The sequence below is a fragment of the Streptomyces sp. NPDC025784 genome, from assembly GCF_055558435.1.
On the sequence record NZ_JBVHMN010000017.1, the window covers coordinates 178,408 to 232,966 of the forward strand.

General features: G+C 71.5%; 44 protein-coding genes (1 of these 44 cut by a window edge). 27 read left to right on the forward strand and 17 right to left on the reverse strand.

Going from position 1 to position 54,559, the window contains the following annotated elements; all coding sequences use genetic code 11:
• On the forward strand, nt 1-997 hold the 3' portion of the coding sequence (locus ACZ4IF_RS32475; RefSeq protein ID WP_467569402.1) for a hypothetical protein. Its footprint begins 302 nt before the window's first position; only the last 997 of its 1,299 coding nucleotides appear in the window; the start codon falls outside the window, past its left edge; its stop codon occupies nt 995-997.
• A 105-nt stretch (nt 998-1,102) separates the two neighbouring features.
• Here ACZ4IF_RS32475 and ACZ4IF_RS32480 read toward each other — a convergent pair whose 3' ends face one another.
• Nucleotides 1,103-2,599 (reverse strand): oligopeptide:H+ symporter, encoded by a 1,497-nt coding sequence (locus tag ACZ4IF_RS32480; protein WP_467569289.1) that lies wholly within the window; start codon nt 2,597-2,599, stop codon nt 1,103-1,105.
• Between the two features lie 491 nt (nt 2,600-3,090).
• Here ACZ4IF_RS32480 and ACZ4IF_RS32485 point away from each other — a divergent pair, with 491 nt between their 5' ends.
• Entirely contained in the window at nt 3,091-3,768 is a 678-nt protein-coding gene (locus tag ACZ4IF_RS32485; RefSeq protein WP_018566970.1) for a response regulator transcription factor, read from the forward strand.
• Between the two features lie 96 nt (nt 3,769-3,864).
• On the forward strand, nt 3,865-5,139 hold the full coding sequence (locus ACZ4IF_RS32490; protein WP_359501304.1) for an ATP-binding protein: 1,275 nt from the start codon (nt 3,865-3,867) through the stop codon (nt 5,137-5,139).
• 20 nt (nt 5,140-5,159) lie between these two features.
• Here ACZ4IF_RS32490 and ACZ4IF_RS32495 read toward each other — a convergent pair whose 3' ends face one another.
• The gene (locus ACZ4IF_RS32495) at nt 5,160-5,696 is read right to left on the reverse strand and encodes a GtrA family protein (RefSeq protein ID WP_467569293.1); all 537 of its coding nucleotides are present in this window, start codon (nt 5,694-5,696) and stop codon (nt 5,160-5,162) included.
• Between the two features lie 196 nt (nt 5,697-5,892).
• Between ACZ4IF_RS32495 and ACZ4IF_RS32500 the strand changes: the two genes are divergently transcribed.
• The 4 genes from ACZ4IF_RS32500 (at nt 5,893) to ACZ4IF_RS32515 (ending at nt 10,058) form a co-directional block, all read left to right on the forward strand.
• The gene (locus ACZ4IF_RS32500) at nt 5,893-7,032 is read left to right on the forward strand and encodes a 5-(carboxyamino)imidazole ribonucleotide synthase (RefSeq protein ID WP_467569296.1); all 1,140 of its coding nucleotides are present in this window, start codon (nt 5,893-5,895) and stop codon (nt 7,030-7,032) included.
• Nucleotides 7,029-7,553 (forward strand): 5-(carboxyamino)imidazole ribonucleotide mutase, encoded by a 525-nt coding sequence (purE, locus tag ACZ4IF_RS32505; protein WP_078629328.1) that lies wholly within the window; start codon nt 7,029-7,031, stop codon nt 7,551-7,553. The genes ACZ4IF_RS32500 and purE overlap by 4 nt, the downstream gene beginning before the upstream one ends.
• Before the next feature lie 5 nt (nt 7,554-7,558).
• Complete coding sequence (locus ACZ4IF_RS32510; RefSeq protein ID WP_467569299.1) at nt 7,559-8,779, forward strand: dipeptidase; 1,221 nt, start codon at nt 7,559-7,561, stop codon at nt 8,777-8,779.
• 148 nt (nt 8,780-8,927) lie between these two features.
• Nucleotides 8,928-10,058, forward strand: coding sequence for a dipeptidase (locus tag ACZ4IF_RS32515; protein WP_467569302.1), 1,131 nt, complete (start codon nt 8,928-8,930; stop codon nt 10,056-10,058).
• Nucleotides 10,059-10,082: 24 nt separating this feature from the next.
• Here ACZ4IF_RS32515 and ACZ4IF_RS32520 read toward each other — a convergent pair whose 3' ends face one another.
• Nucleotides 10,083-10,442 (reverse strand): VOC family protein, encoded by a 360-nt coding sequence (locus tag ACZ4IF_RS32520; protein WP_467569304.1) that lies wholly within the window; start codon nt 10,440-10,442, stop codon nt 10,083-10,085.
• Nucleotides 10,443-10,576: 134 nt separating this feature from the next.
• On the opposite strand from ACZ4IF_RS32520, the gene ACZ4IF_RS32525 reads away from it, so the two are divergent.
• The gene (locus tag ACZ4IF_RS32525) at nt 10,577-11,077 is read left to right on the forward strand and encodes a CGNR zinc finger domain-containing protein (protein ID WP_467569307.1); all 501 of its coding nucleotides are present in this window, start codon (nt 10,577-10,579) and stop codon (nt 11,075-11,077) included.
• A 152-nt stretch (nt 11,078-11,229) separates the two neighbouring features.
• On the opposite strand, the gene ACZ4IF_RS32530 is transcribed toward ACZ4IF_RS32525, so the two are convergent.
• Nucleotides 11,230-12,573 carry a UDP-glucose dehydrogenase family protein gene (locus tag ACZ4IF_RS32530; protein ID WP_467569310.1) on the reverse strand — a complete coding sequence of 448 codons (1,344 nt, stop codon included), beginning with the start codon at nt 12,571-12,573 and terminating at the stop codon, nt 11,230-11,232.
• Between the two features lie 188 nt (nt 12,574-12,761).
• Between ACZ4IF_RS32530 and ACZ4IF_RS32535 the strand changes: the two genes are divergently transcribed.
• Together ACZ4IF_RS32535 and ACZ4IF_RS32540 are read left to right on the forward strand one after the other, a co-directional pair.
• Nucleotides 12,762-13,919 carry an acyl-CoA dehydrogenase family protein gene (locus ACZ4IF_RS32535; protein ID WP_345658312.1) on the forward strand — a complete coding sequence of 386 codons (1,158 nt, stop codon included), beginning with the start codon at nt 12,762-12,764 and terminating at the stop codon, nt 13,917-13,919.
• 198 nt (nt 13,920-14,117) lie between these two features.
• On the forward strand, nt 14,118-14,486 hold the full coding sequence (locus tag ACZ4IF_RS32540) for a four-helix bundle copper-binding protein (RefSeq protein ID WP_359501319.1): 369 nt from the start codon (nt 14,118-14,120) through the stop codon (nt 14,484-14,486).
• A gap of 135 nt (nt 14,487-14,621) precedes the next feature.
• Here ACZ4IF_RS32540 and ACZ4IF_RS32545 read toward each other — a convergent pair whose 3' ends face one another.
• Entirely contained in the window at nt 14,622-15,929 is a 1,308-nt protein-coding gene (locus ACZ4IF_RS32545) for an LCP family protein (RefSeq protein WP_467569315.1), read from the reverse strand.
• A 120-nt stretch (nt 15,930-16,049) separates the two neighbouring features.
• On the opposite strand from ACZ4IF_RS32545, the gene ACZ4IF_RS32550 reads away from it, so the two are divergent.
• Nucleotides 16,050-16,598: an acyl-CoA thioesterase gene (locus ACZ4IF_RS32550; RefSeq protein ID WP_359501323.1), complete on the forward strand. Its 549-nt coding sequence runs from the start codon at nt 16,050-16,052 to the stop codon at nt 16,596-16,598.
• A gap of 84 nt (nt 16,599-16,682) precedes the next feature.
• On the opposite strand, the gene ACZ4IF_RS32555 is transcribed toward ACZ4IF_RS32550, so the two are convergent.
• Complete coding sequence (locus ACZ4IF_RS32555) at nt 16,683-18,170, reverse strand: LCP family protein (protein WP_467569319.1); 1,488 nt, start codon at nt 18,168-18,170, stop codon at nt 16,683-16,685.
• A 128-nt stretch (nt 18,171-18,298) separates the two neighbouring features.
• Here ACZ4IF_RS32555 and ACZ4IF_RS32560 point away from each other — a divergent pair, with 128 nt between their 5' ends.
• Nucleotides 18,299-19,363, forward strand: a complete 1,065-nt coding sequence (locus ACZ4IF_RS32560) for a glycosyltransferase family 2 protein (protein WP_467569322.1) — start codon at nt 18,299-18,301, stop codon at nt 19,361-19,363.
• Between the two features lie 82 nt (nt 19,364-19,445).
• Here the strand turns inward: ACZ4IF_RS32560 and ACZ4IF_RS32565 are convergent, their stop codons facing one another.
• From ACZ4IF_RS32565 to ACZ4IF_RS32580, 4 genes are all read right to left on the reverse strand, one after another.
• Nucleotides 19,446-21,149 (reverse strand): LCP family protein, encoded by a 1,704-nt coding sequence (locus ACZ4IF_RS32565; RefSeq protein WP_467569325.1) that lies wholly within the window; start codon nt 21,147-21,149, stop codon nt 19,446-19,448.
• Nucleotides 21,150-21,314: 165 nt separating this feature from the next.
• Nucleotides 21,315-23,066 carry an LCP family protein gene (locus tag ACZ4IF_RS32570; RefSeq protein WP_467569328.1) on the reverse strand — a complete coding sequence of 584 codons (1,752 nt, stop codon included), beginning with the start codon at nt 23,064-23,066 and terminating at the stop codon, nt 21,315-21,317.
• Nucleotides 23,067-23,311: 245 nt separating this feature from the next.
• Nucleotides 23,312-24,640 (reverse strand): LCP family protein, encoded by a 1,329-nt coding sequence (locus ACZ4IF_RS32575; protein WP_467569330.1) that lies wholly within the window; start codon nt 24,638-24,640, stop codon nt 23,312-23,314.
• A 185-nt stretch (nt 24,641-24,825) separates the two neighbouring features.
• Nucleotides 24,826-25,581 carry a TIGR03089 family protein gene (locus ACZ4IF_RS32580; RefSeq protein ID WP_467569333.1) on the reverse strand — a complete coding sequence of 252 codons (756 nt, stop codon included), beginning with the start codon at nt 25,579-25,581 and terminating at the stop codon, nt 24,826-24,828.
• Nucleotides 25,582-25,711: 130 nt separating this feature from the next.
• On the opposite strand from ACZ4IF_RS32580, the gene ACZ4IF_RS32585 reads away from it, so the two are divergent.
• A complete protein-coding gene (locus tag ACZ4IF_RS32585; RefSeq protein WP_467569335.1) occupies nt 25,712-27,091 on the forward strand; it encodes a peptidoglycan recognition protein family protein in 1,380 nt (459 codons plus the stop codon).
• Between the two features lie 177 nt (nt 27,092-27,268).
• Complete coding sequence (manB, locus tag ACZ4IF_RS32590; RefSeq protein ID WP_467569338.1) at nt 27,269-28,351, forward strand: mannose-1-phosphate guanylyltransferase; 1,083 nt, start codon at nt 27,269-27,271, stop codon at nt 28,349-28,351.
• Nucleotides 28,352-28,727: 376 nt separating this feature from the next.
• On the opposite strand, the gene ACZ4IF_RS32595 is transcribed toward manB, so the two are convergent.
• The 4 genes from ACZ4IF_RS32595 to ACZ4IF_RS32610 all read right to left on the reverse strand — a co-directional run bounded on the left by ACZ4IF_RS32595 (nt 28,728) and on the right by ACZ4IF_RS32610 (nt 32,787).
• On the reverse strand, nt 28,728-29,729 hold the full coding sequence (locus tag ACZ4IF_RS32595) for a DNA-3-methyladenine glycosylase family protein (protein ID WP_467569340.1): 1,002 nt from the start codon (nt 29,727-29,729) through the stop codon (nt 28,728-28,730).
• 122 nt (nt 29,730-29,851) lie between these two features.
• Entirely contained in the window at nt 29,852-31,219 is a 1,368-nt protein-coding gene (locus ACZ4IF_RS32600; protein WP_467569342.1) for a coenzyme F420-0:L-glutamate ligase, read from the reverse strand.
• A complete protein-coding gene (gene cofD / locus ACZ4IF_RS32605; protein WP_028803834.1) occupies nt 31,216-32,196 on the reverse strand; it encodes a 2-phospho-L-lactate transferase in 981 nt (326 codons plus the stop codon). The genes ACZ4IF_RS32600 and cofD overlap by 4 nt, the downstream gene beginning before the upstream one ends.
• 66 nt (nt 32,197-32,262) lie before the next feature.
• Nucleotides 32,263-32,787 carry a cysteine dioxygenase gene (locus tag ACZ4IF_RS32610; RefSeq protein ID WP_467569344.1) on the reverse strand — a complete coding sequence of 175 codons (525 nt, stop codon included), beginning with the start codon at nt 32,785-32,787 and terminating at the stop codon, nt 32,263-32,265.
• Nucleotides 32,788-33,491: 704 nt separating this feature from the next.
• On the opposite strand from ACZ4IF_RS32610, the gene ACZ4IF_RS32615 reads away from it, so the two are divergent.
• The 3 genes from ACZ4IF_RS32615 (at nt 33,492) to ACZ4IF_RS32625 (ending at nt 39,169) form a co-directional block, all read left to right on the forward strand.
• Complete coding sequence (locus tag ACZ4IF_RS32615) at nt 33,492-33,755, forward strand: WhiB family transcriptional regulator (protein ID WP_003975777.1); 264 nt, start codon at nt 33,492-33,494, stop codon at nt 33,753-33,755.
• Between the two features lie 243 nt (nt 33,756-33,998).
• Nucleotides 33,999-37,673, forward strand: a complete 3,675-nt coding sequence (locus tag ACZ4IF_RS32620; RefSeq protein ID WP_467569347.1) for a glycosyltransferase family 2 protein — start codon at nt 33,999-34,001, stop codon at nt 37,671-37,673.
• Complete coding sequence (locus ACZ4IF_RS32625) at nt 37,670-39,169, forward strand: DUF5719 family protein (protein WP_467569351.1); 1,500 nt, start codon at nt 37,670-37,672, stop codon at nt 39,167-39,169. The genes ACZ4IF_RS32620 and ACZ4IF_RS32625 overlap by 4 nt, the downstream gene beginning before the upstream one ends.
• 259 nt (nt 39,170-39,428) lie before the next feature.
• On the opposite strand, the gene ACZ4IF_RS32630 is transcribed toward ACZ4IF_RS32625, so the two are convergent.
• Complete coding sequence (locus tag ACZ4IF_RS32630; protein ID WP_467569354.1) at nt 39,429-39,878, reverse strand: metallopeptidase family protein; 450 nt, start codon at nt 39,876-39,878, stop codon at nt 39,429-39,431.
• Nucleotides 39,879-40,192: 314 nt separating this feature from the next.
• Between ACZ4IF_RS32630 and ACZ4IF_RS32635 the strand changes: the two genes are divergently transcribed.
• The 7 genes from ACZ4IF_RS32635 to ACZ4IF_RS32665 all read left to right on the forward strand — a co-directional run bounded on the left by ACZ4IF_RS32635 (nt 40,193) and on the right by ACZ4IF_RS32665 (nt 48,405).
• Entirely contained in the window at nt 40,193-40,618 is a 426-nt protein-coding gene (locus ACZ4IF_RS32635; protein ID WP_095934768.1) for a DUF3499 domain-containing protein, read from the forward strand.
• 132 nt (nt 40,619-40,750) lie between these two features.
• Nucleotides 40,751-42,367 carry an L-lactate permease gene (locus ACZ4IF_RS32640; protein ID WP_426677832.1) on the forward strand — a complete coding sequence of 539 codons (1,617 nt, stop codon included), beginning with the start codon at nt 40,751-40,753 and terminating at the stop codon, nt 42,365-42,367.
• A 308-nt stretch (nt 42,368-42,675) separates the two neighbouring features.
• Nucleotides 42,676-44,037: a phosphomannomutase/phosphoglucomutase gene (locus ACZ4IF_RS32645; protein WP_467569357.1), complete on the forward strand. Its 1,362-nt coding sequence runs from the start codon at nt 42,676-42,678 to the stop codon at nt 44,035-44,037.
• Nucleotides 44,038-44,402: 365 nt separating this feature from the next.
• Nucleotides 44,403-44,573 carry a Trm112 family protein gene (locus tag ACZ4IF_RS32650; protein WP_095934758.1) on the forward strand — a complete coding sequence of 57 codons (171 nt, stop codon included), beginning with the start codon at nt 44,403-44,405 and terminating at the stop codon, nt 44,571-44,573.
• A 226-nt stretch (nt 44,574-44,799) separates the two neighbouring features.
• On the forward strand, nt 44,800-45,927 hold the full coding sequence (locus ACZ4IF_RS32655; protein WP_467569359.1) for an SIS domain-containing protein: 1,128 nt from the start codon (nt 44,800-44,802) through the stop codon (nt 45,925-45,927).
• 184 nt (nt 45,928-46,111) lie between these two features.
• On the forward strand, nt 46,112-47,263 hold the full coding sequence (gene manA, locus ACZ4IF_RS32660; RefSeq protein WP_467569362.1) for a mannose-6-phosphate isomerase, class I: 1,152 nt from the start codon (nt 46,112-46,114) through the stop codon (nt 47,261-47,263).
• A 164-nt stretch (nt 47,264-47,427) separates the two neighbouring features.
• Entirely contained in the window at nt 47,428-48,405 is a 978-nt protein-coding gene (locus ACZ4IF_RS32665; protein WP_359501359.1) for a cation diffusion facilitator family transporter, read from the forward strand.
• Nucleotides 48,406-48,547: 142 nt separating this feature from the next.
• On the opposite strand, the gene lepB is transcribed toward ACZ4IF_RS32665, so the two are convergent.
• On the reverse strand, nt 48,548-49,369 hold the full coding sequence (gene lepB, locus ACZ4IF_RS32670) for a signal peptidase I (RefSeq protein WP_467569366.1): 822 nt from the start codon (nt 49,367-49,369) through the stop codon (nt 48,548-48,550).
• 393 nt (nt 49,370-49,762) lie between these two features.
• On the opposite strand from lepB, the gene ahcY reads away from it, so the two are divergent.
• Nucleotides 49,763-51,220, forward strand: a complete 1,458-nt coding sequence (gene ahcY, locus ACZ4IF_RS32675; protein ID WP_467569369.1) for an adenosylhomocysteinase — start codon at nt 49,763-49,765, stop codon at nt 51,218-51,220.
• Nucleotides 51,221-51,319: 99 nt separating this feature from the next.
• A complete protein-coding gene (locus ACZ4IF_RS32680; RefSeq protein WP_467569372.1) occupies nt 51,320-51,964 on the forward strand; it encodes a hypothetical protein in 645 nt (214 codons plus the stop codon).
• Nucleotides 51,965-52,045: 81 nt separating this feature from the next.
• Here ACZ4IF_RS32680 and ACZ4IF_RS32685 read toward each other — a convergent pair whose 3' ends face one another.
• Nucleotides 52,046-53,116 carry an RDD family protein gene (locus ACZ4IF_RS32685; RefSeq protein WP_467569374.1) on the reverse strand — a complete coding sequence of 357 codons (1,071 nt, stop codon included), beginning with the start codon at nt 53,114-53,116 and terminating at the stop codon, nt 52,046-52,048.
• Nucleotides 53,117-53,235: 119 nt separating this feature from the next.
• Here ACZ4IF_RS32685 and ACZ4IF_RS32690 point away from each other — a divergent pair, with 119 nt between their 5' ends.
• Entirely contained in the window at nt 53,236-54,243 is a 1,008-nt protein-coding gene (locus ACZ4IF_RS32690) for a stage II sporulation protein M (protein ID WP_467569377.1), read from the forward strand.
• The last annotated feature ends 316 nt before the right edge of the window (nt 54,244-54,559 follow it).

Here is a 54,559-nt window from a genome sequence, read left to right on the forward strand (position 1 = left end):
GGGGCCGCGGTCCAACCCGGCGATCCCCAAGAACAGCGACATGAAGCTGTCCGACATGACCGGCAAGCTGAAACTCACCGCGGCCGGAGACGTCACGCTGACCCCGGACGCGTACAACATCAACGTCAGCAAGCCGTTGTCCACCGACACGAAGTGCACGCCGAAGGAGACGGTGAAACCGGCGGCGACCATCAAGGTGACGGGAAGCGGGGGAGACACGGGCGGCACGACGGGCGGTCTGCCCACGGTGACGCCGACCCTCCCGACCGGGCTGCCCACACTGCCCACCGGCTCGGCGACCCCGTCCCCGAGCGCCAGTGAGAGCGACGGCAGCGACACCGGCGGATCCACCACCGGCGGTGACAGCGGCGGCCAGTCGGACTTCACGGGCAAGGAGGTCTCCGTCCCCTACGCGTGCAAGACGCCCATCGGGGACAAGAACGCCACCTCTCCCGTGCAGATCAACGCCAAGAAGGACGGCGGGAGTTTCGACCTCACCGTGCAGTTCAAGAAGTCCGTGATGGACAGCCCCGCCGACATCCCCGCCGACTCGGTCAAGCCGTCGATAGAGGTGGTCCTGGGCGGGTCGGACAAGGGCACCGTGCACGTCGAGGGGCCGACCAACGCCAAGGCGATCAAGTCGGGCGACCCGATCGAGATCCCCGACCTCACCGGCACCTACAAGCCGGGGGCGAGCGGCAGCTCCACCCTGTCCCCGGGCGTGCTGACGGTGAAGGCCCTCGGTACGACGACGACCTGCACCCCGACGAAGTCCGAGGTCTCGCTGACGCTGGACACCACGGAGCAGGCGAGCGGGGCCTCGGGCGGCGGGTCCGCAGCCTCGGGCTCCGGCGGCACGGCGTCCGGCGGGGGTCTCGCGGAGACCGGCTCCGACAGCCACGGGGCGCTCAAGGCCCTCGGCCTGGTCGCCGGGACGGTCGTCCTGCTGGGCGGAGCGGTCTTCACGTTCCTGCCGGGACGCAGGGCGGGCGGCTGACGGACCGTCGCCGCGGAGCAGCCGCCCCGCGGCAGGGCCACGACGCCGAAGGGCCGTCGCACCGGTCGGTGCGACGGCCCTTCGGCGCGTGGAGGCGGGAGTCCGTCAGTGGACGTTGCCCATGAGCTCCTTGACCCGCTTGCGGTACATCCAGACGGCGACACCGGCGGCCACGGCGAGCGCGGCCTGCAGGGCGACGATGCCCGTCTTGTTGAGGTCGACGCCGGCGATGGAGAGCAGACCGGTCGTGGCGTCACCGGCGGTGACGGCCAGGAACCAGACACCCATCATCTGGGAGGCGTACTTCGCGGGCGCCATCTTCGTGGTGACGGAGAGGCCGACCGGGGAGACGGTCAGCTCACCGACGGTCTGTACGAAGTAGATCGCGACCAGCCACATGGCGGCGGCCTTGTGACCGCCGTCGGCGATCGCCAGCGGCGCCAGGAAGAGGAAGAACGACGCACCGATCAGGATCAGACCGGAGGCGAACTTCACCGCCGTGCTCGGCTCCTTGCCGCGGCGGTTCAGCGCCAGCCACAGCCAGGCGAAGACCGGGGCCAGGGCCATGATCAGGACCGGGTTCACGGACTGGTACCAGGAGACCGGGAACTCCCAGCCGAAGACGGTGTTCTTGGCCGACGAGTCGGCGAAGATCGACAGGGTCGAGCCGCCCTGGTCGTAGATCATCCAGAAGACGGCCGCGGCGACGAAGAACCAGATGTAGGCGGACATCTTCGACTGCTCGACACGGTCGAGGCTCTTGTCGCGCTTGATGCGCGCGATGACCAGGACCGGGATGAGCAGACCGGCGACGGTGATCGGGACCAGCAGCCAGTTCAGCGTGTAGTGGCCGGAGAAACCGACGATCGCGTAGAAGACCACGGCGACACCGGCCCACAGCGCGGCCTTGCGCAGGGTCGCGGCCTTCTCCTCGGCGGACAGCGGTGTGGGGACCTCGCTGGAGCGCTCGCTGAGGTGACGGCCGCCGAGCAGGTACTGGACGAGGCCGAGGGCCATGCCGAGCGCGGCGAGGGCGAAGCCCAGGTGCCAGTTCACGTTCTCGCCGATGGTGCCGATGACCAGCGGAGCGGCGAACGCGCCGACGTTGATGCCGATGTAGAAGAGGGTGAAGCCACCGTCACGGCGCGGGTCGTCCGGGCCGTCGTAGAGGTGGCCGACCATCGTGGAGATGTTGGCCTTCAGCAGACCGGAACCGATCGCCACCAGGCCGAGGCCGGCGTAGAAGGTGCCGGACGTCGGCAGCGCCAGCGTCAGGTGACCGAGCATGATGATGCCGCCCGCGAGGGCGACGGTCTTGCGGGGGCCGAGGACACGGTCCGCGAACCAGCCGCCCGGGAGCGCGAGCAGGTACACGAGCGACAGGTACACCGAGTAGATCGCGGTCGCGGTGGCCGCGCTCAGGTGGAGGCCGCCCGGCGCGACCAGGTACAGCGGGAGAAGAGCCCTCATGCCGTAGTAGGAGAAACGCTCCCACATCTCGGTCATGAAGAGAGTGGCCAGTCCGCGGGGGTGGCCGAAGAAGGTCTTCTCGGAACCGGGTGTGCCCGGGCGGACCGAGTCCTTCGTCAGGCTGGACGCCATGGTCGTTCCTTGCTGGTCGGGACGCGCGGCATGAGCGTTGCGCGCCCGGTGGGGGGCGGCCGGCACCGGCGGAGCACGTCGTCCACCCCCACGCCCAGGGGGAGTCCGCTCCGGATGGCGAAGCGGCGGACGGCGACCACCGGGATCCACGCCCTTCACGCAACGGCGCGTTCGGGCCCGGCCACAGGTCATTCCTTTCGAGGCTGGCAAACACCAGCCCGCACACAAAAGAGACCTTCAGCGTGAATCTCTCGCCAAAGGTCCCCGTGTGGTGCTACAGGCGTTCTGGTCACCATACGACATGTCAATGCGGCATATGGAAGGACTTGAGAGATGGATCACAGGTGATCCTGGAACCATGGACACTCATTCGAAGGTGATCCTCAGGATCGCATCCCACAGCCACAGGTAAGAATCACCCTGGTGGAGGGTGTGAATGACGAAGGCCGATCACCACACGGCTGTCGTCCGCGGCGGACTACCATCACCCCATGACCCGTGTACTGCTCGCCGAGGACGACGCGTCCATCTCGGAGCCGCTGGCCCGCGCCCTGCGCCGGGAGGGTTACGAGGTCGAAGTGCGCGAGGACGGACCCACCGCGCTGGACGCCGGAATGCAGGGCGGCGTCGACCTGGTCGTGCTCGACCTCGGGCTGCCCGGCATGGACGGCCTGGAGGTGGCGCGCAGGCTGCGTGCCGAGGGCCACACCGTCCCGATCCTGATCCTGACCGCGCGTGCCGACGAGGTCGACACGGTCGTCGGTCTCGACGCGGGTGCCGACGACTACGTCACCAAGCCGTTCCGGCTCGCCGAACTCCTCGCCCGGGTACGGGCGCTGCTGCGGCGCGGTGCGGCCGAGCCCCAGCAGCCGCCCGCCACGCACGGCGTGCGCATCGACGTCGAGTCGCACCGCGCCTGGATGGGCGACGAGGAACTCCAGCTCACGGCAAAGGAGTTCGACCTCCTGCGGGTGCTGGTGCGGGACGCCGGACGGGTCGTCACCCGCGACCAGCTCATGCGCGAGGTCTGGGACACCACCTGGTGGTCCTCCACCAAGACGCTCGACATGCACATCTCCTGGCTGCGCAAGAAGCTCGGCGACGACGCGGCGAACCCCCGCTACATCGCGACGGTGCGAGGCGTCGGCTTCCGCTTCGAGAAGAGCTGACGGCCCCCCGGCCCGGCCCGGGGGCGTCGTGTCGCCCGGGCCGGCGCGGCGCCGGGGCACACTGGACCACGTACAGCCACCTGCCCGGAGGGCCCCGTGCGTCGCCGTCTCATCCAGTCCACGCTCGCCGTCGTACTCGTCGTGATCGCCGTCTTCGGCGTGTCCCTCGTGATCGTCGAGACCCGCACCATCAGCAACAGCGCCCAGGAGCGGGTGGACTCCGAGGCGCTGCGCCTGGCCAGCATCGTGGACAGCCGCATCCTCGGCGACGAGAAGATCACCGGGGAGACCTTCAAGGACCAGGTCACGGACGAGCGGTACGCCGTGATCGAGATCCCCGGCCGCGCCCCCATCGAGGTCGGCACCAAGCCGACCGGCGACATCATCCACTACACCGCCCGGGGCGAGGAGGGCGAGACGGTCACCGTCCAGGAGCCGCGCTCGTCCGTCACCAGGGAGGTCGGCCGGACGCTCCTGATCATCGGCGCGGTGGCGCTGCTGGCGATCGTCGCCGCGGTGCTGCTGGCCGTGCGGCAGGCCAACCGGCTCGCCTCGCCGCTCACCGACCTCGCCGAGACCGCGGAACGGCTCGGTTCGGGCGACCCGCGCCCCCGCCACAAGCGGTACGGCGTCCCCGAGCTGGACCGGGTCGCCGACGTACTGGACGGCAGCGCGGAGCGCATCGCACGGATGCTGACCGCCGAGCGCCGCCTCGCCGCCGACGCCTCCCACCAGCTCCGTACGCCGCTCACGGCGCTGTCCATGCGGCTGGAGGAGATCACCGTCACCGACGACCCCGACACGGTGAAGGACGAGGCGACCATCGCACTGGCGCAGGTCGAGCGCCTCACGGACGTCGTGGAGCGGCTGCTCACCAACGCCCGCGACCCGCGTACCGGCTCCGCCGTCTCCTTCGACCTGGACGAGGTCATCAAGCAGCAGCTGGAGGAATGGCGTCCGGCCTACCGCAGCGCCGGCCGCGCCATCGTCAGCTCGGGCAAGCGGCACCTGCGGGCGGTGGGCACCCCCGGGGCGGTCGCGCAGGTCCTGGCGGCGCTGATCGAGAACTCGCTCATGCACGGCGGCGGCACCGTCGCGCTGCGGACGCGCGTGACCGGCAACCAGGCCGTCATCGAGGTCACGGACGAGGGACCCGGCGTCCCCACCGACCTGGGCGCCCGCATCTTCGAGCGCACGATCAGCGGGCGCAACTCCACGGGCATCGGCCTCGCCGTCGCACGGGACCTCGCGGAGGCGGACGGCGGACGTCTGGAGATGCTCCAGGCGCAGCCCCCGGTCTTCGGCCTGTTCCTGTCTCGCACCCCGCTGAAGCGCCCCTCGCTGGACGAACCGGAGCAGACGGTCCGCTGACGTGCCGGTGAGGGCGGGGGTCAGATGTCGGCGCGCGCCCGCGTCCGCGCCGGCTGCGCGTCGAGGAGGGCCTCCGCGCTGGCCACGGTCTCCCGGGCGGGCAGCGCCCGGAACACCCACGTGCGGTACGACCAGAAGCGGAAGAGCGTCGCGACGCCGATGCCGAGGAACTTGAAGATGTTGCTCTGCAGCGGGCTGTCCCAGCCGAAGCCGTACGTCGCGGCGTAGAGCACACCGTTCTCGATGACCAGGCCGACGGCGCTGAACAGCAGGAAGAGCGTCAGCTCCTTGGTGCGCCCGCTCTTGTCGCGGTCACGGTAGGTGAAGTACCGGAACCCGATGTAGTTGAAGACGATGGAGACGACGGTGGCGATGACACTGGCCCGCACGACCTGGAGCCCGGTGAGGTGGCGTACGAGGTTGAACACGAGCAGATTGACGAGCAGCCCCGCGCCGCCGACCGCGCCGAACTTGGCAACCTCGCGCATCAGCAGGTCGAACCGGCGGTGAACCGCGCTGCGGGGCCCCGGACGAGACCCCGTAGAAGCACTGCCCATGGTGTCGCCAGCCCCCGTCGGTGGATACGTCGTCGGTTACGACGGTCGATTATGTCAACTCAGCCATGCTATCCAGCCCTCTTCCGCGATGCCTGTGCAAGGGCTCACAGGTAAGAAAAGTCGCGTCGGACACCGGGGGACGGTCGCGTACGGGCGCGGAAACCGGCCACGGTGGCGCGGCCGATACTCTTGCAGGGTGACGTTCCCGGTAGTCGGCATGGTCGGCGGCGGTCAGCTCGCTCGTATGACACACGAGGCGGGCATCCCGCTCGGCATCAAGTTCAAGCTCCTCAGTGACACCCCTCAGGACTCCGCGGCGCAGGTCGTCGGCGATGTCGTCGTAGGCGACTATCGCGACCTCGACACGCTGCGTGACTTCGCGCGGGGCTGTGACGTGATCACCTTCGATCACGAGCACGTACCCACCGAGCACCTGCGTGCTCTGGAGGCGGACGGCATCCCCGTCCGCCCGGGGCCCGACGCGCTCGTGCACGCCCAGGACAAGGGCGTGATGCGCGCGAGGCTCGACGCGATCGGAGTGCCCTGCCCGCGGCACCGCATCGTGAGCGATCCCGCCGACGTCGCCGCGTTCGCGGCGGAGGGCGACGGCTTCCCCGTCGTCCTCAAGACGGTCCGCGGCGGTTACGACGGCAAGGGCGTGTGGGTCGTGGACTCCGTGGCGGAGGCCGAGGACCCGTTCCGCGCGGGTGTCCCCGTGCTCGCCGAGGAGAAGGTCGACTACGTACGGGAGCTGGCGGCGAACGTCGTGCGGTCCCCGCACGGCCAGGCGGTCGCCTACCCGGTGGTCGAGTCCCAGCAGGTCGGCGGCGTGTGCGACACGGTGATCGCGCCCGCCCCGGACCTCGACGAGACCCTCGCGCTCAAGGCCGAGGAGATGGCCCTGAGCATCGCCAAGGAACTGGGTGTCGTCGGCCACCTCGCGGTCGAGCTGTTCCAGACCCGCGACGGCCGCATCCTGGTCAACGAACTGGCGATGCGCCCGCACAACTCCGGCCACTGGACCCAGGACGGCGCGATCACCTCGCAGTTCGCCAACCATGTCCGCGCGGTTCTCGACCTGCCGCTGGGCGATCCGCGCCCGCGCGCCCCGTGGACCGTGATGGTCAACGTCCTCGGCGGCGACTACCCGGACATGTACTCCGCGTATCTGCACTGCATGGCCCGCGACCCCCAGCTCAAGATCCACATGTACGGCAAGGACGTGAAGCCCGGACGTAAGGTCGGTCACGTCAACACCTACGGCGACGACCTGGACGACGTCCTTGAGCGCGCCCGGCACGCAGCCGGCTACCTGAGAGGCACGATCACCGAATGAGCCCCGTTGTAGGCATCGTCATGGGGTCGGACTCCGACTGGCCCGTCATGGAGGCCGCCGCGCAGGCCCTCGACGAGTTCGAGATCCCGTACGAGGTGGACGTCGTCTCGGCGCACCGCATGCCGCGCGAGATGATCACGTACGGGGAGCAGGCCGCGGAGCGCGGGCTCAAGGCGATCATCGCGGGTGCGGGCGGTGCCGCCCATCTGCCCGGGATGCTCGCGTCGGTCACCCCGCTCCCGGTGATCGGGGTGCCCGTGCCGCTGAAGTACCTGGACGGCATGGACTCGCTCCTGTCGATCGTGCAGATGCCGGCGGGCGTGCCGGTGGCGACGGTCTCGGTGGCGGGCGCGCGCAACGCGGGTCTGCTGGCGGCCCGCATGCTCGCCGCGCACGACGAGGAGCTCCTCGGCCGCATGCGGGAGTTCCAGCAGGAGCTGAACGACCAGGCGACGGAGAAGGGCAAGCGGCTGCGGACCAAGGTCGAGGGCGCGAACAGCGGCTTCGGCTTCGGGAAGTGACGCGGATGACGTCCTCGTCCATGTCCGTGTCCACCGGTTCCGCCCCGTCCCCGTCCCTCGGCCGGGCCCTTGAACTGCTCGCCGAGTTCCCGGTCGTCGACGGGCACAACGACCTCCCGTGGGCGCTGCGCGAACAGGTCCGCTACGACCTGGGCGCCCGGGACATCGCCACCGACCAGAGCGCACACCTGCACACCGACCTGGCCCGCCTGCGTGCGGGCGGTGTCGGCGCGCAGTACTGGTCGGTGTACGTCCGTTCCGACCTGCCGGGCGCCGTCACCGCGACGCTGGAACAGATCGACTGCGTACGGCAGTTGATCGACCGTCATCCGGCGGACCTGCGGGCCGCGCTGACCGCCGCCGACATGGAGGCGGCGCGCGCGGAGGGCCGCATCGCCTCGCTGATGGGCGCGGAGGGCGGACACTCCATCGACAACTCGCTCGCCGTGCTGCGGGGCCTGTACGCCCTGGGCGTCCGCTACATGACCCTCACCCACAACGACAACATCGCGTGGGCGGACTCGGCGACGGACGTGCCCACCGTGGGCGGTCTGTCGGCCTTCGGCCGCGAGGTCGTGCGCGAGATGAACCGCGAGGGCATGCTCGTCGACCTCTCGCACGTCGCGGCGACGACGATGCGCGACGCGCTGGACACGTCGGTCGCACCGGTCGTCTTCTCCCACTCCTCGGCGCGCGCGGTGTGCGACCACCCGCGCAACATCCCGGACGACGTCCTGGAGCGGCTGCCCGCCAACGGCGGTGTGGCGATGGTGACGTTCGTGCCGAAGTTCGTCCTCCAGGCGGCGGTCGACTGGACGGCCGCGGCCGACGAGAACATGCGGGCCCACGGCTTCCACCACCTGGACACGACCGCCGAGGGCATGAAGATCCACCGCGTGTTCGAGGAGAGCAACCCGCGCCCCGTCGCGACGGTGGCGACGGTCGCCGACCATCTCGACCACATGCGCGAGGTCGCCGGCATCGACCACGTCGGCATCGGCGGCGACTACGACGGCACGGCCTTCACCCCGCACGGCCTCGACGACGTGTCCGGCTACCCGAACCTGGTCGCCGAACTGCTCGACCGCGGCTGGTCGTCCGCCGATCTGGCCAAGCTGACGTGGCAGAACTCGGTGCGCGTGCTGGGCGCGGCCGAGGACGTGGCCCGCGACCTGAAGGCGCGGCGCGGCCCGTCGAACGCGACGCTGGAGCAACTGGACGGCTGACGTATCACCTACGGGTGTGCCCGCGGGCACACCCGTAGGTGCGTGCGGCCGGGGGCGTACCCCCGAACGCTCCACCCACCAGGAAGCCCCCCGGGCTCCGTGCAACGGTGGCGGTACTGCGATCACCGTCCACCCAGCGGAGGCCGTCATGGCAGAACTGCAGGACGAACTGCACCTCACCTCCGAGGTGGGCGAACTCGACCCGTCGGCCGTCTGGCCGGAGTCGGAGCCGGCGCTCCTCGGGACGCCCGGGCCGGCCGGCACGGCGGGAGGCGACCCGCTGGAGCGGGCCCACGCCTTCCTGGCCGCCCACCCCGTCGCCGACGGCTACAGCGGTCTTCCCTGGGTGCTGCGACACCTTCCCTGGTACGACCTGGAGCTCGGCGAGACCTCCGTGGACACCGACGTACCCCGGATGCGCGCGGGGCACGTCGGTGCCGTGTTCTGTTCGCTGCACCTGCCGGAGGGTCTTGCCGGGGACCGTGCCGTGGGCGCGACCCTGGAGCAGCTGGATCTGGTGAAGGCGGTGGTGCGGGCGCATCCCGAGGGCCTGCGCATGACGTACAGCGCCTCCGGTCTGACCGACGCCCGCAACTGCGGCCGCGTCGCCGTCGTGCTCGGACCCGCCGGAGCGGGCGCGCTCGGCGACTCGCTCGGCATCCTGCGCGCGCTGCACACCCTCGGCCTGCGGGTGCTCACGCTCGCCGGCGCCTCCTGGGCGAGCGAGGCGGGTCTGACCCGGTTCGGCGAGGAGGTGCTGCGGGAGATGAACCGGCTCGGCGTGCTGGCCGACCTCTCCGGCACCTCGGACGCCACGATCAGCCGTGCTCTCGCGGTCTCCAAGGCCCCGGTGGTCTTCACCCGTTCCGCGGCCCGCGCGCTGCGCCCCCACCCGGTCAACCTGCCGGACGACGTCCTCATCGAGCTGGGCGCCGCCAAGGGTCTGTGCCTCGTCCCGCTGACGGCCGAGCAGGCGGGCCCGTCCGTGCGCGACGTCGCCGACCACCTCGACCACATCCGCGTCCTCGCGGGCGCGGAGTGCGCCGGCCTTTCGGGGACGTACGACTCGGGGGCCGCCCATCCGCAGGACCTGTCCGACGCGTCCTGCTATCCGCGGCTGATCGCGGAGCTGATCTCCCGCGGCTGGTCCGCGTCCGACCTGGCCCTGCTCACCTGGGGGAACGTCCAGCGGGTGCTGCGCAGCGCGGACTTCACGGCCCGCGCCGCCCAGCAGCGCCGCGAGCCGTCCTCGGCGAGGATCGCGGAACTGGACGGCTGACGCCTTCCCCCGTCCGGACCCCGGTCAGCAGGCGCAGAGGCAGAAGGGGTGCCCGGCGGGGTCGGCGTACACGCGCCAGCCGCGCGAGCTGTCCTCCGCGTCGAGGGGTGTCGCGCCGAGCGCCAGCACGCCCTTCTCGGCCGCGTCCAGGTCCTCCACGGTCAGGTCCAGGTGGAACTGCTGCGAGGCGTCGGGCGCGGGCCACTTCGGCGGTACGTGTCCGGGCGCGGCCTGGAACGCCAGCGCCCGTCCGCCGGGCGCCTCCAGGTCGATCCAGTCGCCTTCGCCCTGGACCGTGCCGCCCAGCACCTCGGCGTAGAACCCGGCGAGCGCGCGGGGGTCGGGACAGTCCAGGACGACGGCGCCCAGCTTGGCGAGAGCCATTGACTTCCTCCCAGGGGGATGGGTTGCTCGTGGACCGCCGAGGAGTGAGTTACCCGTAGAGCGCCTCAAGCGGTAACGACGGTTACTGGATACTCCCGCATTGGAGGTAACGTCGCAAGCATGAGGACGCGACGATGAGTGAGAGGGCGCCCGCGCCCGGAGGGCTGGCCCTCGTGGAGGCGCTGGTGAACACCGTGGACCTGGCGTCGGGCGCCGATCTGCTCGACACGGCCGACGGCCGTGCCGCGTTCGGCGTCACGGAGCGGGACGTGGCCGGCGCACGGGAGCTGCGCGAGTCGCTGCGGGCCGTGTGCCTGGCGCACGCCGGACACCCGCCGCACCGCGCGGTGACGCCCCTGGGCGAACTGCTGGCACGGGCGCCGCTGTACGTGGCGGTCGACGAACGGGACGGCTCGGCCGCGCTCGCCCCGGCCGACACGGGGCCGCTGCTGTCCCGCGTGGCGGCGGCGGTGGGGGAGGCGCTCACCGAGGGCACCTGGCTCCGCCTCAAGGCCTGCGAACTGCCCGAGTGCCACTTCGCGTACTACGACCGCAGCCCCGCCGGCCGCGGTCGCTGGTGCTCGATGTCGGTGTGCGGGGCGCGCGCGAAGATGCGGCGGTACCGCGCCAAGTAGCCCGTCGCGACGGCGAGTCGGGCGGTCGCCGCTCGGGGGACGGCGAAGTGGTGCAGAATGCGACTGACGCCGGTCCGGCCGACTGAGCCTCGGCCGGACCGGCGTCACCCCTTCTTCGGCCCGCCGGCCTCCGGCGCGCCGCCACGGCTGCCTCAGGCGGTCGGGCGGCCCATCGCCCGGTACGTCCACCCGGCACGGCGCCACACCTCGGGGTCGAGCGCGTTGCGCCCGTCCAGCAGCACCCGGGCCGCGACGGCCTCGCCGAGCTCCGCCGGGTCCAGGTCGCGGAACTCGCGCCACTCCGTCAGGTGCAGCACGACATCCGTGCCACGCACGGCCTCGACGGCGGTGTCGGCGTACCCCAGCGTCGGGAAGAGGCGCCGGGCGTTCTCCATGCCCTTCGGGTCGTAGACGGTGACCTGGCCGCCCTGGAGGTGGATCTGCCCGGCGACGTTCAGGGCGGGCGAGTCGCGCACGTCGTCCGAGTCCGGCTTGAACGTCGCGCCGAGCACGGCGACCCGCTTGCCGAGGAAGGAACCGCCGCCGAGCGCCTCCCGGGCCATCTCGACCATCTGCCCGCGGCGCCGCATGTTGATGGAGTCGATCTCGCGCAGGAAGGTCAGCGCCTGGTCGGCACCCAGCTCGCCGGCGCGTGCCATGAAGGCGCGGATGTCCTTGGGCAGGCAGCCGCCGCCGAAGCCGATCCCCGCCCGCAGGAACTTCTTCCCGATCCGCTCGTCGTGCCCGATCGCCTCGGCCAGCCTGGCGACGTCGCCGCCCGCGGCCTCGCAGACCTCGGCCATGGCGTTGATGAAGGAGATCTTGGTGGCGAGGAAGGAGTTCGCGGACGTCTTCACCAGCTCGGCGGTCGGGAAGTCGGTCACCACGAACGGCGAGCCCACGGCGACCGGCGTCGTGTACACCTCGCGCAGCAGCTTCTCCGCGCGGTCGCTGCGCACGCCCACCACGATCCGGTCGGGGTGCAGTGTGTCCTGCACCGCGAAGCCCTCCCGCAGGAACTCCGGGTTCCAGGCGAGCTCGGCGTCCTCGCCGGCGGGTGCGAGCTCCGCGAGCCGGGCGGCCAGCCGGTCCGCCGAGCCGACGGGCACCGTGGACTTGCCGACGACGAGGGCCGGGCCGTGCAGGTGCGGCGCGAGCGATTCGAAGGCCGCGTCGACGTAGGACATGTCGCAGGCGTACTCGCCGTGCTTCTGCGGAGTGTTCACACAGACGAAGTGGACGTCGCCGAACTCCCCGACCTCGGCCCAGTCCATCGTGAACCGCAGCCGCCCGGTGGACCCCTCGATGCCCGCGACGTGCTTGTGCAGCAGCTCCTCGAGTCCCGGCTCGTACATCGGGACCTCACCCCGCTGGAGCATCTCGATCTTCTCGGGCACCACGTCGAGCCCGAGGACCTCGAAACCGAGCTCGGCCATGGCCGCAGCGTGCGTGGCGCCGAGATAGCCGGTTCCGATCACGGTGATCTTGAGGGCCATGGGTGCTCCTGGAGTGTGCGGCGTAGGTGCGCGCCCGAGCATAGTCGGGGCTTGGCCGGGCGCTTTCACGGGCACTTTTTCCCTGTCGCCAAGCTCACGTATCACTCGCGTGGGCGGAGCTCTAAAATTTGGGTTACTTAACGGTAGTTAGCGCCACCATCACAGCGTCCCTTGGAGCGTGAGAGACCTTGGCCGGATCGGCTGATTTCGACCTGTACCGCCCGTCCGAGGAGCACGACATGCTCCGGGACGCGATCCGTTCGCTGGCCGAGGCGAAGATCGCGCCGTTCGCCGCAGCGGTGGACGAGGAGGCCCGTTTCCCGCAGGAGGCGCTCGACGCCCTGGTCGCGAACGACCTGCACGCCGTGCACGTCCCCGAGGAGTACGGCGGCGCCGGCGCCGACGCGCTCGCCACGGTCATCGTGATCGAGGAGGTGGCCCGCGTCTGCGCGAGCTCCTCGCTGATCCCCGCGGTGAACAAGCTCGGCTCGCTGCCCGTCATCATCTCCGGCTCCGAGGAGCTGAAGAAGAAGTACATGGCGCCGCTGGCCAAGGGCGAGGGCATGTTCTCGTACTGCCTCTCCGAGCCCGACGCGGGTTCGGACGCGGCCGGCATGAAGACGAAGGCGGTCCGCGACGGCGACTTCTACGTCCTCAACGGCGTGAAGCGCTGGATCACCAACGCGGGCGTCTCCGAGTACTACACGGTCATGGCGGTGACCGACCCGACGAAGCGCTCGAAGGGTATCTCCGCGTTCGTCGTCGAGAAGTCCGACGAGGGCGTCTCCTTCGGCGCCCCGGAGAAGAAGCTCGGCATCAAGGGCAGCCCGACGCGCGAGGTCTATCTGGACAACGTGCGCATCCCCGCCGACCGCATGATCGGCGAGGAGGGCACCGGCTTCGCCACCGCGATGAAGACGCTGGACCACACCCGCATCACGATCGCGGCGCAGGCCCTCGGCATCGCGCAGGGCGCCCTCGACTACGCCAAGGGCTACGTCCAGGAGCGCAAGCAGTTCGGCAAGCCGATCGCCGACTTCCAGGGCATCCAGTTCATGCTCGCCGACATGGCCATGAAGATCTCGGCGGCCCGCGCCCTCACCTACCAGGCCGCCGCGGCCTCCGAGCGCGGCGACGCCGACCTCACCTACCTGGGTGCGGCCGCCAAGTGCTTCGCCTCGGACGTCGCCATGGAGGTCACCACGGACGCCGTCCAGCTGCTCGGCGGCTACGGCTACACCCGTGACTACCCGGTCGAGCGCATGATGCGGGACGCCAAGATCACCCAGATCTACGAGGGCACCAACCAGGTCCAGCGCATCGTGATGGCCCGCAACCTTCCGTAGCGCGAGGCCGTCGCCGACAGCCGGACGGCGTATCGCAGGCGAAAGCCCCCGGATGCTTCCGGGGGCTTTCGCCGTCTCGCGGGAGCGGCACGCGGGGCGGACCGTTCGCGTCCGCCCGATGGCGCGAGGTGCCCACCGGGCGTACCACGGTAGGGAACGGGGCCCGTCCCGGGCCTCATCACGCCCAGGAGCAGAGCCATGACCATGAACCAGTCCGGAACGATGACGGCCCTGAGCAAGGAGATGCAGGACTGCGTGCAGGCCTGCATGGCCTGCCACGGCATCTGCGAGGAGACCATGAGCTCCTGCATGCAGATGGGCGGCCAGGCCCAGATGCAGATCATGCGCGCGCTCATGGACTGCTCCGAGATGACCCGGATGTGCGCGGACATGATGATGCGCCGCTCGCCCATGTCGGCCGAGATGTGCGCGATGTGCGCCAAGGCGTGCGAGATGTGCGCCGAGGCGTGTATGGCCATGCCGGACGACCCGCAGATGATGCGCTGCGCCGAGTCCTGTCGCCGCTGCGCGCAGATGTGCCGCAGCATGGCGGGCGCCACGATGTGACCTCGCCCGTCCCCCGGTCACTCGCCCCGGCCCCGCGGGGCCGTCGGGACCCCGGACGCGACTGGGCCCCGCCGAACGGATCGGCGGGGCCCAGTCGCGTGTCGGTGCGTCCGCGAGGAACGGCCGGGTACCGGCTCAGTTCCCCGAGACCGTGACCTTCTCGTCGTTCTTCAGCTGGTTCACCAGCGTCTTCACCTTCGCCTTGTCCCAGACGAGGTTGCCGTTCGCCGAGCCGGAGATCGGCATGTTCATGGACTTGCCGTCGCCGCCGGTGACGCCCTTCATCGCCCAGAACATCTCGCCCAGGTCCCACAGGCTCATGTCCTTGTCGACGGTGAGGCTGTCGAGGCCCGCGCTCATGGTCGGGTAGAGCTTGAAGGGGTTCAGGACGGTCGAGGGCGTCGCGACCTGGTGCGCCAGGGCGGACAGGAACTTCTGCTGGTTCTTCGTGCGCTGGAGGTCCGAGGCCGCGAAGGCGTGCCGGGTGCGGACGAAGGCGAGGGCCTGCTCGCCGTTGAGGGTCTGCTTGCCTGCCTGGAAGTCGGCGCCGGAGTACTTGTCCTTGAAGCCCTTGTCGAGGTTCATCTCGACGCCGCCGACCGAGTCGACGATGTTCGCGAAGCCCGCGAAGCCGATCTCCACGTAGTGGTCGATGTGCAGGCCGGTGTTGTACTCGATGGTGCGCACGAGAAGCGTCGGGCCGTCGAACGCATAGGCCGCGTTCAGTTTGTTCGCGCCCAGTGGGCCCTTGATCTTGCCGGACTCGGACCCGCGGAACGTGGGAATGGTGACGTTCGAGTCACGCGGCAGTGATATCAGGGTGTCGCCGTTGCCGCCGACGTGAAGGATCATCATCGAGTCCGTGCGCTTGCCCTCGGCGGACCCGGTGTGCAGCTTCTTCTTCTCCTCGGCGGACATGCCGGCGCGGCTGTCTGAACCGACGATCAGGTAGTTCGTACCTTCGCCCGTCTCGGGGCGGTCGATGACCTTGGAGAGATCCACGTCACGGTGGAGCTTGGAGTCGGCCCAGAAGTACGTGGAGACGGAGACCACGACCAGCAGTGTGACCAGGGTGATCGCGGTCCACTTGATCCGGCGGCGCCAGTTCGGGCGCGGACGGTAGTTCTGGTAGTCCGGGTCCGCGTCGTTGTCGTTCGGAACGAAGCCGCCCCGGCCGCCGCCGTAGACCTGGCCCGAGTTGTAGCCCGAGTCGTACCCGTTGTCGTATCCGTCGTCGTACCCCTGCCCGTCGACGTACGACGGCTGTCGGGGCACGCCGCCGTACGGCGGGGCGGCCGGACCCGGACCGGGCGTCGCCGGGCCGCGCCGTACCTGCCGCATCACGCGGGCGCTCTCAGGCTGTGCGCCTGCGCTGCCGCGTCCGTAGCGGTTGCCGCCGTTGTTGCGGTTGTCGTCGGACCACGCGTCGGGCCAATCGTTCATGCGGACCAGTGTGCAGGGCCGCACGGTGTGTCTTACAAGAGACGGGGGAGATCTGGGTCACGCCTGTTGCAGAGCTGATGCAAAGCAACCCCTTGCGTGGCGCGGCATAAGGTGGACGCCATGACGAACCAGGCCGCCAACCCGGAATCCGATATTCCGGGCAAGCCGACATCCGCGTCGCGGACCACCCTCAGCCACATCATGACCCACAACGACACCAACCTTCTGGGAACGGTGCACGGTGGCGTGATCATGAAGCTCGTCGACGACGCGGCGGGCGCGGTGGCCGGGCGGCACTCCGGCGGGCCCGCCGTCACCGCCTCCATGGACGAGATGGCCTTCCTGGAGCCCGTCCGCGTGGGCGACCTCGTCCATGTGAAGGCTCAGGTGAACTGGACCGGTCGTACCTCGATGGAGGTGGGCGTCCGCGTCCTCGCCGAGCGTTGGAACGAGTCCACGCCACCCCAGCAGGTCGGCTCGGCCTATCTCGTGTTCGCCGCCGTCGACGCGGACGGCAAGCCCCGGCGCGTGCCTCCGGTGCAGCCGGAGACCGAGCGCGACGAGCGGCGCTACCAGGAGGCGCAGATCCGCCGCACCCACCGGCTCGCCCGCCGCCGGGCGATCATGGAGCTCCGTGAGAAGCGGGCCGCCGAGGGCCTCGACGACTGACCGTCCCCACCCCTTCCACGGAGCCGGCCGCCCTCCGGTTCGGTCGCCGGCCCGCCGGATCCGGGACGGCTTCACGCGCGGGGGTCACGGACACACCACCTGGTCGCCCGTCGTCGCCCCGAACTTGCCCCGGTACGGGTCGTCCGCCCGCACCCGTTTCACCTTCTCGAAGTCCGACCCGGCGGTCACCTTCAGCAGCGCGCCCTGTCCCTTGACCTCGCGCAGCTCGGCACCGGGCAGCGCGGCCGCCAGCGACTTCGCCGAGCGGTCCCAGCGGGGGTCGTAGGAGACGACGGTGCGCCGGGCGGTACGGTCCGCGGCGTTGGTGGGCCGGCGCGTGGTGCGGAACCCGGTGGACGCGAGCGCGCTGTCGACGCGCTTGCCGAGGCCCGCCGTGCCCGTCCCGTTCTCCACCTGGACCTGGATCTGCTGCGGCGCCACGTCCACCGGCCGCGCCTCGGACCGGCGCGGCCTGGGGGCCGCGAGCGGCTTGTCGTCGCGCAGCGCCGTGAACAGGTTCCGCGACTTCGCCCCGTCCCACTTCAGGGTCGAGCCGATGCCCTTGACGACGTATCCCATCTGCCCGATCGGCACGGTGGTGAACTCGGACGAGGAAGGCGAGAAGTTCCGCATGGCCCGGCCGAGATCGAGCAGCTCGTCCGTGCCGAAGCCCTTGTCCGCACGGACCGAGCTGAGCACGGCCCGGGTCATGTCGCGGAACTTCATCGGGTTCATCAGCACCCCGGACGACGTGGTCTGCTCGACCAGCGCCGCGAGGAAGCGCTGCTGACGCTGCATCCGGCCCAGGTCCGAGGCCCCGTCGACATGCCGGGACCGTACGTACTGGAGCGCCTGTCCGCCGTTCAGCGTGTGCGAGCCCGCCGCCAGGTCGAGCCCCGTGTACGAGTCCTTCAGCGGCTGTGTGGTGCAGACGCGGACGCCGCCCAGCACGTCCACCGTCTTCATGAAGCTGGTGAAATCGACCTCCAGATAGTGGTCGATCTTCACGTGGGTCATGTTCTCGACCGTGCGCACGGTCAGGTTCGGGCCGCCCTCCGCGTACGCCGCGTTGAGCTTGAGCGGGTGCGGGCCGTGCCGCTTGCCGGTGGTCTCGTCGGTGTGCTCCGGCGTCTCTGCGTAGGAGTCGCGCGGCAGGCTGACCACGCTGGCCCGCTCCCGGTCCTCCGAGATGTGCACGATCATGATCGTGTCCGTGCAGTGGCACGGCGCCCCGCCGAGCCGGTACCTGCGCCGCTCCGTCTCCGTGATCCTGTCCCGGCCGTCGGTGCCGACCAGCAGCACGTTCATGCCGTGGCCCGCCTCGGGCCGGTTCTTCATGTCCCTGAAGGGGTCGACCCGGGCGATGTCCTCGTCCAGGCTGGTGACCACCGCGTGCCCGATGCCCGCCGAGGCGAGGACCACCACGGACAGGGTCGTCGCCATCCGCATGGCCCAGCGCGGCTTCCTGCGCCGCGCCGGGGGCCGTCCGGAGGACCGCACGTCCGGCCTACGCGCGCGGGGCGGCTGCGGGTGGCGCTGCGGGCGGGCGGGGGAGCGGCGCGGCGTGGGCAAGGGGGACACCTCCGGCAGGCCCTGGGCGTGGGGATCCGTGAGCACCGTAGGCCGATACGATCTGCGGCCCGCGCCTTAGGCCGGGCGGCGCGCGCCCGTGTCCCCCATTCGCGGTAACGTGACGTCCGATGAGCGAGAAGTCTGACGTGCGGTCCCCCGCCGTGTCTGTGATCATGCCCGTCCTCAATGAGGAGCGGCATCTGCGCGGGGCCGTCCAAGCGATCCTGGCGCAGCAGTACGACGGCGAGATGGAGGTCGTGATCGCCCTCGGTCCCTCCACGGACCGGACGGACGAGATCGCCGCCGAGCTGGTGCGGGACGACCCGCGGGTGCACACCGTGCCGAACCCGACCGGTCGTACCCCCGCCGCCCTGAACGCCGCGATCAAGGCGTCGCGGCACCCCGTCGTGGTGCGCGTCGACGGCCACGGCATCCTGTCGCAGAACTACATAGCGACCGCCGTGCGCCTGCTGGAGGAGACCGGCGCGCAGAACGTCGGCGGCATCATGCACGCCGAGGGCGAGAACGACTGGGAGCACGCGGTCGCCGCCGCGATGACCTCGAAGATCGGTGTCGGGAACGCCGCCTTCCACACGGGCGGCGACGCCGCTCCCGCCGAGACCGTGTATCTCGGCGTCTTCCGGCGCGAGGCGCTGGAGCAGCAGGGCGGCTACAACGAGGAGTTCATCCGCGCCCAGGACTGGGAGCTGAACTTCCGGATCCGCGAGGCGGGCGGCCTCATCTGGTTCTCGCCCGAGCTGCGCGTGTCCTACCGGCCGCGGCCCTCCGTGAAGGCGCTCGCCAAGCAGTACAAGGACTACGGGCGCTGGCGGCACGTCGTCGCGCGCTACCACGAGGGCTCCATCAACCTGCGCTACCTCGCACCGCCGACCGCGGTGTGCGCGATAGCGGCGGGCCTGGTCGTGGGCGCGGCACTGACCCCCTGGGGCTTCGTCGTCCCCGCCGGCTACCTCGCGGCCATCGCGCTCGGCTCGCTGCCGGCCGGCAAGGGCCTCCCGCTGAAGGCCCGGGCGCAGATCCCCGTCGCCCTCGCCACCATGCACATGTCGTGGGGCTGGGGCTTCCTCACCAGCCCGAAGGCGCTGGCCAAGAAGGTCATCGCGTCCCGTCGCCCGGCGGTGCTCGGTGCCGTGGCCGAGTCCTCCGCCGAACCGTCCGCCGGCTCCCACTGAGCCTGCGCGCAAGCGAGTCGGGCCCCTCTCGCATGTGAGAGGGGCCCGACTCGCGTACGGGACCGTGCGACCGACCGCGCCGCTACCAGCTGTAGGCGGGATCGACGTGCATGCAGGCCTTCGTGTCCGACCCCTTGTCGAGCTTCGCCGAGGACGGCATCGAGTCGTCGTCCTTCGGGGCCTTGTACGTCGAGCCGACCCGCCAGTCCGCCCCGACGACCAGCGTGACCCCGGAGACGTCCGCGGACTTCTCCACCGCCTTCGACGGGACGCCGAGGGCCTTGGCGAGGCGCAGGGCGTCACCCTCCAGGTCGGCGCTCGGGAAGCGGATCAGCGTGGTCTCCTCGGCGGTCGCCGTCGTGCGGTCGGCGGTCGTCTGCGTGAAGCCCTTGCCGACGAGGAGTCCCGCCACCGTGCTCGCCCGCCCGCCGACCGGCGCCAGCGTGTCGGTGCGGGTGCCGTTCTGCACCTGCACCGCGATCTGGTCGTCGGCGGCGGCCGGGTCCTGCGACGTCCGCTCCTTGGCCTTCTTCTTCCCGTCGCCGTCCAGCGGGATGTCCTCGCGCAGCAGCCGCCAGACCTTGTCCGCGTCGTTGGCCTTGGGCAGCACACGGACGTTGCCGGGGGCGTACACCCACGGCATGGTGGTCATGTTGATGCGGCCGGTCGGGACCTTCTTCAGCTCCTTGCTGAGGTCGTAGAGCTTGGTCACCGTGCCCAGGCCGTTGTCGACGGTCAGTGCCTCGGTGGCGGTCTCCGCGAGGTCCTTCAGCTTGCCCGGGTTGCTGAGCGTGGCGTTCTCGCGCAGCTGGCGCACCATCGAGTTCATGTACTGGTGCTGCGCCTTGGTCCGGGCGATGTCCGTGCCGTCCTCGAACCCGTACCGCGTGCGCAGCCACTGGAGGGCCTGCTTGCCCTTGACGGACGTGGTGCCCTTCTCCAGCTTCAGCCCGGAGCCGTGGCCGTTGGAGGTGTGCGAGTAGATGCTGGCGTCCACGCAGACGGGGACGCCGCCGATCGCGTCGGCCATCGAGACCACGCCCGAGAAGTCGACCATGATGAAGTGGTCGATGTGGATGTCGGTCAGCTTCTCCCACGTGGCGACCGTGCAGCCGGGGCCCCCGCGGCCCAGGGAGTCGTTCGTCATGGTGAGCGATGTGCTCGCGGGATACGTCTTGTCGGTGTCGGGATCGGTGCACTCGGGGATCTGCAGCAGCGTGTCGCGGGGCATGCTCACCACCGACATGTTGGTGCGGTCCGCCGACAGGTGCAGCAGCATCTGGACGTCGGCGCGCGGCGCCGAGTTGAAGGTGTCCTTCGCCCCGCCGAGCTTCTGGTCCTCCTTGGAGTTCCGGCCGTCCGAACCGATCAGGAGGATGTTCAGCGGCGTCTGGCCCGCCGCGTTCGGCTTGGACTTGGCGGCGCGGTCCTTCTCGTCGCCGATGTTGAGGTCGTCCTTCTTGATGTTGCCGTTCAGATGCCGGTAGTAGAGGTAACCGGCGCCGGCCGTGCCGAGTATCAGCAGGGCCAGGACCGTGGCCGACCAGCGCAGTATGCGACGTCGGAGTCGCGGGCGCCCCCCGCCCCCGTGCCGGCGGCCGCCTCCGCCGCCGCCGTGTCTGCCCTGAGTCCGCGGTGCCGTGTCGCCGGCCGTACGACTCCCCTTGTCGCCGGCCGGTTGAACGCGTTCGCCGTTCTCCTCGTACAGACTGTCGTCCCAGCCGGGTTCGCCGGCTCGTCGGACGCGTGGTCGTGTTCCCTCCCCACGCACACTGCTCTGCGCCATCTCCCTGCCCCTCCCCACCCTGCGCCTGACAAACGGGTCCGTCCCGTGCCCGTCCGGACGTTCCTCCTGTCCCGCCGGGCACTTACCGGGCCCGGCGGGGCACTTCTCACGTCCGATCGCACACGTCTCGCGTCCTGTTAGACGCTTGACGGACCCGTTAGGTCATCAGCTGGCGCACACCGTCTTGTCCGCGGTGGACTTGTCCACCTCGGGCGCCTTCGTCGGAGCCGTCATCGGCACCCCGGCACCCTTGAAGTCCTTGCCCAGGGTCAGCACGATCGCGGGCAGACCCTGTGAGTTCTTCTCGCTCTTGCCCGGCTTCATCGCGGAAGCGGGCAACCCCATGAGATCCGCCAGTTTGCGTGCCTGGTCGGCCTGGTCGGGAGAGTACTCCAGGGTCGTCCTGCTCAGTGTTTCACCTGCGTTTCCGAGCTGGCTGGCCTTGAGTACGCCCTTATCATTCTGCAGCCAGTTGAGAGTTTCCTGTGCGGAGCCGGCGGCGGCACCACCGTTGTAGATGTCGACGCGGATGTCGGCGGCGGCGGACCGGGAGCCCTTGAGACGGGCGGCCACCGAGGCCTTCTCCTTCTTCTGCTTCTGCTTCACCGCGGTGAACGACACGTCGTTCTTGATGGCGTCGAAGACCTCGGGACCCGTCGTCGGGTTCACGATCACCGTCTTGTGGACGACACCGTCCGCGGGGTTGTCGAGCACCGGCACCGTGGTGAACGAGATGTTCTTCGTCGGCACCTTCTTCAGCTCCAGTGCCATGTCCTTGAGCGTGCTCACCTTGCCGATGCCGGTGTCCACGGTCAGCGCCTTGGTGGCGGCCTCGGCCAGCTTGACCAGCTTGGTGGGGCTGGTGAGGGTGTCGCTGGAGCTCATCTTGCGCATCAGGGAGCCCAGGAACTGCTGCTGCACCTTGATGCGGTCCAGGTCGCCCTGGTTGCCGAAGCTGTGCCGGGTGCGCACGAAGGCGAGGGCCTGCTCGCCCTCGATCGTGTGCTCGCCCTTGGAGAGCTTGAGGTGCGAGTCGGGGTCGTTGACGTCCTTGGCCAGACACACGTTGACGCCGCCGACCGCGCTGGTCAGCGTCTTCACCGCGTTGAAGTCGGCCATCATGAAGTGGTCGACCGTGATGCCGGTGACCGCCTTGACCGTGTCCATCGTGCAGCCCGGGTTGCGCCCGGACTGTCCGAGGCTCGTGTTGAAGCGGACGTTCTCGGTGCCCCCGATGATCTTCTCGGTGCCGTCGGGCTGCTTGGACTTGCAGTCCGGGATGTCGACGATGAGGTCGCGCGGAATGCTCATCGCGGTCGCGTTCGTCCGGTCCTTGGAGACGTGCAGCAGGATGTTGGTGTCGGCATGACCGACGCTGTTCTTGTCCCCGTAGCCCTCGTTGCCCTTACCGGTGCGCTTGTCCGTACCGATGATCAGTATGTTGAAGGCGTCGTCCTTGCTGAAGCCGCTCTTGCCCGAGCTGCCGATGTCCGTCGTGTTGACGTTGCCCTCGAGGTGCTTGAGGTAGGCGTAGGCGGCGGCCGAGACACCCACCAGCACGAAGGCCATGGTGCCGCCGGTCCACAGCAGTATCTTCTTCGCCTTCGACTTCTTCGGTTTGCGCTGCGTGCGCGAACGCCGGCGTCCCGGAGCGGGCTCCGGGGGCTCCGCACGCCGCCGCCGCGGGCCGGGCACGTCGGTGCCAGGCGCCTCGCGGGACCGGCCGGGCGCCTCGCGGTCACGCCCCGGCGCGGTGCGGGCGCGAGCTCCCGAAGGAGATCCCCTCCGCGGCCGGGGCACTCCCGACTGCGGTGCGGAAGGGCTCAGTCGCAGTTCGTATTCGCCGGTGTTCGGGTTGAGTACCCACTGGTCTGCGGGGTCGATGTTGTCCGCCCGCCCACGGCCTTGCGCGTCCACGGTTGTCTGAATCCTCCGTCGGGGCCACGCGGCGCCTTCCCCCCTCAAAAGGCGCTCGGGTCTGGTCAAGCAGTGCGCGACCCCCAGGACGGACCTCGTGGCCGGGTGCACCGGATCGCTCACACTATCCGCCCAGTTCAGCGTGGAGCGACGGCCGTGACAAATTCAACTTCCCTACAAGCGGGCAATCCGACCTATTTCTCAGAGACTTCTTGGCGCAACAGTTCCCCGGCTTGGTGTGCGCTTTACCCGCAGGCGTCCTCCGCCGCCGTGTTCCCCCGGAAAGTCGGCACGGGTTTCGGGCTGCCGGTGGAGTCGCCCGCCGGGATTCCCGTCGACTTGTCGTCGCCGTCCGACTCCGCACTGTCACCGGACGCGGGGCAGGAGCAGGATGTTTGGGATGAACCGGTCTTCACGTCCTTTTTCCCCGCGAGTTGGGCGGAGTCCTCGGGCAGGTCCTTCGAGACCTTCACGGGCGTGTCCGAGCGCAGCCGGCTGAAGAGCTCCCGCGCCGCGGGCTGCACGAGCTGGTCGCGATTGGCGTTGCCGGAGTACGACGTCCGCGGCACCGTCAGGAACTGCATGTGTTCCGTGGGGATGTTGCGCATGCCCCGGACCAGGTCGTACAGCCCCCGCAGGCTCGCGAGGCCGGGGTCCGTCGTGAGCGACGAGGTGGCCGCGTCGAGGACGGGGTACAGCTTCGCGGGATTGAGCAGGACGTCATTGCTGCGCACCTTGTTGACGAGCGCGCCGAGGAAGCGCTGCTGGCGGTCCATGCGGTCGGTGTCGCTGCCGTTGCCGATGCTCTTGCGGGCACGCACGTATCCGAGCGCCTGTTCGCCGTCGAGCTCGACCTTGCCCGCGGGCAGCTTCAGCTTGGCGTCCTTGTCGGTGATGGGGGCCTTCAGGCACACCTCGACGCCGTCGACGGCGTCGACCATGTCCTTGAAGCCGTGGAAGTCGATGACCATGTGGTGGTCGATGCGGATGTCCGTGAGCTTCTCGACGGTGCGGATCGTGCACGCCGAACCGCCCACCTCGAAGGCGTAGTTGAACATCGCGAACATGGGCTGGGTGCGGGTGCCGTCCGGTCGCCGGCAGCTCGGCACGTCCACCATCAGGTCGCGGGGCAGCGAGACGGCCGTCGCGCTGTGCCGGTCCGCCGCCAGATGCAGCAGGATCGTGGTGTCCGACCGCTCGGTCCCGGAGTCCCGGCCGTACTTCCCGTTCCCGTCGCCCGAGCGCGAGTCCGAGCCGATCAGCAGGATGTTCTGCGCGTCCCGCACCAGCGCGGTGGGCCGCTCCTTCTCGTAGCGGGCGAGCTCGGCGGCGGCGGCCTCGTCCGGCGTGATGTTCGCGTTCAGCTTCTCGTACGCCGCCCAGCCGGCCCCGACGGCACCGAGCACCACGACGGCGACGCCGATCGCCGTGTAGCGCAGCCAGCGCCGCCGGCGGCGTATGACACCCGTCCCGGTGGGCGACGCGCCCAGCCCCGGCCCTGCTCCGCGTCCGGTGGGCGATCCCTCCGGATCCTGCCCCTCCGGTCCGGAGGGCGTCCCTGCGCTGTCGTTCACGGCTGGGTCCACCCCTCAGGCGTGCGAGCGTGTCGAGTCATGGCGTACGAACGTGTCGAGCGTCGTGTTCGAACTGCTCCTACGACCATGTCCCGGCCCGGGGGTCGGGGGGTGCCGCTGATAGGCCGAATGGGGGACGCGCCCAGGCGTGCGGCGGCCGGCGCCCGCCTGCCGCCGGGGTGTCCTCAGCGCGCGGTCGCCGTTACCCGTTCACTCTCGATCCGCTTGGCCAGCGCGTCCTCGCCGAGCTGCTCCAGATGGCGGCACAGGACCACGGACCCGCCGGTCGACAGCGCCGCGTACAGCCCGGCGCTGAGGCCCTCCCAGGTGTCGTACGGCAGCGCCGACAGGATCCGCGAGCCGGGCCCCGTCAGGTCGAGCCCGGGGGCGTCGGCGCGGGCCCGCTCGACGACCTCGGCACCCGTGTACTCGGCCCCGGCGACGATCAGCGCGGGCTCCTCCGGGTCCACCGGCGCGTACGGCTGGAAGCGGTCGCCCTGGGTGGGCACCTCCACCGCGTAGTCGGCGTACCCGGCGGGCGGGGTCGGGAAGCGGCGGCCCAGCGGTGCGAGCGAGAGGGCGATGCGATCGCCGGAGCAGGCCAGCCCCGCGTCGAACCGTCCCGGTCCGGCGACGACGTGGTCCGCCGCGGCCGGGTCGCCCGCCACGTCCGCGATGACGCCCACGGACGAGCAGGCGAGCAGCCACACGGCCGTCTGCCAGTGGGCCGGCAGCAGCAGCGCGACCCGGTCGCCGGGCGCGGCGGACAGCTCGTCCTGGAGCAGATTGGCGGTCTTGGCCACCCAATTGGCGAAGGTGGCCACGGACAGTTCGACACGTTCGCCCGTGGCGTCGTCGTAGAAGGTCACCAAGGGGCGCGCGGGGTCCGCGGCGAGCGCGGATCGCAGCAGGTCGGCGGGGGTGCGGTCGGTGGCGTTCACGCGCGCAAGCGTACGCGGGGGCGGCGCGTCGGGCGGCCCCGCCGCTTCACCGGTTCGGGGGAGCGTGTGTCCGACGGCCCGTCACATCATCGATGGACAGATATATATGACTTTGTCCAGGATCAAGGGCATGCGTGGATTCCTTGCTTCCTCGGCCGGCGTCACATGCGCGGCCGCACTCGCCCTTCCGCTCGCCCTGCCCACCCCGGCACAGGCCGGGCCGTCGGCGGGGACGTCCGAGGCCGCCGTACCCGGCAGCACCCGGTCCCTCCCGCTCGTGCCGCTCACCGGCACCCGCTCCGCCGCTCACGCACAGGGGCTCACCCGTCGCGACGTACGCCCGTTCTCGCTGGTCGGCGTCACCTGGGACGACCCGAGAAGTGAGCTGCACGGCCGTGTCCAGGTGCGCACCCGTGCCACCGGCACCGGTCGATGGTCCGGCTGGCAGGACGTCGAGACGCACAACACGCACGGCCCCGATCCGGACACCGCCGAAGGTGAGTCGGCGCGGATGCACGGCTCCACGGCGCCGCTGTGGGTGGGTGACTCGGACGGCGTCGAGGTGCGCGTCGAGGCCCAGAGCGACGACCGGACGACGGTCCCCGGGGAGTCCCCGCTCCCCAGGGGCCTGCACCTCGAACTCGTCGACCCCGGCGCGGACCCCGTGGACAGGGTCCAGGACGGCCTGCGCGAGGGAGCGAGGGCGCTCGGCGAACCGGCCCCCGACGCTCCCGAGGACGACTCGATCGCCCGCACCGGCCTGCAGTCGGGGGAGAGCTTCGCCACGTCCGTCGCCAACGCCGACGTCGTGCCGCTGGGCGCCACCGAGATCCCCGCGCTGTCCAAGGGCCGGACCGAATTCGAGTACAGCGCCGCGCACCCGGAGGAGCAGCGCGCGAAGCCGTACGTCGGTGCCCGCCCGCACATCGTCACCCGGCGCGGCTGGGGCGCCGACGAGAGCCTGCGCGAGAGCGGCTTCGTCTACACCAAGAAGGTCAAGGCGGCCTTCGTGCACCACACGGCGTCCGGCAACAACTACAGCTGCTCCCAAGCCCCTTCGGTCATCCGCAGTATCTACCGCTACCACGTCGAGAGCAGTGGCTGGCGGGACATCGGCTACAACTTCCTCGTCGACAAGTGCGGAAACATCTACGAGGGCCGGGCCGGGGGCGTGACGAAGGCCGTCATGGGCGCGCACACCCGCGGGTTCAACAGCAACAGCATGGGCATCGCCGTGATCGGCAGTTTCGACAGCTCCAAGCCGCCCGCCGCCGCGGTCACCGGCATCTCGAAGCTGACGGCGTGGAAGCTCGGCCTCTTCGGGGCCGATCCGCGTGGCAAGACATACCTGAAGTCGGGTGGTGGCAATCTCTACCGAAAAGGAAAGAACGTACGACTGAACGTGATCTCCGGCCATCGTGACGGCTTCGCCACCGACTGCCCAGGAAAGAAGCTCTACGGCAAGCTCGGCTCGGCCAGAAAGGCGGCGGCCCGTTACCAGGGCCGGTAAGCATTCTTGAGGAGCCGCGACGACCCCGGGACAACCGGGCGCGGCAGAGGTCACCTGACGTCGTACCGGGCCATCGAAGGTCACCGCACCGCCATCGAAGGCGCCATCCAACGGTCTGCATACACTGGCCGGCCGAAACACAGTTCGGCCGGTCCCGGCAGGAAGCAGAGACGACAGGTGACAGAAGCGATCCTCCTGGTCGGCGGCAAAGGCACCCGGCTGCGGCCGCTCACGGTGCACACCCCCAAGCCGATGGTTCCGGCGGCTGGGGTCCCCTTCCTCACACACCAGCTGGCGCGGGCGAGAGCGGCCGGTGTCGACCACATCGTCCTGGCCACGTCCTACCTGGCCGAGGTGTTCGAGCCGTACTTCGGCGACGGTTCCGCGCTGGGTCTCCACATCGAATACGTCACGGAGGTCGAGCCGCTCGGTACGGGCGGCGCCATCCGCAACGTCGCCTCGCGCCTCCACTCGGCCCCCGGCGACCCGGTGCTGATCTTCAACGGCGACATCCTCACCGGCCTGGACATCCCCGCCCTGGTGCGCACGCACGAGACGAGCGGCGCGGACGTCTCCCTGCACCTGACGCGGGTGACCGACCCGCGGGCGTACGGCCTCGTCCCCACGGACGCCACGGGACGCGTCACCGCCTTCCTCGAAAAGCCCCAGACGCCCGAGGAGATCGTCACCGACCAGATCAACGCGGGCGCGTACGTCTTCCGCCGCTCGGTCATCGACACGATCCCGGAGGGCCGGCCCGTCTCCGTGGAACGCGAGACGTTCCCCGAACTCCTGGCCACCGGCGCCCACCTCCAGGGCATGGTGGACTCCACGTACTGGCTCGACCTGGGCACCCCGCAGGCCTTCGTGCGCGGCTCGGCGGACCTCGTCCTCGGCCGCGCCCCTTCCCCGGCCGTTCCCGGCCGCTGCGGCGACCGCCTGGTCCTGCCCACGGCCACGGTCGCCCCCGACGCCAAACTCACCGGCGGGACGGTGGTCGGCGCCGACGCGTACATCGGCGAGGGGGCCCGGATCACGGGCAGCACGATCCTGTCCGGCGCCGTCGTCGAGCCCGGCGCGATCATCACCGACTCCCTCGTCGGAGCCCGCGCCCGCATCGGCGAACGCACCGTCCTCACCGACGCCGTCATCGGCGACGGCGCGGTGGTGGGCCCCGACAACGAACTCCGCCAGGGTGTACGCGTCTGGTGCGACGCCCACATCCCCGCGTCCTCGCTCCGCTTCTCCTCGGACCAGTAACCCCCGCACCCCGGTGGGCCCGAGCCCGCACTCGGCCCCACCGGGGACGATCAGCCCCTCCGGGGACCTATCAGCCTCTCCGGCGTTCGAGGAGCGGGAAGCCCCCGTGGCCGGACACGGGCTGGGGCAAGATCCAGCCCCCTCGCGGAGGAAAGCGGAGGCACCTGTCAGCCCCTCCGGCGTTCGAGGAGCGGGGGTCCAGGGGGCGGAGCCCCCAGGCGGGGCACGGGGCGGAGCCCCGGAACACGGGACGGGTAGGGGCGGAGGGGGCGAAGACCGGCCCGAGCACGGCGACGGCGAGCGACGACGGCGAGCGACAACGGGGAGCCGAGCCCCGGCCGGACGAGCACGCCACCCACCCGCGCCCCCGCGCGAACTAGAGCCGCCCGATGTCCCACTTGGGCATCTTCGGCACGCGCCGCCCGGGCACCCGCCCCGACAACAGAATGAACCGAGCGGCCCGATGCCGCTGCCCCGCATACGGTTCGAGCAGCGACAGCATCACCGCGTCGTCCGCATCCCGGTCCCCGGCCAGCGCGTACCCCACGATGCCCGGCAGATGAAGATCCCCCACGGTCACGGAGTCCGCCGCGCCATGACTGCGCTGCACGACCTCCGCGGAGGTCCACGGCCCGATCCCGGACACCAGCTCCAGCCGCTCCTGCGCCCGCGCCGGCTCGAAGGTCACCGCCTCCTCCAGCCGCGCCGCGACCCGCACGGCCCGCAGGATCGTCGAGGCCCTCTTGTTGTCCACCCCGGCGCGATGCCATTCCCAGGAGGGGATCAACGCCCAGGTCCGCGGCGCGGGCATGACGTACATCCGCTCCGGCGCGGGCCCCGGCGCGGGCTCCCCGTACTTCCGTACGAGCAGCCGCCAGGCCCGGTACGCCTCGTCGGTGGTGACCTTCTGTTCGAGCACGGACGGGATCAGCGACTCCATCACGAGCCCGGTGCGCGTCAGCCGCAGTCCCGGCCGCCGGTGGCGGGTGTGGGCGAGCAGCCGGTGGCGCGGTTCGAACGCGTCGGGGTCGTCGGAGGCGCCGAGCAGGTCGGGGAGCCCGTCGAGCAGCCATTCGGCCCCCGGCCCCCACGCCTCGCCCCGTGCCACCGTGCCGCGCAGGGAGACCCGGAGCGTCCCCGGCCCGGCGGGTGTGCGGGTGGCCCGCCACACGGAGCCGTCGGGTGTCGCCCGGAACGTCGGATCGGCGGGCCCGCGCCGCAGCGGCCCGAGCACGAGCCCGAGGTCGAGCGGTCCGGGCGGCGTCCAGGTCCGGCTGCGCACGGGCCCGTCGGTCTGCCGGGGCATGCCGTGGGGTACGGCGACGTGCCCGCCGCGCACCGTCGTACGCGTCGGCCGAGGAGTGAATCGTCCAGCCACGGATGAGGTCCTAGTCGGGTCCTGTGCGGGGCCCCGGGGGTCACGGGGACGAGGGGCGCCCTATGAGGGTAGGCGCTGCGCGCGGACGGCACCCGTGGTTCCCCGCGGTGCCCGGGTCGGGCTCAGCGCACCACGACGAATGCGTCCGCCTCGCGCCCCGGCCGGGCCTTCGGCTCCGCCGCCGCGTGCCCGACGGCCACGGCGCCCATGGGGTCCCAGCCCTCCGGCAGCCCCAGCACCTCCCGTACGACGTCCCGGCAGAACATCGTCGACGACACCCAGGCGGACCCGAGCCGCTCCCCGGCCAGCGCGACCAGGAAGTTCTGCACACCGGCGCCCGTGGCGACCACGAACATCTCGCGCTCGGCCCCGTCGCGGCGGGCGTCGCCGTACGTGTGGGAGCCGTCCATCACCAGGCACGGCACCACGAGGTACGGCGCGTTGCGCAGGACGTCCCCGCGCCGCACCCGCTTGGCGATGGACTCCTCGCTCTTGCCGTCGCGCCGCAGGTCCGCGATCCAGGCGTCCCGCATGGCGTCGAGCAGTCGCGTACGGGACCCCTCGGACTCCAGGAGGACGAACCGCCAGGGGGTGGTGTGGTGCGGTGCCGGCGCGGTCACCGCGGCGGCTACGGCGCGCCGGACGGCACCGGGGTCGACGGGTTCGTCGGTGAAGGCCCGCACGGTGCGCCGCTGGGTCACCGCCTCCCGTACCGCCTCCGAGGTGCCCAGCCGGAACATGTCGTCGTGCGCGCCGCGCACCAGCGCGCGCGTGCCCTCGCCGTCGTCCTCGGCGGTCACGTGCGGCAGCCCGCGCAGGACCGCGACGGGCAGCCCGGCGGCCTTGCCCTTGACCAGGTCGCCGGCCGCGGCGAGTTCGTCGGCGGTGGCGACGACGGTCGCGCTGAGCGGATTGCCGTGGGCGTCCGTGCCGCCGCGCAGGTCGTCCAGCACCTGGATGCCCGCGGCGCCGATGGCGACGTCGGTGACCCCGGTGCGCCAGGGCCGCCCGAAGGTGTCGGTGATCACGACGCCGACCCGGACGCCGAGGGCGTCCCGCAGTCCGTCGCGGACGGCCCGCGCCGACGCGTCGGGGTCCTCGGGCAGCAGAAGTACGGTCCCGGCGGGGGTGTTGGACGCGTCGACGCCGGCGGCGGCCATCACGAGGCCCTGCCGGTTCTCGACGATGCGCAGGGCACCGCGCCGCGCGACGACGCGGACGGTCTCGGCGTCGATGGCGGCCTCGCGGTCGTCGGCGACGACGATCCGCCCCTCCGCCTTGGAGACGATCTTCGAGGTGACGAGGAGTACGTCCCCGTCGACGAGGCCGGGCTCCGCCGCGGCGACGAGCTTCGCGAGGTCGTCGCCCTGACGCACCTCGGGCAGCCCTTCCAGCGCCCAGACCCGGTAGCCCGCGACACCGCGCGCGGTGGTGTCCGCCGGGCCCTCGCCCGCCGCGGACGCCTCCTCCGGGGGCAGTTCCGCGGTCATGACGTCCGTACCTCCTCGGCCAGGGCCAGCGCCTCGCGCGCCATCCGTGCCGTCGCGTCGAGGTCGGACATCATCAGCGGCACGGCGCGGCAGCGGATGCCGGCCGACTCCACGCGCTCCACGGCGGACGCGTCGACGGTGTCGACGAGCCAGCCGTCGAGGAGCCCCGAGCCGTAGTGCTCGGCGACCGCCGCAGCCGTGGACTCGACGCCCACCGCGGCCAGCACCTTGTCGGCCATCCCACGAACGGGTGCGTCCCCGACGATGGGGGAGAGACCGACGACGGGGACCCCCGCGTCGGCGATGGCCTCGCGGATTCCGGGCACGGCGAGGATCGTGCCGATCGAGACGACGGGGTTGGACGGCGGGAAGAGGACGACGTCCGCCTCGGCCAGGGCTTCGAGCACCCCGGGCGCCGGCTTGGCCTGCTCGGCGCCGACCGGCACGATCGCCTCGGCCGGCACGGAGGCCCGCAGGCGCACCCAGTACTCCTGGAAGTGGACGACCTTGCGCTCGCCGGGGCCGGTGGGGTCGTCGGCGGGGAGGGTGACGGCGACATGCGTCTCGACGCGGTCGTCGGACATGGGGATCAGGCGGACGCCCGGCTTCCAGCGGTCGCACAGCGCCTCGGTGACGGCGCTGAGCGGATAACCCGCGCCCAGCATCTGCGTCCGCACGATGTGCGTCGCGAAGTCGCGGTCGCCGAGTCCGAACCAGTCGGGTCCGACGCCGTACGCCGCGAGCTCCTCCTTCAGGTGGAAGGTCTCCTCGGCGCGACCCCAGCCCTGTTCCTCGTTGATGCCGCCGCCGAGCGTGTACATCACCGTGTCGAGGTCCGGGCAGACCTTCAGCCCGAAGAGGTGGATGTCGTCGCCGGTGTTGCCGATGACCGTGATGTCCGCGTCCGGCACGGCCCGCTGGAGACCACGCAGGAACCGGGCACCACCGATACCGCCTGCCAGAACCACAATGCGCATGGGGTTCAGTCTGGCAGGCGGGTACGACAACGCATCAGGGCGGTTACGAGACCTCGGGCACGGCCGTCACGAGACCTCGGCCACGGCGCAGCGGGCGTTGGGGGTCGCGCCGGCCGCACGCTGATCGGCTTGGGGGCGCATCGGCATCTCGGTGAGGCCGGGGTAGTAGATGTGCAGGCTCACGGCCGGTTCCAGCGAGTCGTTGACGACATCGTGGACGTAACCGGGGGCGAACACCCGCTGCGCGCCGGACTCCAGCGCGCGCGGTCCGCGGTCGGTGCGCTCGGTCAACGCGCCTTCCAGGACGGTCAGTACGCCGGACGAGGGACCGTGGTCGTGCGGTCCGCTGCCCTGCCCGGGCACCCAGGACAGCAGCCACACCTCGTAGCCGGGACCGGTGTGCAGCCGGTGGTACCAGCGCGACGTCGCGTCGAACCGGACGAGGTGCTCCCACCGGGAGCGGTCGGCGGCGATCGAGCGGGCGAGCCCGACGAACTCGGCCACCGTGGCGGGGTGCTCGCGCGGCGGCTGGAGGAGGTGGGGTACTTCGAGGATGTCGCCGGCGATCTGCAGGTCGCTGTCGCTGTTCATGGATGCGGTGGTTCCTCGGCGGGAGAGTGCTGGGGTGTCGCTGACCGTGTCCGCCCGGTTCACGGACGGGAGGGATGCCCTGGTGCGGGCGTGCGCCCCGGGAGGGGCGGAGGATTCGCCTCAGTGGCGGCGAGGCAGCCGGAGCGCGGTGGGGCTCAACAGCTGCAACAGCAACAGCTACAGCGAGCGCGGGCAGCACCGTGGGACCCGGCGGTGCGGGTCGAGGTGAGCGCCAAGTTCGCGAGCATGCCCTCAAGGACACCGGTTCACACCTTCACTGTCAACTTGATGTCCAAGATGTGGGAGATGTTTCACCTCATCCGGTTCACCTGGCAGGCGAAAGGTTTGTTCAGGAGCCGCCCGGGACACATGGCGCACAACCGGGCGCACAAACCTCGCTGCGACCCCGTGATCCAAATGTGATCCGGTTCGCTTCGGAGTCCGTGTCGGAACGAGATCGAACTCCCGGTCGTCCTTCCCGGTGAGGGGTGGGACGTCCGGCCTGGACCCCTTGGGCTGTCAGGGTTTATGCCGATTTGAACACTTTCCGCATAGCCTTGGTTCCGCAGAGTGAATAAGGGGCCCAATAGCAGATCTCGGCTTGACTGGCCCGGATCGGCACACTTGTAATTTCACTCGTGTCGTTCAGCCGAAATCGGTAACGACAGCAGCACGGGGACGCGAAAGACAGACGAGGGGCGCACATGACCGAGCTGGTGCAGCAACTGCTGGTCGACGACGCGGACGAGGAACTCGGCTGGCAGGAGCGCGCGCTGTGCGCCCAGACCGACCCCGAGTCCTTCTTCCCCGAGAAGGGCGGCTCCACCCGCGAGGCCAAGAAGGTCTGCCTCGCCTGTGAGGTCCGCTCCGAGTGCCTCGAATACGCACTCGCCAACGACGAGCGGTTCGGCATCTGGGGCGGTCTGTCCGAGCGGGAGCGGCGCCGCCTGAAGAAGGCGGCCGTCTGAGAGTCCCCCGGAGGCGGACCGCCGGGAGCGGCCCTCCGGGAGAAGCTGTGCACGCGCGCGTGTGCCTCCGACCAAACGGCACACACTCCTACGTAACGAACGGCCCGTCGCGGGTGGGTTATCCACAGGCGGCGGGCCGCTGTGTTGCCCAGCCGTTAGTGTGGGCCCTCGTCCGAGACGTCCCGCTGTCCCCGCCGGACACAGACGTCCACCGCAGTCCATCGAACCGGGGCCCGTACCTCGATGTCCGTGCACAGCCATTCGGCAGCCCATCAAGACGCCGCTGCCACACCTGAGTTCCCGCGCCACGTGGTGACCGCGGTGGTCGTCTCCCACGACGGCGCCCGCTGGCTGCCCAAGGTGCTCGCCGGGCTGCTCGGCCAGGAGCGCCCCGTGCAGAACGCGGTGGCGGCCGACACCGGCAGCGCGGACGACTCCGCCCAGCTGCTCACCGAAGCGCTCGGCGCGGACCGGGTGGTGCACCTCGCCCGGCGCACCGGTTTCGGCCAGGCCGTGGAGGAGGCCTCGCGCACCGCCCAGGTCCTCACCCCCGAGGATCTGCCCTATCTGAAGCGCCCCAGCGGCTGGGACCCCGTCACGCGCACCTGGCGCGACGACGCCTACGACCTGCCGGACCTGCCGCACGGCGAGCCCGAGCAGTGGCTGTGGCTGCTGCACGACGACAGCGCCCCCGAGCCGGACGCCCTGGCCCGGCTGCTGCAGGTCGTGGAGGACGAGCACGAGCTCGGCAGGGACGTCGCCGTCGTCGGCCCCAAGCTCCGCGGCTGGTACGACCGCCGTCAGCTCCTCGAGGTCGGCGTCACCATCGCCAACTCCGGTCGCCGCTGGACGGGTCTGGACCGCCGCGAGCAGGACCAGGGCCAGCACGACCACGTCCACCCCGTCCTGTCCGTGTCGAGCGCGGGCATGCTGATCCGGCGCGACGTCTTCGAGGAGCTCGGCGGCTTCGACCGCCGGCTGCCCCTGATGCGCGACGACGTGGACCTGTGCTGGCGCGCCCAGGCCGCCGGCCACCGCGTCCTCGTCGCCCCGGAAGCGGTCGTACGGCACGCCGAGGCCGCCTCCCGCGAGCGCCGCACCGTCGACTGCGTGGGCCGCACCTCCGCGTCCCCGCACAAGGTCGACAAGGCGGGCGCCGTCTACACCCTCCTGGTCAACGCCCGCACGGCGCAGCTGCCCTGGGTCCTGATCCGGCTGGTCCTCGGCACCCTGCTGCGCACGGTGGCGTATCTCGTCGGCAAGGTCCCCGGACAGGCCGTCGACGAGATCCGCGGCCTGCTGAGCGTCCTGCTGCGCCCGGAGCGGGTCGTCGCGGGCCGCCGCAGGCGTGGCCGCCCGCAGGTCGACAAGGGCGAGCTGCGGGCGCTGTTCCCGCCGCCCGGCGCGACCGTGCGGGCCACCGTCGAACAGGTCGCGAGCAATCTGGTGGGCCGCTCCGACGCCGAGGCCACGGCCGGCGCCGGACGGCACGGCAGCGCGGTCGAGTCCGGACCCGGCGGCGACGACGCCGACTTCCTGGAGATCGAGCAGTTCGCCCGCCTCAAGCGCATCGCCCGCAATCCCGGCCCGATGCTCTTCCTGGTGCTGCTGTTCGTCTCGCTGCTGGCCTGCCGTGAACTGCTCGGCGGCGGCGCTCTCTCCGGCGGCGCGCTGCTCCCGGCCCCGGCGGACTCCTCGGAGCTGTGGTCGCGCTACCTGGACGGCTGGCATCCGGTGGGTGCCGGCGGCACCCAGTCCGCGCCCCCGTACCTCGCCGTCGTCGCCATGCTGGCGTCGCTGATGCTCGGTTCCACCGGCCTTGCGGTCACCGTGCTGCTGGTGGCGTCCGTGCCGCTGGCCGGCTTCGCCGCGTACTTCGCCTCGCGGCCCCTCGTCGAGTCCCGTCTGCTGCGTGCCTGGGCGTCCGTCGCCTACGCCTTCCTGCCCGCCGCCACCGGCGCGCTCGCGGGCGGGCGCATCGGCACCGCCGTCCTCTCGATCCTGCTTCCCCTCATCGCCCGCGCGGGCATCGCCGCGAGCGGACTGGCGCACGCCTCGGGAGCCCGCGGCAGCTGGCGCGCCACCTGGGCGTACGCGCTGCTGCTCACCGTCACCACGGCGTTCACGCCGATCGTGTGGCCCGTCGCGCTGGTCCTCGGGCTCGCGCTCCTCGTGGTGCGCCGCGGCGAGATCACCGCCTACGGACTGCGTTTCCTGGCCCAGCTCGGCACCCCGCTGCTGATCCTCGCCCCCTGGTCGCTGACGCTGCTCCCCTTCGGCTTCTTCGACCAGGCAGGCCTCGAGTACGGCGACAGCGCGGCCTCCGCGCTCGACCTGCTCGGCGCCAGCCCGGGGGGTCCCGGGACCGTCAGCGGGCTGATGCTCTTCGGCATCGTGCTGGCCGCGCTGGGCGCCCTGATGCGCACGGAGCGCCAGGCGGGCATCTGGACGGCCTGGGCCGTGGCCCTGGTGGCCCTCGTCTTCGCCGTCCTGTCGAACGGCTCCACCTGGGCGGGTCCCGCGACCCTGGTCTACGGCCTCGCGCTGCTGGCCGCCGCCGTGCTCGGCGCCGACGGGGCACGCGCGCGCGTGGCCGAGCAGAGCTTCGGCTGGCGTCAGCCGGTCGCCGCGCTCATCGCCTTCGCCTGCGCGGCAGGCCCCCTGCTCGTCGCCGCGGGCTGGATGATCCGGGGCGCCGACGGCCCCCTGGAGCGCCGCGACCCGGTGCAGGTCCCCGCGTTCGTCGCCGAGGAGAGCGGCACCCGCGACCAGGCCCGCACCCTCGTCCTCGACAGCCGCTCCGCCGCCGACGTCGGATACATGCTCGTCCGCGGCTCCGGCGCCCGCCTCGGCGACGCCGAACTCGCGGAGACGGCCGGCGACAACACGAGGCTCGACAAGGTCGTCGCGAACCTCGTGGCGGGCTCCGGCGCCGACCAGGCCGACGAGCTCGGCGGTTTCGCCGTGCGCTACGTCCTCGTCCGCAAGGGCGCGCCCCGTGAGGTGAGCCGCGTCCTGGACGCCACCCCCGGCCTGACCCGGCTCAGCCAGCAGGACGGCAGCGCCCTGTGGCGGGTGGACCAGCAGGTCTCGCGCGCGGCGATCGTCCCCGAGTCCGGCGACTCGCTGTCCATCGCCGCCGGACCCGTCGAGGTGCACACCACGATCCCCGCCGGTCCCGACGGCCGGGTGCTGCGGCTCGCCGACTCGGCCGACGAGGGCTGGGTGGCCACCCTGGACGGCAGGCCGCTCACCCGCACCACGGTCGACGGCTGGGCCCAGGGCTTCCAACTGCCCACGAACGGCGGCCGGTTGGACATCACCTTCGACGCCCCGATCGGCCACGCCGCCTGGCTGTGGGCGCAGGGCGCGCTCGCCGTCGTCCTCGTGGTGCTCGCCCTGCCCGGCCGGCGCCGCGACGTCGACGACGACCTTCCCGAGGAGCAGCCGGTCCCGGCCCTGGACAGCACGGGCGACGGCCGCCGCGCCCGGCGGCTGCGCGCCCAGGCCGAGGCCGAGGCCGAGCAGGCCGCCCGGGACTCCGACGCCCCCGCGTCCCCGGACGAGGAGGCTCCGGCCGCCCCCGCCGCCGTCCCGCAGCAACACGCGTACGGCGAATGGGACACGCCGAGCTACGCGGGCGCCGAGTACGGCACGTACGGCGGCGAGCAGTACGAAGGCGGACAGCAGTACGCGGCAGGCGGCTACGACCAGACGTACCAGGCCGACCCCTACCAGGGCGGCCAGTACGACCCGTACGCCTACGGGGGCACGGCGTCGTACGACCAGACGTACGCCCAGGGCTACGACACGGCGGGCCAGGGCTACGACCCGGCCTACGACCCGGCGCAGCCCCCGATGCCCCCGCAGCCGCCGCACGGCACCGACAGTGAGCGCCCCGACGGGAGCCAGCAGTGAACCGCACCACCCTGTCCCTGATCGCAGGCGCCACAGCGCTCGCCGCCGTCACCGGATTCGCCGCGCTCAGTGCTCCGGGCGCGGCCGGCGAGGACACCGCCAAGGCGGCCGCACGGCTGCCCGTGCAGCGCACCAGCCTGCTCTGCCCGCAGCCGAGCACCTCGGACATCGCGGACACGGCGTACACGTCGTTCACGCCGGTCTCGAAGGGCACGAGCGCCGGCGGAAAGGCCGAACTCCAGGTCGCGAGCGAGCAGTCGGCGGACGCGAGCGGCGGCAAGAAGGACGGCAGGAAGGCCGGCAAGCCCGTCGTGCAGCCCAAGGATCCCGGCAAGCCGTCGACCGGCGACAGCTCCGGTGCCGACGCGCCCGCCCTGGTCGGCACGGCCGAGGGCAGGTTCGCGCCGGGCTGGACCGTCCAGGAGACCACTGAGGTCGCCGCGGGCACCGGCCGCGGCCTGCTCGGCACCAACTGCACGGCCCCGGACACCGAGTTCTGGTTCCCGGGTGCCAGCACCGCCGAGGACCGCTCCGACTACGTGCACCTGACCAACCCCGACGACTCCGCCGCGGTCGTCGACATCGAGCTGTACGGCAAGGACGGCACCCTCAAGTCCACGGTGGGCGACGGCATCACGGTCCAGCCGCACTCCAGCGAGCCGATCCTGCTGAACACACTGACCGACGCCCCGCAGACCAACCTCACCGTGCACGTGAAGGTCCGCAGCGGCCGTGTCGGGGCCGCCGTGCAGGCCCTGGACGACAAGATCGGCGGCGACTGGCTGGCGGCGTCCACCGACCCCGCGGGCAGCCTGGTCATGCCGGGCATCCCGAAGGACGCCACGTCGGTGCGGCTCGTCGCCTTCGTGCCGGGCGACACCGACGCCGACCTGAAGGTGCGCCTCGCCTCCCCCTCGGGCGCGATCACCCCCGCGGGCAACGAGACGGTGCATGTGAAGGCCGGCATGACCGCGGCGGTCGACCTCGGCGACGTCACCCGCGGCGAGGCGGGCTCGCTGGTGCTCACGCCCACCGACCAGCCCGTGCCGGTCGTCGCCGCCCTGCGGGTCGTGCGCGGCAAGGGCGACCAGCAGGAGACCGCGTTCATCCCCGCCACCGGCCCGGTCTCCGCGCGCGCGAGCGTCGCCGACAACAGCGCCAAGGGCACCACGCTCGCCCTGGCCGCCCCGGGCGGTCAGGCCCAGGTCAAGGTCACCGCGTCCGCGGGCAGCGAGGGCGGCACGGCCGTGTCCAAGACGTTCACGATCAAGGGCGGCACGACACAGAACGTGGCGGCGCCGGTCCCGAGCGGCCTCAAGGGCACGTACGCCCTCACGGTCGAGCGGATCTCCGGAGGCCCCGTCTACGCCTCCCGGATGCTCGCCTCCACCCAGGACGGCGTCCCCGGCTTCACGGTCCAGACCCTCCCGGACGACCGCGGGACGGTGTCGGTGCCGGAGGCGGAGCAGGACCTCTCCGCGCTGCTGAAGCAGTGACCGGCCGGGTCCCTCAGGGGACTCGACCGGTACGCCCGCCCCGCCGGATCCCTGGGAGTCCGGCGTCGGCGTCCGGCCCGCCCGGTCATGGGGATCGGGCGGTGGCGTCCTGCCCGCCGCGGCCCGGGAGCCACAGGCGGCGGTGTCCTGTCCGCCAGGTCCTGGGATTCCGGTGGCGGCTTCCTGCCCACAGGGGCATGGCGATCAGGCGGCGGTGTCCTGCCCGCCCGGTCCCCTTCGCGGATCCGGTGGGGAGTGATCAGTCCTCGCCGTACCGCGGGTCCACCGTCTCCGGTGTCAGCCCCAGCAGCTCGGCGACCTGTTCCACGACGACCTCGTGCACCAGGGCGGCGCGCTCGTCGCGCCCCTTGGTGCGGATCTCGACCGGACGGCGGTAGACGACCACGCGCGCTGGGCGGCCCTCACGCGCCGGCATCGTGCCGCCCAGCGGCACCGCCTCGTCGCTCCAGGCTTCGCCCGGTGCCTCCAGCCGGGGCACCTCCAGGACCAGGAAATCGATGTCGGCGAGCTGCGGCCAGCGCCGCTCCAGCCGCTCCACGGAGTCCTGCACCAGGTCCGCGAACACCTCGGCGCGGCTTGCCGCGAGTGGCACCTGCGGTGGCGCCACCGGGCCGCGCATGCCCCTGCCGTGGCGATCACGACGGCGGGGCCCGGGTGCTGCGGCGCGGGGCGATACGGGGTTGTCCATCACTGACGAAGAGTAATCCCCGCGCGGCCCGCGCGCCCGGCCCCCACGCGGCTGCCCACCGTGGGGCGGGAGAGCCGGCGGCACGAGGTCCGGCGTTGGTTCCGGATGTCGCTCGATGACCATTCCAGCCAAGCTTGGGCTCGATTCCGTATCCTTCCCGGACCGTCACTCACATGGCAATTGACATGGTTTGCGTCAAGTGGTGACCGGTTTCAGGTCTGTTCGGCCTCTCGGAACACGCTGTCCGCCCAGGTCAGGGTCGGACGCCGGAACGGTCGTGTGGGCGGTGTCACAGCACGACACGGTGGGATGACCTGGGGGAGAGTCGTCGCGGCCCGCTCAAGAGTGCGGTACCGTCCAACGTCGTGAGCCTTGTACGTCGCTGTTCGCGCACCGCTTGCGGCCGTCCCGCCGTAGCGACGCTGACGTACGTCTACGCCGACTCGACCGCGGTCCTCGGCCCGCTCGCCACCTACGCCGAGCCCCACTGTTACGACCTGTGCGCCGAGCACTCCGAGCGCCTCACCGCGCCGCGCGGCTGGGAGGTCGTCCGGCTGGCCGACGCCTCCGGGCCCGCCCGCCCGAGCGGGGACGACCTGGAAGCGCTCGCCAATGCCGTGCGCGAGGCGGCCCGTCCGCAGCAGCGCGCCGCGGAGGCCGGCGGCAGTGCCCGCTCCGCGGACCCGATGGAGGTCGCCCGCCGCGGCCACCTGCGGATCCTGCGCTCGCCCGACAACTGAGCGCCCCGCACCCTCCCGCACACCGATCACTTTGAGCCGTGCACGCCCATTGACGTGAAGTTGTCGCGGACACGACCATTCCGTTTGCCGTGAGAAATCGCTTTCCGCATCACGGAACTCGGGGAGGTGCCCGTGTACGTCCAGCAACTGGAGCCCGTCGCCGACTCGCTCGGCCTGTCCGCCCTCGTCGCCGCTCTGCCCCTCGTCATCGTGCTCGTCCTGCTCGGCGGTGTCCGCACCAAGGCACACTGGGCCGGCCTCATCGGCCTCCTGGCGGCCTTCCTCGTCGCCTGGCTCGCCTACGGCATGCCCGTCGGCCAGACGCTCTCCAGCGCCGCCCAGGGCGCCGTCTTCGGCCTCTTCCCCATCCTGTGGATCGTCGTCAACGCCCTTTGGGTGTACCGGATGACCGTCCGCACCCGGCACTTCGACATCCTGCGCCGCTCCTTCGGGCGACTCTCCGACGACCCGCGCATCCAGGCCCTCGTCGTCGCCTTCTGCTTCGGGGCACTCCTCGAAGCGCTCGCGGGCTTCGGCGCCCCCGTCGCGATCTGCTCGGTGATGCTGGTCGCGCTCGGCTTCGACCCGGTGCGCGCCGCGGTCGTGTCGCTCGTCGCCAACACCGCCCCCGTCGCCTTCGGCGCGATGGCCACCCCGGTCGTCACGCTGGCCCAGGTCACCGGCCTGCCGCTGGACTCCGTGGCCTCCGTGGTGGGCCGTCAGACCCCGCTGCTGGCCCTGGTCGTGCCCCTCGTGCTCGTCGGCCTGGTCGACGGGCGCCGGGGGCTCCGGGAGACCTGGGTGCCCGCCCTGGCGTGCGGAGTCGCCTTCGCCGTCGCGCAGTTCGCCGCCTCCAACTACCTCTCCGCGCAACTCGCGGACATCGGGGCCTCCTTGGCGGGCGCGGCGGCCCTGGTCGCGGTGCCGCAGGCGCGCCGGCCCGCGGCCGAGCCCGTACGGGCCGCGGTGCTGACCGGCGTACGCAGCGCCGACCTCGACGAGCGCGACCCGCGCCCCGAAGTGGTGCGCGCCTACGCCCCGTACGCGCTGATCGTGGCCATCTTCTCGGTCGCGCAGATCCCCGCCGTCAAGGACTGGCTGGCGGGGGCGACCCAGATGTACGACTGGCCCTTCCTGAACGTCGTCGACCCGGAGGGCAATCCGGTCGGCGGGAACGTCTTCACCTGGCCGATCGTGTCGACCGGCGGCACGCTCGTGCTCCTCGCCGGACTGTGCACGGCCGTCGTCCTGCGGGTCCACGCGCGCGTGGCGGTCAGGGAATGGGCGGCCACGGTCCACGAGTTGAGGTTCGCGATCCTCACCGTGACGTCCGTCCTCGCCCTCGCCTACGTCATGAACCTCTCCGGACAGGCCGCCACCATCGGGCACTTCGTCGCCGCGGCCGGTGCGGGCCTCGCCTTCCTGTCACCCGTTCTGGGGTGGTTCGGTGTGGCCGTGTCCGGCTCGGACACCTCGGCGAACGCCTTGTTCGGCGCCCTTCAGGTGAGCGCGGCCAGGGAGTCCGGCCTGTCGCCCGAACTGCTCGCGGCCGCCAACAGTTCGGGCGGCGTGCTCGGCAAGATGATCTCGCCCCAGAACCTGACCATCGCGTGCGCGGCGGTCGGTCTCGCGGGCCGCGAGGGAGACCTGCTGCGCAAGGTGCTGCCGTGGAGTGTGGGACTGCTGCTGGTGATGTGCCTCATCGTGGTCGGGCAGAGCTCACCGGTCCTGGAGTGGATGCTCCCCTGAGCCCGGCCGGACACCGTCCCTCGGGCGCGCGTCCGGGCGCGCCCCGGGCCGTGACTCCTCCCCTTCGTGCGTCATTCCGCCGCCCGCCCCGGGACGCGCCCGGACGCGCGCCCGGCGAACCGGCTCCGGTCGCGGGTCGCCACCCCGGGGGCGCCGGGAACCAGCCTCTTGAAACGAGCGGGTTTCCCCCGGGTGACGGGCACAGGTCCGCAGGTCACCGATGCGCGTCCACTCACCGACCGCACAGCGGACGGCTGGTCCGGACGGGTAGTTTGGGGCGACCGAAGTGGACTTCTGGAGGGTTGGCCGTGACTGCTGATCTGTCGCAGCTCGTGAAGGCGTACGACGTACGCGGGGTGGTCCCGGACCAGTGGGACGAGTCGCTGGCCGAGCTGTTCGGAGCCGCCTTCGTCCAGGTGACCGGAGCGGACGCCGTCGTCATCGGGCACGACATGCGGCCCTCGTCGCCCGGTCTGTCGGGTGCCTTCGCGCGAGGTGCCGCGTCGTGCGGCGCCGACGTGACCGAGATCGGCCTGTGCTCGACCGACCAGCTCTACTACGCCTCGGGCGCGTTCGGCCTGCCGGGCGCCATGTTCACCGCCTCCCACAATCCCGCCCAGTACAACGGCATCAAGATGTGCCGCGCGGGTGCCGCGCCGGTCGGCCAGGACACCGGCCTGGCCGAGATCCGCGAACTCGTCGAGTCCTGGCTCGACTCGGGCGCCCCCGCCCGGGACGCGGCCCCGGGCACGATCACGCGGCGCGACACGTTGGAGGACTACGCGGCGTACCTGCGGTCCCTCGTCGACCTGACCTCCATCCGCCCCCTGAAGGTCGTCGTCGACGCGGGCAACGGCATGGGCGGACACACCGTCCCGACCGTCTTCGCCGGCCTGCCCCTGGACGTCGTCCCCATGTACTTCGAGCTGGACGGCACGTTCCCCAACCACGAGGCGAACCCGCTCGACCCGGCGAACATCGTGGACCTCCAGGCACGCGTCCGGGCGGAGGGCGCCGACCTCGGCATCGCCTTCGACGGCGACGCGGACCGCTGCTTCGTGGTCGACGAGCACGGCGACCCGGTGTCCCCGTCCGCCATCACCGCCCTGGTCGCCTCCCGCGAACTCGCCAAGCACGGCGGCGGCACGGTGATCCACAACCTCATCACGTCCTGGTCGGTGCCGGAGGTCGTGCGGGAGCAGGGCGGCACCCCCGTCCGTACCCGCGTCGGCCACTCCTTCATCAAGGCCGAGATGGCCCGCAGCGGCGCGATCTTCGGCGGCGAGCACTCCGCGCACTACTACTTCCGCGACTTCTGGAACGCCGACACGGGCATGCTCGCCGCCCTGCACGTCCTCGCCGCGCTCGGCGGCCAGGACGGCCCGCTCTCCCGGCTCGTCGCGGAGTACGACCGGTACGTCGGCTCCGGAGAGATCAACTCCACGGTCGAGGACCAGGCCGCCCGCCTCGCCGCCGTCAAGGCCGCCTACGCGGGCGGCGTAGGCATCCGGCTGGACGAACTCGACGGCCTGACCGTCAGCGCCGACGACTGGTGGTTCAACGTCCGCCCCTCCAACACCGAGCCGCTGCTGCGCCTGAACGCGGAGGCGCGCGACGAGGCGACGATGACGAAGGTGCGCGACGAGGTCCTGGGGATCATCAGGGGCTGACCCCGTTCGGCCCGCCTCCCGGCGCGTCGCGTCCGTCCGGCGGCCCCGGCGCGTCGCGTCGGTGCACCGGCCCCGGCCGGTCGTGTCGTCCCGCCGGCCCGGGCCTCCTCATCGGCCCGGCGCCTCGCCCGCACCTCGCCGGGGAGCCGGGCAGGGCGGCAGGGCCCAGGGGGAGCGGGGAGCACCTGGGCCGCTCCACCGACACTCCGCGACGCGCCCCGCCCGCCCCCGCGAGGCCGCTCCCCGCCCCGCGAACCGCGAGCACCGCCCAGGACACCCCGGCGAGCCTGTGCCGCGCCCCGGCGCACGGCTCCGCGCAGCGGTACTCTGACCAGGCCGCATCCACCTGTTCGGAAGGACACCCCATGCCGCTCGAAGCCGGCCTCCTGGAGATCCTCGCCTGCCCGGCCTGCCACGCCCCGCTCAAGGAGCAGGAGAGCGAGCTGGTCTGCACGGGCGCGGACTGCGGCCTGGCCTACCCCGTCCGGGACGGCATCCCCGTACTCCTCGTCGACGAGGCCCGCCGCCCCGCGTGAGCGGAGCGGCCGCCCGGCACGAGCACGGCCGCCTCGCAGGAGCCCGGAGGCGCGGCGTCCGCGCCCGTGGTGCCACCCGCGAGGCACCCGCAGGCGACAACCCGGCCAGGTCCGGGTAGAAGACACCTGACGGGTACGGGCGCGCGGCCCACACCGCGCCCGTGAAAGCGACCATCCGGCGACACCCGCGCAAGCGACCCCCCGGTGATCGGAGGCTGCCGACCCCATGCTCGACGAATCGCTGCTCGACGACCCCGAAGCGCTCGCCCGCGCCGACCGGCGTGCGCTGCTGCGCGGCGCCGCCGAGGCCGGTGCCCGGGTGCGCACCGCCGTCCGGCACGCCGCGGAGGCCGGGATCCCCGATCTCAAACCGGACGGCCGCCCGCGCGCCCTCCTGATCGCCGGTCCGGGCCTGGCCGCCACCGGCGTCGCCGAACTGCTCGGCACACTCGGCGGCCCGAGCTGCCCCGTCACCCGGCTGACCCCGAGCGGCGTCGCCCCCGCCGCGGGCGCGCTGCGCTGGGAACTGCCCGGCTGGGCGGGCCCGGTCGACCTCCTGCTCGTCGCCACACCCGACGGCACCGAGCCAGGTCTCGAACTCCTGATCGACCAGGCGTACCGGCGCGGCTGCACCGTGGCCGCCGTGGCGCCCGCCGGCTCCCCGCTGACCGAGGCGGTCGCGGGCGCGCACGGCCTCTTCGTCCCGATGGCGTCCGCGCCGTACGAACAGGACGAGCCCCTCGCGGCCTCCGCCCCCGGAGTCCTGTGGGCGCTGCTCACCCCGCTGCTCTTGCTCCTCGACCGCACCGGCCTCGTCTCCGCCCCGCCGGAGTCCCTGCAGAAGGTCGCCGACCGCCTCGACCACGTGGCCGAGCGCTGCGGACCGGCCATCGCCGCGTACAGCAATCCCGCGAAGACCCTCGCGGCCGAGCTGGCCGAGGTTCTCCCGGTGATCTGGACCGAGGGCGCCTCCGCGGGCCCGGCCGGACGCCGCTTCACCGCCGCGCTCGCCGAGCTGGCCGGCCGCCCCGCGCTCACCGCCGAACTCCCGGAGGCGCTCGCCTCGCACAGCGTGCTGCTCGCGGGAGCCCTCGCCGCCGGCGCCGACCCGGACGACTTCTTCCGCGACCGCGTCGAGGAGGCCCAGGCCCTGCACGCGCGCGTGGTGCTGCTCAGGGACCGCCCGATCGGCGGCATCAGCGCGGCGCCCGCCGCCCGCGAGCTCGCCCTCAGCCACGACACCGCGATCAGCGAACTGGAACCCGAGGAGGGCGACGAACTGGAGACCCTCGCCGAACTGATCGCCGTCACCGATTTCGCCGCCGTTTACCTGGCGCTCGCTTCGGGGGCATGATCTTGTCTCCGACGCCCTGATCCTCGTACGCGGAGAGACCTTCGTACGCTGAGACCGGCACGGCACCGTCCACGCGGAGCCGTGCCGTGCCCCTGCGTGCCTCCCGGTACGCGGAGACGGGCGTCGACCCCCGTGCGCGGAGGCAGGATCCGCGTCGTACCCGGAAGGAACCGCGGAGACTCGTATGGACCGCCTCGACAACACCATCCGCCCCTACGCCTGGGGTTCGACGACCGCCATCGCGCGGCTGCTCGGTGTGGAGCCGACCGGTGAACCGCAGGCGGAGATGTGGATGGGCGCCCACCCCGGTGCTCCCTCGCGCACCGGGCGCGGCCCGCTCAACGAGGTCGTCGGCGAGGACCCCGAGCGGGAACTCGGCCGTGCCGCGGTCGCCAAGTTCGGTCCCCGCCTGCCGTTCCTGCTGAAGATCCTCGCCGCCGGTGCCCCCCTCTCCCTCCAGGTGCACCCCGACCTGGAGCAGGCCAGGGAGGGCTTCGAGGACGAGGAGAGCCGCGGTGTCCCGATCGACGCACCGCACCGCAACTACAAGGACGCCAACCACAAGCCCGAACTGATCTGCGCCCTCACCGAGTTCGACGGCCTGTGCGGCTTCCGGGCCCCGGGCGAGGCCGCCGACCTGCTCGCGGGACTCGACGTCGACTCCCTCAAGCCGTACGTCGACCTGCTGCACGCGCACCCGGAGGACGCCGCGCTGCGCGAGGTCCTGACGGCGGTGCTGAGCGCCGACCCCGAGGAGATGGCCCACACCGTCACCGAGACCGCCGCCGCCTGCGACCGCCTCGGCGGCGCCTACGCCCCGTACGCCGACCTCGCCCACCACTACCCGGGCGACCCCGGCGTCATCGCCGCCATGCTGCTCAACTACGTGCGACTGCAGCCGGGCGAGGCCCTGTTCCTCGGCGCGGGCGTCCCGCACGCCTACCTGAACGGCCTCGGCGTCGAGATCATGGCCAACTCCGACAACGTCCTGCGCTGCGGCCTCACCCCCAAGCACGTCGACGTCCCCGAACTCCTGCGCATCGTCCGCTTCGAGGCGACCGACCCGGGCGTCCTGCGCCCGGAGGCGTCCCCGGACGGCGAGGAGGTCTACGCGACCCCCATCGACGAGTTCCGGCTCTCCCGGTACGTCCTGGCGGAGGGCGCCGTCCCGCACGACCTCACCCGCGACACCCCGCAGATCCTCCTCTGCACGGCGGGCACCGCACTCGCGGGCCACCTCGCGCTGGCCCCCGGACAGTCGGTCTTCGTCCCGGCCGGCGAAAAGGCCGAAGTGTCAGGGAACGGCACGATCTTCCGCGCGACAGTGGTGGCCTGACAGGGCATCCTCGGTGTCCTGGACCCCTCGTCACGGTGGCCAGCCGCACCCCTGTGGCACCGGGCTGCAACAATGGCCCACCGCAAAGGGCGGGCAAAGCCCGGACCGGGGTACGAGGGTACGGACCGGGACCCGGACGGCGTACGAAGGGACAGCAGGAGCACATGAGCGCTTCAGGCGGCACCAAAGCGATCGTGGCGGCACTCGGCGCCAACCTCGCGATCGCGGCATCGAAGTTCGTGGCGTTCGCCTTCAGCGGCTCGTCCTCGATGCTCGCCGAGGGCGTCCACTCGCTCGCCGACTCCGGCAACCAGGCCCTTCTGCTCATAGGCGGCAAGAAGGCGCAGCGCGAGGCGACCCCGCAGCACCCCTTCGGCTACGGCCGCGAGCGCTACATCTACGCCTTCCTCGTCTCGATCGTCCTCTTCTCGGTCGGCGGCATGTTCGCCGTCTACGAGGGCTACGAGAAGATCAAGCACCCGCACGAGCTGGAGCACTGGTACTGGCCGGTGGGCGTCCTGGTGTTCGCCATCATCGCGGAGAGCTTTTCCTTCCGTACGGCCATCAAGGAGTCCAACGAACTGCGCGGCGGGCTGTCCTGGGCGCAGTTCGTCCGCCGCGCCAAGGCCCCCGAGCTGCCGGTGGTCCTCCTGGAGGACTTCGGCGCGCTCATCGGTCTCGTCCTCGCCCTCGGCGGTGTCGGCCTGGCCCTGCTCACCGGCGACGGCATCTGGGACGGCATCGGCACGGTCTGCATCGGTGTCCTGCTCATCCTGATCGCCCTGGTCCTCGCGGCCGAGACCAAGTCCCTCCTGCTCGGCGAGGCCGCGGGCGTCGAGGACGTCAAGAAGATCGAGGCCGCGATCGTCGACGGTCACACGGTCACCGGCGTCATTCACATGCGCACGCTCCACCTCGGCCCCGAGGAACTGCTGGTCGCGGCGAAGATCGCCGTCGAGCACGACGACACCGCGGCGCAGGTCGCCTCCGCGATCGACGCCGCCGAGGCCCGTATCCGCACCGCCGTCCCGATCGCCCGCGTGATCTACCTGGAGCCGGACATCTACAGCGAGGCCGAGGCGGCGAAGGGCGCCGACCCCGAGGCGACGCCCGGTGGTCCGGCCCACCCGGTCGAGCACTGACCTTCGCCCCTACGGTGCCGGGCCCGCCCGGCACCGGGGCCACGGACGCTCGCACGCCGCGGGGCCCGCCTGGGATTCCAGGCGGGCCCCGCGGCCGTTCACGTCCGGCTCTTCCCGGCTCGGCGTCACTCGGACGCCTCTGTCACTCGGTGTTCCTCGGCCCGTCAGCCCATGCCCCCGGGCCACTCATACTGCCCGGGACCCCCATGCTGCCCGGGACCCCCATGCTGCCCGGGCCCCCCATGCCGCCCGGGGCGCTCATTCCGCCCGGGCCACCCGTGCCGTTCGGGCCGCCGTACACGGCCCACGGCGGCATGGGCGGCACCGCCCGGGCCCGCCGCCGTACGACGAACGCCGCGATCCCGAAGCCCACGCCCGCCAGCGCGACGGGCACCCCGAGCACCCCGGCCCCCGCCAGCGCCAGAGGCACCGCCCGGTCCTCGGTCACCCGGGCCTGGACGGCACCGACGGGCACCGTCCCGCCGTGGTCGTCCGGGAAGAACCGGGAGTCCCGCGAGTTCACGCGGTGATCACCGAGCAGGAACAGCCGGCCTTCGGGCACCTTCACGTCGTACCGCTGGTGCGTCCCGTCCGCGATCCCGTCCTTGACGTACGGCTCGTCGAGCGGCTTCCCGTTCACCGTGATCCGCTCGTCCGCACCCTCGCCGTCACAGCACACCACCCGGTCGCCGCCGACCGCGATGACGCGCTGCAGGACGCTGGCCGAGAAGGAGTAGCGCTCCGGCGACCGGAACAGCACCACGTCACCCCGCCGCACCTCGCTCCCGTCGATCCGCTCGAACACGAGCCGCTCGCCGACGGTGTAGGTGGGCGCCATGCTGTCGCTGGGCACCTCGGCCGTCGTGAACGCCGTACGCGCGGCCAGAATCGACCCGAGCACCAGCAGCAGCCCCAATGGCCCCAACACCCACGCCGTGATCGTCAGCCCTCGCCCCTTGCGCACCGCGACACCCTCCAGCCCCACCCCGCACGGAATTTCCGCGCGCGCAGAGGCTAGCCGTCACGACGCCACGAGCAGCCACCGACCGCCCCCTCACCCTGCGCGGACGTCCCCGGCCACCTCCCCGTACCGGCCGCATCCGTGCCCGCGGGTGCCCCGTCTGTCCGGAGGCGGACTGGGGCGCGCCCCGCCCACCGGTGTAGCTTTGTGGCTGAGCCAGACGTCGCTGCTGATGGCGGTCGGGCGGTCCCACCGCGGACCGGCCGAGGGAGAGAGGGCCTCCGACGGACTGCGCTGCGCGCACCGGGCACACCGTGTCCAGCCGGGGCTCCCTGTGCCCGTCGGCGCGCAGACCAGCCCTATCCACCTCGCCCCGACACCGAGGAGCAGCTCGCAATGACGACTGTCGACAACCGACAGGACTTCAAGGTCGCCGACCTCTCCCTGGCCGACTTCGGCCGCAAGGAGATCACCCTCGCCGAGCACGAGATGCCCGGCCTGATGTCGATCCGCCGGGAGTACGCCGAGGCGCAGCCCCTCGCCGGCGCCCGCGTCACCGGTTCCCTGCACATGACCGTGCAGACCGCCGTCCTCATCGAGACCCTGGTCGCCCTCGGCGCCGAGGTCCGCTGGGCCTCCTGCAACATCTTCTCCACCCAGGACCACGCCGCCGCGGCCATCGCCGTCGGCCCGAACGGCACGCCCGACAACCCGCAGGGTGTGCCGGTCTTCGCCTGGAAGGGCGAGACCCTGGAGGAGTACTGGTGGTGCACGGAGCAGGCCCTGAGCTGGCCGAACAGCCCCACCGGCGGCCCGAACATGATCCTCGACGACGGTGGTGACGCCACCCTCCTCGTCCACAAGGGCGTCGAGTACGAGAAGGACGGCAAGGTCCCGTCGGTCGACACCGCCGAGTCCGACGAGCACCGCGTCATCCTCGAACTCCTGCACCGCACCATCACCGACGGCTCGCAGAAGTGGACCCAGCTCGCCTCGGAGATCCGTGGCGTGACCGAGGAGACCACGACCGGCGTCCACCGCCTGTACGAGATGCACCGCGACGGCACGCTGCTGTTCCCGGCGATCAACGTGAACGACGCCGTCACCAAGTCGAAGTTCGACAACAAGTACGGCTGCCGCCACTCCCTGATCGACGGCATCAACCGCGCCACCGACACCCTGATCGGCGGCAAGACCGCCGTCGTCTGCGGTTACGGCGACGTGGGCAAGGGCTGTGCGGAGTCCCTGCGCGGCCAGGGCGCCCGCGTGATCATCACCGAGATCGACCCGATCTGCGCCCTGCAGGCGGCGATGGACGGCTACCAGGTCACGACCCTCGACGAGGTCGTCGACAAGGCCGACATCTTCGTCACCACGACGGGCAACAAGGACATCATCATGGCCGCGGACATGGCCAAGATGAAGCACCAGGCGATCGTCGGCAACATCGGTCACTTCGACAACGAGATCGACATGGCCGGCCTCGCGAAGATCGACGGCATCGTCAAGGACGAGGTCAAGCCCCAGGTCCACACCTGGAAGTTCCCCGACGGCAAGGTCATCATCGTGCTGTCCGAGGGCCGCCTGCTGAACCTGGGCAACGCGACCGGACACCCGTCCTTCGTGATGTCCAACTCCTTCGCGGACCAGACGCTGGCCCAGATCGAGCTGTTCACCAAGCCGGAGTCGTACCCGACCGACGTCTACACGCTGCCCAAGCACCTGGACGAGAAGGTCGCCCGCCTCCACCTCGACGCGCTCGGCGTGAAGCTGACGACGCTGCGTCCCGAGCAGGCCGCGTACATCGGTGTCGAGGTCGAAGGCCCGTACAAGTCGGACCACTACCGCTACTGAGACCCCCGCCGAGCAGCGGTACCACGGCTCGGCGTACGGATGTCAGCAGGCCCTCGCCGTCACGGCGGGGGCCTGTCCCCGATGAGGACCTGAACGCCCATGCCCCGCGGCCGATATTCGCTCCATGATCCGCACGACCACACTCCCCTCGCCGAAGAACACTTCCACTGCGCGCCCGGCCCCTCCGGCTGGCGCTACGTCGCTCAACGCACCACCCCCTCGGACAGCGGGACCGCGCCCGGCCCCCACCACAGCGAGGTCACCGGTTCCGTCGATCTCGCCCTCGATGAACTCGGCCGGCCCATGCGTCTCGAACTCCATGCCGCGGGCTGGCAGGTCCGGGGAGCCGCCCTCGACGGCGTGACCTGGGTCCGCACCGACCCCACCGGCACGGAGGCCACCGAAGGCAATGTCCGCGCGCACGCCTTCACCGGAACCTCTCCCGCGTTCCTCGTCGCCACCGCCCGTCTCCTTCGCCTCACCCCCTCCGTCTCGGCGACCCGCGTACGCCTCGTCGCCTTCACCGACCCCGTCCTCGCCCCGCGCACCCTCGACCAGTCCTGGGCCTTGATCGCAAGCGAAGCACACACCACTGACAGCGGCCCGCTGATCGTGGACGAATACCAGGTCACAGCCCTGGACACGGGGGAGCAGCACTCCGTGCACATCGCGGGAGACGTGGTGCTCGCGGCGCCCGGCATCGAGCTGGAGCACCTCGAAACACCGCCGTCGGTGTTCACCTGACGACGACGTGTTCACCTGACGGCGGCGATCCACCAGCCGGCCGCCGGTGCGTACGACGACCGACGCGTCGCTCCGCGGCTGCTAAGCGGGCGGCACGAATCCCGTCGCGGGAGGACCTGCCTCCTGATTCCGGCCGTGCCCGTCCCCGAGGTCGGGCCGGTCGGGCCGGTGCGCCTGAGGAACGGCGGCCGGTTGCGCCGGTCGCGGCTGCTGCTGCGGAGACCCGTCCCGACCCCCGGCAGCCGCCGGCGCGTACGGCTGGGGAGGGGCGTAGGGGTGAGGAGCGGCGTACGGCGGGGGAGCACCGTGAGGCCCGGCGCCCGGCGCCCCCACCGCGGGTCCGGGCACTCCCGGCACCCCGGCCGCGTATGCGCCGGCACCCGGCTGCGCGAACCCGGTCGCCCCGCCCCGGAACGCCCGCCGGATCTCCCGCGCCTGCCGCTCCTGCACCACCGTCGCCAGATACGCGGCAGGCGGCACACCCTGCGGCGCCGGAGTCCCCGTACGCGCGGCGACATCGGACGCCAGCCGCTCCGCCATGGCCCAGCCGACCTGCGGATCCAGCTGCTGCATCCGCGTCAGGTACTGGCGGACGGCCAGCCACAACCCGTCCGGAACGGCGGACAGGTCGAGCTCGGCGAACCGCCCCGCGAGCCATGGCGGCGGCGGAGGCACGTACGGCATGTTCCCCACCGGGATCCGTTCGCGGACCACAAGGGTCCCCGCGAACACGTCACCGAGCCGACGCCCCCGCGCCGACACCAGCGAGGCGATGCACGCGACGATCCCGAACGTCATCAGGATCTCGACCACACCCACAGCCCCGCGCACCAACGCGTGCCGGAACCGGATCGGGCCCCCGTCGTCACGCACCACCCGCAAACCGCACGCCAGTTTCCCCAGCGAACGGCCGTGGCTCAGCGTCTCCACCGCGATCGGCCCGCCCACCAGCACCAGCACGAAGGCGGCGATCGAGACCGCGATCTGCGCCGCGTCGTCCAGCGTGGCCGTCGACGCGATCAGACCGATCGTCACGACGACATAGACAGCTATCGCCACCGCCAGGTCCAGCAGCACGGCCAGCGCCCGGCTCGGCAGTTTGGCGGGACGCAACTCCAGCGCGACCGCCTCACCCGTCACTAGCTCACTCACGCTCGCCGTCCTTCCCCTGGCCTGCTCCGAGAACGGCCAGTCTGCCAAGCTGAGGTCACATCGCGCCGCAGTACCACCAGCTGACCCCCACGACGAGCAGCCGAGGAGCAGCCAACCCGATGGACCTCGACGTCTTCGTGTCCGCCCACCGCGCCGAGTGGGACAGGCTGGACGCCCTGCTGCGCCGCCAGCGCCGCCTGAACGGAGCAGAGGCCGACGAACTCGTCGCCCTGTACCAGCGCACCGCCACGCACCTCTCCCTGATCCAGTCCAGCGCCCCGGATCCGCAGCTCACCGGCCGCCTCAGCCAACTGGTGGCACGCGCGCGCAGCGCGGTGACGGGCACCCGCCGGGCATCCTGGCGCGACGTCACCCGCTTCCTGACGCACGGTTTCCCGGCGGCGGTCTACCGCTCGCGTCACTGGTGGGTCCCCACGGCTCTCGTGTCCATCCTGGTCGCGGCGCTCCTGGGCTGGTGGATCGGCACTCACCCCGAGGTCCAGTCGTCCATCGCGGCGCCGAGCGAACTGCGCGACCTCACCCGGCCCGGCGGCCAGTACGAGACGTACTACTCCAGCCACCCCGCCGCCTCCTTCGCGGCCCAGGTGTGGACGAACAACGCGCAGGCCGCCGCGATGTGCCTGGTCCTGGGCGTCTTCCTGGGCATACCGGTGCTCTGGATCCTCTTCCAGAACATGCTCAACCTCGGCGTCGGTATCGGCCTCATGTCCTCCGCCGGCCGCCTCGACACCTTCCTGGGACTCGTCCTCCCGCACGGCCTCCTCGAACTGACCGCGGTCTTCGTCGCCGCGGGCACCGGGCTACGGCTCGGCTGGACCGTGATCGACCCCGGCCCCCGGACGCGCCGAACAGCGCTCGCCGAGGAGGGACGAGCAGCCCTGGGGATGGCGATAGGCCTGGCGCTGATTCTGTTCGTGTCGGGAGCCATCGAAGGCTTCGTCACGCCGTCCGGCCTCCCCACCTGGGCCCGAATAGGCATCGGAATCGCTGCTGAGCTGGCGTTCCTCGCGTACGTCTATGTCCTGGGCGGACGCGCGGCACGTGCCGGCGACACGGGCGACGTCGACGAGTCCGAGCGCAGCGCGACGGTACCGACGGCCGCCTGATGTGCGGACACCCCCGCTGACCTGCTAGTCTCCTCTTCGCCCCACCGGAGCCGTTGACACGGAACCAGCGGGGAGGTAGATTCGAACAGTTGCCTAGAACTGGACATGTGCCGGTGGCAGCAGCTAGTCTCTGCTTGCTTCTCGAGACATCGATTTCGAAGAAGCCACCCCCGATGATTCAGAAATGGCCGCCGGTCAGTCCGGCCCAAAACTTCTGATAAAGTCGGAACCGCCGGAAAGGGAAACGCGAAAGCGGGAACCTGGAAAGCACCGAGGAAATCGGATCGGAAAGATCTGATAGAGTCGGAAACGCAAG

Coding starts and splice junctions, on each gene's coding strand:
- ACZ4IF_RS32600 (WP_467569342.1), bottom strand. CDS start 31,219: ATGACCGCGGAACTGCCCCCGGAGGAGGCGTCCGCGGCGGGCGAGGGC.
- ACZ4IF_RS32560 (WP_467569322.1), top strand. CDS start 18,299: ATGAGCGAGAAGTCTGACGTGCGGTCCCCCGCCGTGTCTGTGATCATG.
- ACZ4IF_RS32585 (WP_467569335.1), top strand. CDS start 25,712: ATGCGTGGATTCCTTGCTTCCTCGGCCGGCGTCACATGCGCGGCCGCA.
- manA (WP_467569362.1), top strand. CDS start 46,112: ATGGACCGCCTCGACAACACCATCCGCCCCTACGCCTGGGGTTCGACG.
- ACZ4IF_RS32515 (WP_467569302.1), top strand. CDS start 8,928: ATGGCAGAACTGCAGGACGAACTGCACCTCACCTCCGAGGTGGGCGAA.
- ACZ4IF_RS32550 (WP_359501323.1), top strand. CDS start 16,050: ATGACGAACCAGGCCGCCAACCCGGAATCCGATATTCCGGGCAAGCCG.
- ACZ4IF_RS32525 (WP_467569307.1), top strand. CDS start 10,577: ATGAGTGAGAGGGCGCCCGCGCCCGGAGGGCTGGCCCTCGTGGAGGCG.
- ACZ4IF_RS32565 (WP_467569325.1), bottom strand. CDS start 21,149: ATGGCGCAGAGCAGTGTGCGTGGGGAGGGAACACGACCACGCGTCCGA.
- ACZ4IF_RS32630 (WP_467569354.1), bottom strand. CDS start 39,878: ATGGACAACCCCGTATCGCCCCGCGCCGCAGCACCCGGGCCCCGCCGT.
- ACZ4IF_RS32530 (WP_467569310.1), bottom strand. CDS start 12,573: ATGGCCCTCAAGATCACCGTGATCGGAACCGGCTATCTCGGCGCCACG.
- ACZ4IF_RS32615 (WP_003975777.1), top strand. CDS start 33,492: ATGACCGAGCTGGTGCAGCAACTGCTGGTCGACGACGCGGACGAGGAA.
- ACZ4IF_RS32610 (WP_467569344.1), bottom strand. CDS start 32,787: ATGAACAGCGACAGCGACCTGCAGATCGCCGGCGACATCCTCGAAGTA.
- ACZ4IF_RS32680 (WP_467569372.1), top strand. CDS start 51,320: ATGCCCCGCGGCCGATATTCGCTCCATGATCCGCACGACCACACTCCC.
- ACZ4IF_RS32520 (WP_467569304.1), bottom strand. CDS start 10,442: ATGGCTCTCGCCAAGCTGGGCGCCGTCGTCCTGGACTGTCCCGACCCC.
- ACZ4IF_RS32510 (WP_467569299.1), top strand. CDS start 7,559: ATGACGTCCTCGTCCATGTCCGTGTCCACCGGTTCCGCCCCGTCCCCG.
- purE (WP_078629328.1), top strand. CDS start 7,029: ATGAGCCCCGTTGTAGGCATCGTCATGGGGTCGGACTCCGACTGGCCC.
- ACZ4IF_RS32665 (WP_359501359.1), top strand. CDS start 47,428: ATGAGCGCTTCAGGCGGCACCAAAGCGATCGTGGCGGCACTCGGCGCC.
- ACZ4IF_RS32690 (WP_467569377.1), top strand. CDS start 53,236: ATGGACCTCGACGTCTTCGTGTCCGCCCACCGCGCCGAGTGGGACAGG.
- cofD (WP_028803834.1), bottom strand. CDS start 32,196: ATGCGCATTGTGGTTCTGGCAGGCGGTATCGGTGGTGCCCGGTTCCTG.
- ACZ4IF_RS32545 (WP_467569315.1), bottom strand. CDS start 15,929: ATGAACGATTGGCCCGACGCGTGGTCCGACGACAACCGCAACAACGGC.
- ACZ4IF_RS32540 (WP_359501319.1), top strand. CDS start 14,118: ATGACCATGAACCAGTCCGGAACGATGACGGCCCTGAGCAAGGAGATG.
- ahcY (WP_467569369.1), top strand. CDS start 49,763: ATGACGACTGTCGACAACCGACAGGACTTCAAGGTCGCCGACCTCTCC.
- ACZ4IF_RS32480 (WP_467569289.1), bottom strand. CDS start 2,599: ATGGCGTCCAGCCTGACGAAGGACTCGGTCCGCCCGGGCACACCCGGT.
- ACZ4IF_RS32650 (WP_095934758.1), top strand. CDS start 44,403: ATGCCGCTCGAAGCCGGCCTCCTGGAGATCCTCGCCTGCCCGGCCTGC.
- ACZ4IF_RS32495 (WP_467569293.1), bottom strand. CDS start 5,696: ATGGGCAGTGCTTCTACGGGGTCTCGTCCGGGGCCCCGCAGCGCGGTT.
- ACZ4IF_RS32620 (WP_467569347.1), top strand. CDS start 33,999: ATGTCCGTGCACAGCCATTCGGCAGCCCATCAAGACGCCGCTGCCACA.
- ACZ4IF_RS32485 (WP_018566970.1), top strand. CDS start 3,091: ATGACCCGTGTACTGCTCGCCGAGGACGACGCGTCCATCTCGGAGCCG.
- ACZ4IF_RS32655 (WP_467569359.1), top strand. CDS start 44,800: ATGCTCGACGAATCGCTGCTCGACGACCCCGAAGCGCTCGCCCGCGCC.